58 protein-coding genes, 1 pseudogene and 1 riboswitch (2 of these 60 running past the window's edge) are annotated in these 56,330 nt (G+C 51.2%); of the genes and pseudogenes, 37 read left to right on the forward strand and 22 right to left on the reverse strand.

What is annotated here, in order from left to right; translation table 11 throughout:
- The 3 genes in view from L2712_RS15240 to L2712_RS15250 are tightly spaced (at most 50 nt apart) and all read left to right on the forward strand, a layout consistent with a single transcriptional unit that may run on beyond the window.
- Positions 1 to 2,202 carry the 3' portion of a formate dehydrogenase subunit alpha gene (locus L2712_RS15240; protein WP_088903494.1) on the forward strand. It extends 648 nt beyond the left edge of the window, so 2,202 of the gene's 2,850 nt are visible here — the last part of the coding sequence; the start codon falls outside the window, past its left edge; the stop codon is at positions 2,200 to 2,202.
- Between the two features lie 27 nt (positions 2,203 to 2,229).
- On the forward strand, positions 2,230 to 2,820 hold the full coding sequence (gene fdh3B, locus L2712_RS15245; protein WP_033538894.1) for a formate dehydrogenase FDH3 subunit beta: 591 nt from the start codon (positions 2,230 to 2,232) through the stop codon (positions 2,818 to 2,820).
- 50 nt (positions 2,821 to 2,870) lie between these two features.
- Positions 2,871 to 3,875 carry a formate dehydrogenase subunit gamma gene (locus tag L2712_RS15250; protein ID WP_088903495.1) on the forward strand — a complete coding sequence of 335 codons (1,005 nt, stop codon included), beginning with the start codon at positions 2,871 to 2,873 and terminating at the stop codon, positions 3,873 to 3,875.
- A 210-nt stretch (positions 3,876 to 4,085) separates the two neighbouring features.
- Here L2712_RS15250 and L2712_RS15255 read toward each other — a convergent pair whose 3' ends face one another.
- The gene (locus L2712_RS15255; RefSeq protein ID WP_248978275.1) at positions 4,086 to 4,589 is read right to left on the reverse strand and encodes a hypothetical protein; all 504 of its coding nucleotides are present in this window, start codon (positions 4,587 to 4,589) and stop codon (positions 4,086 to 4,088) included.
- A 535-nt stretch (positions 4,590 to 5,124) separates the two neighbouring features.
- Here L2712_RS15255 and L2712_RS15260 point away from each other — a divergent pair.
- The 6 genes from L2712_RS15260 to L2712_RS15285 all read left to right on the forward strand — a co-directional run bounded on the left by L2712_RS15260 (position 5,125) and on the right by L2712_RS15285 (position 11,953).
- The gene (locus L2712_RS15260; protein WP_033538892.1) at positions 5,125 to 5,322 is read left to right on the forward strand and encodes a twin-arginine translocation signal domain-containing protein; all 198 of its coding nucleotides are present in this window, start codon (positions 5,125 to 5,127) and stop codon (positions 5,320 to 5,322) included.
- Positions 5,323 to 5,339: 17 nt separating this feature from the next.
- The gene (locus tag L2712_RS15265) at positions 5,340 to 8,195 is read left to right on the forward strand and encodes a molybdopterin-dependent oxidoreductase (protein WP_033538891.1); all 2,856 of its coding nucleotides are present in this window, start codon (positions 5,340 to 5,342) and stop codon (positions 8,193 to 8,195) included.
- Positions 8,196 to 8,215: 20 nt separating this feature from the next.
- Positions 8,216 to 8,785 (forward strand): formate dehydrogenase FDH3 subunit beta, encoded by a 570-nt coding sequence (fdh3B, locus tag L2712_RS15270; RefSeq protein ID WP_011863874.1) that lies wholly within the window; start codon positions 8,216 to 8,218, stop codon positions 8,783 to 8,785.
- 68 nt (positions 8,786 to 8,853) lie between these two features.
- Positions 8,854 to 9,846 carry a formate dehydrogenase subunit gamma gene (locus L2712_RS15275; protein ID WP_248978276.1) on the forward strand — a complete coding sequence of 331 codons (993 nt, stop codon included), beginning with the start codon at positions 8,854 to 8,856 and terminating at the stop codon, positions 9,844 to 9,846.
- Positions 9,847 to 10,016: 170 nt separating this feature from the next.
- Positions 10,017 to 10,358, forward strand: coding sequence for a hypothetical protein (locus L2712_RS15280; protein WP_248978277.1), 342 nt, complete (start codon positions 10,017 to 10,019; stop codon positions 10,356 to 10,358).
- A gap of 215 nt (positions 10,359 to 10,573) precedes the next feature.
- Positions 10,574 to 11,953: a class II fumarate hydratase gene (locus L2712_RS15285; RefSeq protein WP_248978278.1), complete on the forward strand. Its 1,380-nt coding sequence runs from the start codon at positions 10,574 to 10,576 to the stop codon at positions 11,951 to 11,953.
- A gap of 109 nt (positions 11,954 to 12,062) precedes the next feature.
- Here the strand turns inward: L2712_RS15285 and L2712_RS15290 are convergent, their stop codons facing one another.
- Positions 12,063 to 13,226: an iron-containing alcohol dehydrogenase gene (locus tag L2712_RS15290; protein WP_248978279.1), complete on the reverse strand. Its 1,164-nt coding sequence runs from the start codon at positions 13,224 to 13,226 to the stop codon at positions 12,063 to 12,065.
- Between the two features lie 200 nt (positions 13,227 to 13,426).
- On the opposite strand from L2712_RS15290, the gene L2712_RS15295 reads away from it, so the two are divergent.
- Positions 13,427 to 14,293, forward strand: a complete 867-nt coding sequence (locus L2712_RS15295; RefSeq protein ID WP_088903500.1) for an AraC family transcriptional regulator — start codon at positions 13,427 to 13,429, stop codon at positions 14,291 to 14,293.
- Positions 14,294 to 14,299: 6 nt separating this feature from the next.
- Here L2712_RS15295 and L2712_RS15300 read toward each other — a convergent pair whose 3' ends face one another.
- A complete protein-coding gene (locus L2712_RS15300; RefSeq protein WP_248978280.1) occupies positions 14,300 to 14,821 on the reverse strand; it encodes a phage baseplate protein in 522 nt (173 codons plus the stop codon).
- A gap of 373 nt (positions 14,822 to 15,194) precedes the next feature.
- On the opposite strand from L2712_RS15300, the gene L2712_RS15305 reads away from it, so the two are divergent.
- From L2712_RS15305 to L2712_RS15340, 8 genes and pseudogenes are all read left to right on the forward strand, one after another.
- Positions 15,195 to 16,538, forward strand: a complete 1,344-nt coding sequence (locus L2712_RS15305; RefSeq protein WP_033538883.1) for a coproporphyrinogen III oxidase family protein — start codon at positions 15,195 to 15,197, stop codon at positions 16,536 to 16,538.
- 68 nt (positions 16,539 to 16,606) lie between these two features.
- The gene (locus L2712_RS15310; RefSeq protein ID WP_248978281.1) at positions 16,607 to 17,230 is read left to right on the forward strand and encodes an HD domain-containing protein; all 624 of its coding nucleotides are present in this window, start codon (positions 16,607 to 16,609) and stop codon (positions 17,228 to 17,230) included.
- A gap of 101 nt (positions 17,231 to 17,331) precedes the next feature.
- The gene (locus L2712_RS15315) at positions 17,332 to 17,613 is read left to right on the forward strand and encodes a putative quinol monooxygenase (RefSeq protein ID WP_088903504.1); all 282 of its coding nucleotides are present in this window, start codon (positions 17,332 to 17,334) and stop codon (positions 17,611 to 17,613) included.
- 20 nt (positions 17,614 to 17,633) lie between these two features.
- Positions 17,634 to 18,158 (forward strand): annotated as a pseudogene (locus L2712_RS15320) (GNAT family N-acetyltransferase); the annotation flags it as partial.
- A gap of 51 nt (positions 18,159 to 18,209) precedes the next feature.
- Positions 18,210 to 18,587: a GNAT family N-acetyltransferase gene (locus tag L2712_RS15325; protein WP_346347571.1), complete on the forward strand. Its 378-nt coding sequence runs from the start codon at positions 18,210 to 18,212 to the stop codon at positions 18,585 to 18,587.
- A gap of 134 nt (positions 18,588 to 18,721) precedes the next feature.
- Positions 18,722 to 19,570: a PfkB family carbohydrate kinase gene (locus L2712_RS15330; RefSeq protein ID WP_248978282.1), complete on the forward strand. Its 849-nt coding sequence runs from the start codon at positions 18,722 to 18,724 to the stop codon at positions 19,568 to 19,570.
- A gap of 271 nt (positions 19,571 to 19,841) precedes the next feature.
- On the forward strand, positions 19,842 to 20,534 hold the full coding sequence (locus tag L2712_RS15335; protein WP_248978283.1) for an MOSC domain-containing protein: 693 nt from the start codon (positions 19,842 to 19,844) through the stop codon (positions 20,532 to 20,534).
- Positions 20,535 to 20,614: 80 nt separating this feature from the next.
- A complete protein-coding gene (locus L2712_RS15340) occupies positions 20,615 to 20,935 on the forward strand; it encodes a DUF4870 domain-containing protein (RefSeq protein ID WP_033538982.1) in 321 nt (106 codons plus the stop codon).
- Positions 20,936 to 20,991: 56 nt separating this feature from the next.
- Here L2712_RS15340 and L2712_RS15345 read toward each other — a convergent pair whose 3' ends face one another.
- Entirely contained in the window at positions 20,992 to 22,908 is a 1,917-nt protein-coding gene (locus tag L2712_RS15345; RefSeq protein ID WP_088903507.1) for a methyl-accepting chemotaxis protein, read from the reverse strand.
- Positions 22,909 to 23,157: 249 nt separating this feature from the next.
- Positions 23,158 to 24,807, reverse strand: coding sequence for an electron transfer flavoprotein-ubiquinone oxidoreductase (locus L2712_RS15350; RefSeq protein ID WP_248978284.1), 1,650 nt, complete (start codon positions 24,805 to 24,807; stop codon positions 23,158 to 23,160).
- A gap of 227 nt (positions 24,808 to 25,034) precedes the next feature.
- A riboswitch (molybdenum cofactor riboswitch) is annotated at positions 25,035 to 25,169 on the forward strand.
- On the opposite strand from L2712_RS15350, the gene moaA reads away from it, so the two are divergent.
- The 16 genes from moaA (at position 25,157) to gltS (ending at position 36,373) form a co-directional block, all read left to right on the forward strand.
- Positions 25,157 to 26,137, forward strand: coding sequence for a GTP 3',8-cyclase MoaA (moaA, locus tag L2712_RS15355; protein WP_248978285.1), 981 nt, complete (start codon positions 25,157 to 25,159; stop codon positions 26,135 to 26,137). It overlaps the preceding riboswitch by 13 nt.
- A gap of 113 nt (positions 26,138 to 26,250) precedes the next feature.
- Positions 26,251 to 26,781, forward strand: a complete 531-nt coding sequence (gene moaB, locus L2712_RS15360; protein WP_033538876.1) for a molybdenum cofactor biosynthesis protein B — start codon at positions 26,251 to 26,253, stop codon at positions 26,779 to 26,781.
- On the forward strand, positions 26,774 to 27,250 hold the full coding sequence (moaC, locus tag L2712_RS15365; protein ID WP_033538875.1) for a cyclic pyranopterin monophosphate synthase MoaC: 477 nt from the start codon (positions 26,774 to 26,776) through the stop codon (positions 27,248 to 27,250). The genes moaB and moaC overlap by 8 nt, the downstream gene beginning before the upstream one ends.
- Before the next feature lie 38 nt (positions 27,251 to 27,288).
- Positions 27,289 to 27,540, forward strand: coding sequence for a molybdopterin synthase sulfur carrier subunit (gene moaD / locus L2712_RS15370; RefSeq protein WP_248978286.1), 252 nt, complete (start codon positions 27,289 to 27,291; stop codon positions 27,538 to 27,540).
- Positions 27,541 to 27,542: 2 nt separating this feature from the next.
- Entirely contained in the window at positions 27,543 to 28,010 is a 468-nt protein-coding gene (gene moaE, locus L2712_RS15375) for a molybdopterin synthase catalytic subunit MoaE (protein ID WP_033538873.1), read from the forward strand.
- A gap of 91 nt (positions 28,011 to 28,101) precedes the next feature.
- Positions 28,102 to 28,839, forward strand: a complete 738-nt coding sequence (gene modA, locus L2712_RS15380) for a molybdate ABC transporter substrate-binding protein (protein ID WP_248978323.1) — start codon at positions 28,102 to 28,104, stop codon at positions 28,837 to 28,839.
- Positions 28,839 to 29,519, forward strand: a complete 681-nt coding sequence (modB, locus tag L2712_RS15385; protein ID WP_033538871.1) for a molybdate ABC transporter permease subunit — start codon at positions 28,839 to 28,841, stop codon at positions 29,517 to 29,519. Before modA ends, modB begins: the two co-directional genes overlap by 1 nt.
- Positions 29,500 to 30,609 carry an ABC transporter ATP-binding protein gene (locus L2712_RS15390; RefSeq protein WP_248978287.1) on the forward strand — a complete coding sequence of 370 codons (1,110 nt, stop codon included), beginning with the start codon at positions 29,500 to 29,502 and terminating at the stop codon, positions 30,607 to 30,609. Before modB ends, L2712_RS15390 begins: the two co-directional genes overlap by 20 nt.
- 102 nt (positions 30,610 to 30,711) lie before the next feature.
- Positions 30,712 to 31,071, forward strand: a complete 360-nt coding sequence (locus tag L2712_RS15395) for a YgiW/YdeI family stress tolerance OB fold protein (protein WP_248978288.1) — start codon at positions 30,712 to 30,714, stop codon at positions 31,069 to 31,071.
- A 148-nt stretch (positions 31,072 to 31,219) separates the two neighbouring features.
- On the forward strand, positions 31,220 to 31,756 hold the full coding sequence (locus L2712_RS15400; protein ID WP_248978289.1) for a PepSY domain-containing protein: 537 nt from the start codon (positions 31,220 to 31,222) through the stop codon (positions 31,754 to 31,756).
- A gap of 3 nt (positions 31,757 to 31,759) precedes the next feature.
- Complete coding sequence (locus tag L2712_RS15405) at positions 31,760 to 32,437, forward strand: response regulator transcription factor (protein ID WP_248978290.1); 678 nt, start codon at positions 31,760 to 31,762, stop codon at positions 32,435 to 32,437.
- Between the two features lie 49 nt (positions 32,438 to 32,486).
- A complete protein-coding gene (locus L2712_RS15410; protein WP_248978324.1) occupies positions 32,487 to 33,746 on the forward strand; it encodes a sensor histidine kinase in 1,260 nt (419 codons plus the stop codon).
- A gap of 10 nt (positions 33,747 to 33,756) precedes the next feature.
- On the forward strand, positions 33,757 to 34,431 hold the full coding sequence (locus L2712_RS15415) for a TIGR01621 family pseudouridine synthase (RefSeq protein ID WP_248978291.1): 675 nt from the start codon (positions 33,757 to 33,759) through the stop codon (positions 34,429 to 34,431).
- A gap of 22 nt (positions 34,432 to 34,453) precedes the next feature.
- On the forward strand, positions 34,454 to 34,621 hold the full coding sequence (locus tag L2712_RS15420) for a YqaE/Pmp3 family membrane protein (protein WP_011863909.1): 168 nt from the start codon (positions 34,454 to 34,456) through the stop codon (positions 34,619 to 34,621).
- A 160-nt stretch (positions 34,622 to 34,781) separates the two neighbouring features.
- A complete protein-coding gene (locus L2712_RS15425; protein ID WP_088903514.1) occupies positions 34,782 to 34,937 on the forward strand; it encodes a DUF2986 domain-containing protein in 156 nt (51 codons plus the stop codon).
- Between the two features lie 212 nt (positions 34,938 to 35,149).
- The gene (gene gltS, locus L2712_RS15430; protein WP_033538865.1) at positions 35,150 to 36,373 is read left to right on the forward strand and encodes a sodium/glutamate symporter; all 1,224 of its coding nucleotides are present in this window, start codon (positions 35,150 to 35,152) and stop codon (positions 36,371 to 36,373) included.
- 251 nt (positions 36,374 to 36,624) lie between these two features.
- On the opposite strand, the gene L2712_RS15435 is transcribed toward gltS, so the two are convergent.
- Complete coding sequence (locus L2712_RS15435) at positions 36,625 to 39,162, reverse strand: M14 family zinc carboxypeptidase (RefSeq protein WP_248978292.1); 2,538 nt, start codon at positions 39,160 to 39,162, stop codon at positions 36,625 to 36,627.
- A gap of 207 nt (positions 39,163 to 39,369) precedes the next feature.
- On the opposite strand from L2712_RS15435, the gene nfuA reads away from it, so the two are divergent.
- Positions 39,370 to 39,948: a Fe-S biogenesis protein NfuA gene (gene nfuA / locus L2712_RS15440; RefSeq protein ID WP_033538863.1), complete on the forward strand. Its 579-nt coding sequence runs from the start codon at positions 39,370 to 39,372 to the stop codon at positions 39,946 to 39,948.
- Positions 39,949 to 39,981: 33 nt separating this feature from the next.
- Here the strand turns inward: nfuA and L2712_RS15445 are convergent, their stop codons facing one another.
- The gene (locus L2712_RS15445) at positions 39,982 to 41,334 is read right to left on the reverse strand and encodes an MATE family efflux transporter (RefSeq protein WP_248978293.1); all 1,353 of its coding nucleotides are present in this window, start codon (positions 41,332 to 41,334) and stop codon (positions 39,982 to 39,984) included.
- 22 nt (positions 41,335 to 41,356) lie between these two features.
- Between L2712_RS15445 and L2712_RS15450 the strand changes: the two genes are divergently transcribed.
- On the forward strand, positions 41,357 to 42,403 hold the full coding sequence (locus L2712_RS15450; RefSeq protein WP_248978294.1) for a polysaccharide deacetylase family protein: 1,047 nt from the start codon (positions 41,357 to 41,359) through the stop codon (positions 42,401 to 42,403).
- Between the two features lie 6 nt (positions 42,404 to 42,409).
- On the opposite strand, the gene L2712_RS15455 is transcribed toward L2712_RS15450, so the two are convergent.
- The 12 genes from L2712_RS15455 to L2712_RS15510 form a co-directional block, all read right to left on the reverse strand.
- Positions 42,410 to 43,456 carry a protein-glutamate methylesterase/protein-glutamine glutaminase gene (locus L2712_RS15455; protein WP_248978295.1) on the reverse strand — a complete coding sequence of 349 codons (1,047 nt, stop codon included), beginning with the start codon at positions 43,454 to 43,456 and terminating at the stop codon, positions 42,410 to 42,412.
- A gap of 31 nt (positions 43,457 to 43,487) precedes the next feature.
- Entirely contained in the window at positions 43,488 to 44,318 is an 831-nt protein-coding gene (locus L2712_RS15460; RefSeq protein WP_248978296.1) for a CheR family methyltransferase, read from the reverse strand.
- Between the two features lie 98 nt (positions 44,319 to 44,416).
- Positions 44,417 to 47,011 carry a methyl-accepting chemotaxis protein gene (locus L2712_RS15465; RefSeq protein WP_248978297.1) on the reverse strand — a complete coding sequence of 865 codons (2,595 nt, stop codon included), beginning with the start codon at positions 47,009 to 47,011 and terminating at the stop codon, positions 44,417 to 44,419.
- A gap of 22 nt (positions 47,012 to 47,033) precedes the next feature.
- Positions 47,034 to 47,591 carry a chemotaxis protein CheW gene (locus L2712_RS15470; RefSeq protein ID WP_033538857.1) on the reverse strand — a complete coding sequence of 186 codons (558 nt, stop codon included), beginning with the start codon at positions 47,589 to 47,591 and terminating at the stop codon, positions 47,034 to 47,036.
- 29 nt (positions 47,592 to 47,620) lie between these two features.
- Positions 47,621 to 49,642, reverse strand: coding sequence for a chemotaxis protein CheA (locus tag L2712_RS15475; RefSeq protein ID WP_248978298.1), 2,022 nt, complete (start codon positions 49,640 to 49,642; stop codon positions 47,621 to 47,623).
- 22 nt (positions 49,643 to 49,664) lie between these two features.
- Positions 49,665 to 50,027, reverse strand: coding sequence for a response regulator (locus L2712_RS15480; RefSeq protein ID WP_033538855.1), 363 nt, complete (start codon positions 50,025 to 50,027; stop codon positions 49,665 to 49,667).
- Positions 50,024 to 50,323, reverse strand: coding sequence for an STAS domain-containing protein (locus L2712_RS15485; protein ID WP_033538854.1), 300 nt, complete (start codon positions 50,321 to 50,323; stop codon positions 50,024 to 50,026). The genes L2712_RS15480 and L2712_RS15485 overlap by 4 nt, the downstream gene beginning before the upstream one ends.
- A 162-nt stretch (positions 50,324 to 50,485) precedes the next feature.
- Complete coding sequence (locus L2712_RS15490) at positions 50,486 to 51,121, reverse strand: SCO family protein (protein WP_248978299.1); 636 nt, start codon at positions 51,119 to 51,121, stop codon at positions 50,486 to 50,488.
- A 4-nt stretch (positions 51,122 to 51,125) separates the two neighbouring features.
- Entirely contained in the window at positions 51,126 to 52,028 is a 903-nt protein-coding gene (cyoE, locus tag L2712_RS15495) for a heme o synthase (protein WP_088903523.1), read from the reverse strand.
- Positions 52,029 to 52,040: 12 nt separating this feature from the next.
- Positions 52,041 to 53,024 (reverse strand): COX15/CtaA family protein, encoded by a 984-nt coding sequence (locus L2712_RS15500; protein WP_248978300.1) that lies wholly within the window; start codon positions 53,022 to 53,024, stop codon positions 52,041 to 52,043.
- Complete coding sequence (locus L2712_RS15505) at positions 53,024 to 53,575, reverse strand: hypothetical protein (protein WP_248978301.1); 552 nt, start codon at positions 53,573 to 53,575, stop codon at positions 53,024 to 53,026. The genes L2712_RS15500 and L2712_RS15505 overlap by 1 nt, the downstream gene beginning before the upstream one ends.
- A 178-nt stretch (positions 53,576 to 53,753) precedes the next feature.
- Positions 53,754 to 54,443 (reverse strand): SURF1 family protein, encoded by a 690-nt coding sequence (locus L2712_RS15510; RefSeq protein ID WP_248978302.1) that lies wholly within the window; start codon positions 54,441 to 54,443, stop codon positions 53,754 to 53,756.
- A 49-nt stretch (positions 54,444 to 54,492) separates the two neighbouring features.
- Between L2712_RS15510 and L2712_RS15515 the strand changes: the two genes are divergently transcribed.
- Positions 54,493 to 54,711 carry a DUF2909 domain-containing protein gene (locus L2712_RS15515; protein ID WP_248978303.1) on the forward strand — a complete coding sequence of 73 codons (219 nt, stop codon included), beginning with the start codon at positions 54,493 to 54,495 and terminating at the stop codon, positions 54,709 to 54,711.
- Between the two features lie 15 nt (positions 54,712 to 54,726).
- Here the strand turns inward: L2712_RS15515 and L2712_RS15520 are convergent, their stop codons facing one another.
- The 3 genes in view from L2712_RS15520 to ctaD are tightly spaced (at most 1 nt apart) and all read right to left on the reverse strand, a layout consistent with a single transcriptional unit that may run on beyond the window.
- Positions 54,727 to 55,602, reverse strand: coding sequence for a cytochrome c oxidase subunit 3 (locus tag L2712_RS15520; RefSeq protein ID WP_033538848.1), 876 nt, complete (start codon positions 55,600 to 55,602; stop codon positions 54,727 to 54,729).
- Positions 55,599 to 56,168: a cytochrome c oxidase assembly protein gene (locus tag L2712_RS15525; protein WP_248978304.1), complete on the reverse strand. Its 570-nt coding sequence runs from the start codon at positions 56,166 to 56,168 to the stop codon at positions 55,599 to 55,601. The genes L2712_RS15520 and L2712_RS15525 overlap by 4 nt, the downstream gene beginning before the upstream one ends.
- 1 nt (position 56,169) lies before the next feature.
- Positions 56,170 to 56,330, reverse strand: partial view of a cytochrome c oxidase subunit I gene (gene ctaD, locus L2712_RS15530; protein ID WP_428848622.1) — the 3' end only. 1,450 nt of this gene lie beyond the right edge of the window; the window shows 161 of its 1,611 coding nt (coding positions 1,451–1,611); the start codon falls outside the window, past its right edge; the stop codon is at positions 56,170 to 56,172.

Raw genomic sequence — 56,330 nt, forward strand, 5'->3', positions numbered from 1 at the left:
ATCCGCAACGCCAAGGCGATGATGTTTATCGGTTCTAACCCTTCAGAAGCTCACCCTGTGGCGATGCAACACATTCTGGAAGGTAAAGAGCGCGGCGCGAAAATTATCGTTGTCGATCCTCGTTTCACCCGTACTGCGGCAAAAGCCGATGAGTACGTGCATATTCGCCCAGGTACCGATATTCCTTATATCTACGGTCTGCTGTGGCATATCTTTGAAAACAAGTGGGAAGACCAAACCTTCATCGACCAACGTGTTTACGGCATGGAGCGTATTCGCGAAGCTGCCGCTAAGTGGACACCTGAAGAGGTTGAGAACGTTGTTGGTGTACCAAAAGAGCAGATGTACCGCGTGGCTAAGACCTTAGCCGAGACTAAGCCAGGCACCATAGTTTGGTGTATGGGTGGTACTCAGCACCACATAGGTAATGCCAATACCCGTGCTTACTGTATCCTGCAGTTGGCCCTGGGTAACATGGGTGTTTCCGGTGGTGGTACCAACATCTTCCGTGGTCACGACAACGTACAGGGCGCCACTGACTTTGGTCTGCTGTTCGATAACCTGCCTGGCTACTATGGCCTGACTTCAGGCGCCTGGGCGCACTGGAGCAATGTGTGGGATCTGGATCCTGCCTGGGTCAATAGCCGTTTTGACCAGAACGAATACCTGGGCCAGAAGCCGCAGACTTCAGCCGGTATCCCTTGTTCCCGCTGGCACGACGGTGTGCTGGAAGACAAGAACAAGATTGCCCAGAAAGACAATATCCGTCTAGCCTTCTTCTGGGGTCAGTCTGTCAACACAGAAACCCGTGGTCGTGAAGTGCGTGAAGCATTGAACAAGATGGACACTGTGGTGGTTGTGGATCCATTCCCAACTATGGCGGGTGTGATGCATACCCGTACAGACGGCGTTTATCTGTTACCTGCGGCGACTCAGTTCGAGACCTATGGTTCAGTATCTGCTTCTAACCGCTCACTGCAGTGGCGTACTCAGGTTATCGAGCCTCTGTTTGAGTCTAAGCCTGACCATATCATCATGTACAAGCTGGCCAAGAAGTGGGGCGTTGAGAAAGAGTTCTGTAAGCATATCAAGGTGAACGGTGATGAGCCGCTGATCGAAGATATCACTCGTGAATTCAACAAGGGTATGTGGACCATCGGTTACACAGGCCAGAGCCCAGAACGTCTCAAGATGCACCAGGAAAACTGGGGCACCTTCGACATCAAGAGTCTGGAAGCACCAGGTGGCCCAGCTAAGGGCGAAACCTATGGTCTGCCTTGGCCATGTTGGGGTACTCCTGAGATGAAGCATCCAGGTACTCAGATCCTCTACCGTACAGACCGTGAAGTCCGCTTTGGTGGTGGTAACTTCCGTGCTCGTTATGGTGTTGAGCACAATGGTAATAACATTCTGGCCGAAGGCTCTTACTCTAAGGGCAGTGAGATTAAGGATGGTTACCCAGAGTTTACCGACAAGATGCTTAAGCAACTTGGCTGGTGGGATGAGCTGACTGCGGAAGAGAAAGCGGCAGCCGAAGGCAAGAACTGGAAGACTGACATCTCTGGTGGTATCCAGCGTGTTGCTATCAAGCACGGTTGTATTCCATTTGGTAATGCTAAGGCACGTTGTATCGTTTGGAACTTCCCAGATGATATTCCGGTTCACCGTGAGCCTCTGTATACGCCACGTCGTGATCTTGTGTCTAAGTACCCAACTTACGATGACCGTATGGTTGCGCGTCTTCCTACCCTGTACAAGTCAATTCAGGATCAGGACTTTGCTAAAGACTTCCCACTCGCCTTGACCTCTGGTCGTTTGGTTGAGTACGAAGGCGGTGGTGAAGAGACACGTTCTAACCCATGGTTAGCCGAGCTGCAGCAAGAGATGTTCATCGAAATCAGCCCAGCTGATGCGGCGGATCGTGGTCTACGTGATGGTGACGAAGTATGGGTTCACAGCCCTGAAGGCGCCAAGATTAAGGTGCAGGCAATGGTGACACCGCGTGTGATCGAAGGCGAGTGTTTCATGCCGTACCACTTCGCAGGTATGTTCGAAGGCGAGAGCCTAGAGAAGAACTACCCAGAAGGTACAGTACCTTACATCATTGGTGAATCAGCCAATACCGTATTGACCTATGGCTATGACGTTGTGACTCAGATGCAAGAGACTAAGTCTAGCTTGTGTCAGATCACTAAAGCCTAACGGAACTTGATGAGGAGATAAGCCATTATGGCAGTCATGAAATTTCTATGTGACACCAAACGCTGCATCGAGTGTAACGGTTGCGTCACAGCATGTAAGAACGAAAACGATTCCGCTCTCGAGTGGGGTATTCAACGCCGTCGCGTCGTGACCATCAACGATGGTCAACCAGGTGAAGCCTCGATTTCTGTGGCTTGTATGCACTGTACCGACGCCCCTTGTCAGGCTGTTTGCCCAGCAAACTGTTTCTACAAGACGGAAGATGGCCTAACGCTGCATAACAAAGATACCTGTATCGGTTGTGGATACTGCTTGTATGCATGCCCATTCGGCGCGCCTCAGTTCCCTAAGAAGGGCGCTTTTGGCAGCCGCGGCAAGATGGATAAGTGTACTTTCTGTGCCGGTGGCCCAGAAGAGACCTTCTCTGAGGCGGAGCGTACCAAGTATGGTGCTAACCGTCTGGCCGAGGGTAAGTTACCTATGTGTGCCGAGCTTTGTGCAACCAAAGCGCTGCTTGCCGGTGATGCTGAAGTGGTTTCCAATATCTACCGTGAGCGTATGGCAGCACGTGGTAACCCTAATGCGATCTGGGGCTACACCCCTAAGACTGGCGTTTAAAGTGAATAGTACCGTAAGCCTTCGGGCTTACGGTCTGTAAAGGAGTGACTATGTTATTAAAATCACTGCGCAGCCTATTCACTGTGTTGTTATTGCCATTGGTCTTGGCAATGGGTTTAGGTCTGACAGCGTCAGCCTATGCCGTTGACGACCAAACCAGTCAGCAAATGGCAAACACCAGCGACGCTGATTTATGGCGAGCCGTGAAGTCAGGAGACGAAGGATACACTACAGCGAAAGACGCTGAGGGTGGGGTCATGATTAACGTGTCAGCTATCGAAGGCACTAATGTTAAGAATGAATATCTCACGCCTATCATGGCACTAGCCGTTGTGGGTGTATTTGGTGCTTTCTTGCTCTTCTATCTGGTGAATGGCTCTTCAAAGTTAAGTCATGGTTTCTCTGGCAAGATGATATTGCGCTGGACCAAGGCCGATCTTTGGATACATTGGGTGTTGGCTATCTCATGCTTGGCGTTGATCTTTACTGGTCTTAACATCATGTTGGGTAAGCATGTACTACAGCCCTATGTGGGCACAGGTGTTTGGGGTTCGCTGATCTACGGCAGCAAGACTATCCACGATTATGTGGGTCCGCTGTTTATCGTCGCCTGGGCATTATGTGTGGTTAAATGGATGCCGATGCAGACATTTAAACTGTATGACCTGAAGTGGTTCCTTGTGGTTGGTGGTTACATCAACTTTGGTCCTTTCAAGGGTAAGCACCCTGACAGTGGCTTTGCCAATGCTGGTGAGAAGATGTGGTTCTGGACATTAACCCTGTTTGGCCTCTTTATCGCTGTTTCTGGCATTATGCTGGTAATGCCAGCGCTCGATTTACCTCGCGAAGCGTCTATGGCGGCACTACTGATCCATGGCCTGAGCGCCATCATCATCATCGCCTTTACTATCGTCCACATCTGGATGGCGACAGTATTGAGTGAAGGTGGTATGGAGTGTATGAAGTCGGGTTACTGTGATGAGAACTGGGCTATACAGCACCACAACCTTTGGTACGACGAGATCAAAGAAAACGGTACATTGACCTACAAATAGTAGATCTGAGCGACCGCTCAAGCTTGAATAAAGCACATTGAGAAAACACCCTTCCTGATTATCAGGCGGGGTGTTTTTTTATGGAATTTTTAACGTTGCAGGTGACAAGAAAAGGTATTCCATATTTATTTTAAGGTGGAGTGGACTGATTTTTGTTTTGTACTAGTTGTAACTCAAAAAACTGATTCTGGTGACATACAAAAAGTTAGTTTACCGTTTTGCGTGTATTAACTTATCTGTTTCAGTAATGCAGGCAGGTATGAATTGATTGTAGGTATTAATGTAATTGTTTTTTAAACTATTTATTAGACTTTGGTCATTTTTTATTGTCTTGAGTAAGCTTTCAATTGCGCTATGGATTTCTGTAGTCTGAATAGCTTTATTGCCATCACTTGAATTTTTTAATTTAAGTAGAGCTTTCTCGACCACTTGCTGGTTACTTTCTTCGAATAAGATGGAATCAACTATAGCTCCCCACATGAGCTCACACCCAAACAGGGTTTCTTGTTTTATTTTGTGTCTTCTATTATTCAAATCTGCCTGTTGATCACCGTTGATGCTCTTTTCCGGGAACGTGATGGAGTTTATTCTGCAAGTCTTAGCCCAAGATATGCATGAGTTTCCGCAAGGTTGTCCTTTTTTACAGACCTTTGCTTCTGCCGCAATCGAAAGAGTGAGTAAGCTTATGAATGTAATAAAGACGAGTGGTTTCATTTATATGGCTCCTGCGCACATCTAAGAAAAGAGATTCATCATGCTTAATCACACTATCATTGCTGCAGTTAGTTGAATAGAGGAATTCATATGGTGGGAATATGAGTGCCTTATTGAGTGAATGTGACGGTTTGTCTTGGATAGGCTGTGTGAATTTTACCTGACTTAGATCACCTTTGTTTATATTTTGAGCGATATTTTTATTTTCAATAACAACAACTTCATTACATCTGCTGGATCCCGATTTTGCCTTTTTTTGGCGTTTGCCATCATAGCGCACCAAATAAAACATGACAGACTTAACACTTTGGTCATTTATTCACTTTTTCTACTTATCCACCCCTGTTTAGATCAATAACCGCAGTCTGTTTCTTGCCTATATTGCCCCGGCAATTAATCGGATGTTTTTAATAAATATAGCAATTTCACCAAAAAGCCACCTGTAAATAACATTGCTGTAACCAATGTTCAGGGGCTTCGCTTGAATAGAACCATCCCTACTAATCGAAATTTCCTAAATCCACTAGGAGCAAGAATGAAGAAGCAACAGCCCGATCTGAATCGCAGATCTTTGCTGAAAGCACTCACCATTGGTGGTACGGCCGGTGTGGCCATTGCCGCCAGCGGTGTGAGTGTTGCCCATGCAACAGAGAATAAATCTCAAGAAAAACATACCGATGGCTACCATGAAACTGCACATATCCGCAGTTATTACAATAGCTTGCGTAGCTAATTAGGAGAATTTGAGCGATGAAGTTAACGCGCAAAACAAATGAGGCAGCAACAGCGGCTAAGCCAAGTTTAGGCATCAGCCGTCGTCAATTTATGAAGCACGCAGGTATCACCACTGGTGGCATTGCTGCAGCCTCTCTTCTCGGTACCGGCATGATGCGCCGTGCCGAAGCGAAAGATATTCCACACGACGCACCTATCGAGATCAAGCGCACAGTATGTAGTGCCTGTGCGGTCGGTTGTGGTCTATATGCTGAAGTACAAAATGGTGTTTGGACTGGTCAAGAGCCTGCATTCGATCACCCATTCAACGCCGGTGGTCACTGTGCCAAGGGCGCTGCACTGCGTGAACATGGTCACGGTGAGAAGCGTCTTAAGTACCCAATGAAGCTGGTTGACGGTAAGTGGAAGAGACTTTCTTGGGAGCAGGCCTTCAATGAAGTTGGCGACCAGATGCAGAGCATCCGTCAGGAGTCAGGCCCAGATTCACTCTATTTCATGGGTAGTGCTAAGTTTTCTAACGAAGGCTGCTACATGTACCGTAAATTTGCGGCCATGTGGGGTACTAACAACGTCGACCACTCGGCACGTATCTGTCACTCTACCACTGTAGCCGGTGTTGCTAACACTTGGGGTTACGGTGCGCAAACTAACTCTTTTAACGACATTCAGAATGCGAACGCGATCTTCTTTATCGGTTCAAACCCTGCCGAGGCACACCCTGTTGCCATGCAGCATATTCTGATCGCCAAAGAGAAGAACAACGCTAAGATCATCGTTGTTGACCCACGTTACTCTCGTACTGCGGCACACTCTGATCTGCACTGTGCTTTGCGTCCAGGTACCGATATCCCATTCATCTACGGTATGTTGTGGCATATCTTCGAAAATGGTTGGGAAGATAAGGCCTTTATCGAGCAGCGCGTGTTCGAGATGGAATCAATTCGCGAAGAAGTGAAGAAGTTCCCACCTAAAGAGGTTGCGGACATCACTGGTTGTAGTGAAGAAGAAGTTTACCAAGCCGCTAAGCTGATGGCTGAAAACCGTCCAGGTACTGTAGTTTGGTGTATGGGTGGTACCCAGCACCACGTAGGTAACGCTAACACTCGTGCCTACTGTATCCTTCAGTTAGCCCTGGGTAACATGGGTGTATCTGGTGGTGGTACTAACATCTTCCGTGGTCACGATAACGTACAGGGTGCAACTGACTTAGGTCTACTGTTCGATAACCTTCCTGGTTACTACGGTTTGAGCTCTGGCGCTTGGGCGCACTGGAGTCATGTATGGGAGCTCGACTTAAACTGGGTTAAGGGTCGCTTCGACCAAAACGAATACCTAGGTCGTGTGCCAATGAACACTCCTGGTATTCCGTGTTCTCGTTGGCACGATGGTGTACTGGAAACGCCAGAGAAATTAGCGCAAAAAGATCGCGTCCGTATGGCGTTCTTCTGGGGACAGTCTGTCAACACAGAAACCCGCCAGCGCGAAGTGCGTGATGCTCTGGATAAGATGGACACAGTTGTTGTTGTGGATCCATTCCCAACCATGGCGGGTGTTATGCACCGTCGTAAGAATGGTGTTTATCTGCTACCAGCATCGACTCAGTTCGAGACCGAAGGTTCAGTGTCTAACTCTGGCCGTAGCCAGCAGTGGCGTGAGAAGGTGATCGAGCCGCTATTCGAATCTAAGACAGATATCGAAATCATGTACCGTCTGTCGCAAAAGCTTGGCTTCGATAAAGAGTACACCAAGCGCATCGCGAAAGATGCCAATGACATGCTAGTGATCGAAGACATTACCCGCGAGATTAACCGCGGTATGTGGACTATCGGTATGTCTGGCCAGAGCCCAGAGCGTCTGAAGCTGCACACCCAAAACTGGGGCACTTTCAACAACAAGACACTAGAGGCTGAGGGTGGCCCAGCTAAGGGTGAAACCTATGGTCTACCATGGCCATGTTGGGGTACACCTGAGCAGAAACACCCTGGTACTCAGATTCTTTACAACACAAGCAAGCACGTACTGCAAGGTGGTGGTAACTTCCGTGCACGTTATGGTGTTGAATACCAAGGCAAGAACCTATTGGCCGAAGGTAGCTTCTCTAAGGGCAGCGAAATCCAAGACGGTTACCCAGAGTTTAGCGACAAGCTGCTTAAGCAACTTGGCTGGTGGGATGACCTGACTGCTGAAGAGAAAGCTGAAGCGGAAGGCAAGAACTGGAAGACCGACCTTTCAGGTGGTATCCAGCGTGTCGCAATGAAGCACGGTTGTATTCCATTTGGTAACGCCAAAGCGCGTTGTATCGTGTGGACCTTCCCTGATCAAGTGCCTGTACACCGTGAGCCGCTGTACACACCACGTCGTGATCTTGTGTCTAAGTACCCAACATATGATGACATGCAAGTTCACCGTCTACCAACGCTGTACAAGTCAATCCAAGAGAAAGACACAGCAGCTAAGTACCCACTGGGTCTGACTTCTGGTCGTTTGGTTGAGTACGAGGGTGGTGGTGAAGAGTCGCGTTCTAACCCATGGCTGGCTGAACTACAACAAGAGATGTTTGTTGAGATCAACCCAGGCGATGCGGCAGATCGTGGCATTCGCAACGGTGACACTGTATGGCTGGAAGGCGCCGAAGGTGGCCGCATCAAGATCAAGGCTATGGTGACACCTCGTGTGAAACCAGGCGTGACTTGGATGCCATACCACTTCGCCGGTGTTATGCACGGTGAGAGCTTAGAGAATAACTATCCAGAAGGTACTGTGCCTTATGTGATTGGTGAGTCTGCAAACACGGCATTGACCTATGGTTATGACCCTGTCACGCAGATGCAAGAGACCAAAGCGTCGCTTTGTCAGATCACTAAAGCTTAAGTATCGGGAGATTTGCCAATATGGCTACAATGAAATTTTTATGTGATACCAAGCGCTGCATCGAATGTAACGGCTGTGTCACGGCATGTAAAAACGAAAATGACTCTGCGCTGGAGTGGGGTATTCAACGTCGCCGCGTGGTGACCATCAATGACGGTCAGCCAGGCGAAGCCTCTATCTCTGTGGCTTGTATGCACTGTACCGACGCCCCTTGTCAGGCGGTTTGTCCTGCAAACTGCTTCTACAAGACGGAAGATGGTCTGACGCTGCACAACAAAGATACCTGTATCGGTTGTGGTTACTGCCTATACGCTTGTCCGTTTGGTGCGCCTCAGTTCCCTAAAAAGGGTGCCTTTGGCAGCCGCGGTAAGATGGATAAGTGTACTTTCTGTGCCGGTGGTCCTGAAGAGAACCATTCAGATGCAGAGCGTCAGAAGTATGGTTCTAACCGTATTGCCGAAGGTAAGTTGCCAATGTGTGCCGAGTTGTGTGCGACTAAGTCGCTACTTGCCGGTGATGCTGAGGTTATCTCAAACATCTTCCGCGAGCGTGTTGCATACCGTGGTTCGAAAAATGCGATTTGGGGCTAATCCCCAGCTTGTATAAGGCCACAACAATCCACACCGGGCTCGCCCGGTGTGGACGATAAGGATGTAATATGAACAAATGGTTCAAACAATTTAGCGTGATCTTAGCGCTAGTGATAGGTACCACATTCAGTGCCCTGTCGTTCGCCCATGGCGACGCGACCGACCATAGCCATGCCGCCACCGAGGGGCAGATCTGGTCTGAACTACAGGCAGGCGCTACCGGATACACTACCTCTCACGGTGAGTTCCATAACCAGCCGATCAACAGCTATGATCTGCGGGTATTGGAGCTGCGCAGCGATTGGCTGGCACCTGCCTTAATGGCGGCGCTGTTTGGCATGATCATCATCTTTGTACTGTTCATTAAGGTGAATGGTATCTCCAAGTTGCATCATGGCTTCTCGGGCAAGATGGTCTATCGCTGGTCGAAATTTGATGTCTCTATTCACTGGTTAGGGGCGATCCCTTGTCTGCTGTTGATCCTCACGGGTTTGACGCTGCTGGCGGGTCGTTTCTTCTTCCAGCCGTATCTGGGTGAAGGTTTCTGGGCTGGCTTAGTGTATGGCGCCAAGCAGATCCACGATTTCATGGCGATTCCGTTCATGATTGGTTGGGCGCTGATGACCACACTCTGGGCAAAGAACCAGCTACCTAAGATGTATGACGTTAAATGGTTCCTGGTCGTTGGTGGTTACATCAACTTCGGTCCATTTAAAGGTAAGCACCCTGATGCTGGTTTTGCTAACGCCGGTGAGAAGATGTGGTTCTGGGCCTTTGCATTATTTGGTCTGATTATTTCAGCCTCAGGTATGCTGTTACTGTTCCCGAACCTGTTCGAGCCTAGCCGCACCCTAAGCCTGATTGCCTTGGTGCTTCACTCCGTGAGTGCCATCATCATCTGTGCCTTCTCTATCGTACATATCTTCATGGCAACTGTGATGTCAGAAGGCGGTATGGAGTGTATGGTGTCGGGTTACTGTGATGAGAACTGGGCAAGCCAGCATCACAACCTTTGGTATGATGAGATCAAGGCCAACGGTACGCTAAAATATAAAGAGTAATCTTTAAGCGACGCTCAACAACGCAAACACCTCGTCGGGTCTCTGACGGGGTGTTTTTTTATCTTGTCGGCAATACTCCTGTGTTGAAAACCTGTGGTGGATGATTGACAATTTTCCTAAAGCGACTAGCTTAAGTTGTTAGCAATGAATGATTTAAAGGGAGTTGAATAATGTATAGAGGGATACTTTTGGCAATCGGTTTAGTTGCCAGTGGCGTGAGCCTTGCCGACGATTTTCAGGTGAGTTCGCAGATCACCTTGAAAGATGAGTTGCTTGGCACGCCAACCCTGTTGGTTAGTCAGGCCCAGGCCGAGTATGTGATACTGGGCGATCAGTATCGGTTCAGCGTCAACGTGACCCAACACAATGAAGCTCAGGTCTTGGTCGATTTCAGCCTGAGCGGCAAGGGTTATGATACCCAGTCTCAGGTGCTTATCGACTTGGATAAAGCCGTCGTACTCGACTTTGATGATCAGCAGTTTCGTTTTCTCATCAATAAGGTCAGCGGATAAACCGAGCTTATTGCTCAATGCTCGGTTAATTTAACCCGCTCTCCCGATTTCATACTATCTTGCTGGTGAGCGGGCGACCTCAGTATTCAGCTTGAGAGAGTTTTCCACTCTGAATAGGTCTGCTTGTGGCGACTTGTCTGGAACATTTGTTGTTCATCGCCAGTCACACAGATTTGACCTAAGCTCAAGGTAGCCTCATCAAGCAGGAGACAGAGATGGATAACAAGCGGGTTAGCGACAGTATGGGCGATCTCAACATTCCCGCCGACGCCCTGTATGGCGCACAAACTGCGCGGGCAATTAAGAACTTTCCGGTAAGCGGCCGCACCCTACCGCGCAGTTTCATTCGCGCCTTATTGTTAGCCAAGCTTGCAGCTGCAGAAGCCAATGTGGCGCTAAAGCTGCTTGAGCCTCCGATAGGCCAGGCGATGGCTAAGGTAGTGCAGCAGCTATTGGCAGATCCTCAGATGATGAGCCATTTCCCCATAGATATGTTTCAGACCGGCTCGGCGACCAGCACGAACATGAATGCCAACGAAGTGCTGGCGACGCTGGTGTCGAAGAGTCTCGGGACACAGGTGCATCCCAATGATGTGATCAATCTGGGCCAAAGCAGTAACGACATCATTCCCAGCGCAATCCATATTAGTGCCTTGTTAGCCGTAGAGCAGTCACTTCTGCCCTCATTGGCGCTTCTATTCCAAACCATCCAAGACAAGGCCCTGCAGCTCAACGACATCACCAAGACGGGGCGAACCCATCTGATGGATGCCATGCCGGTACGCTTCGACCAGGTGCTGGGGGGCTGGGCGAGTCAAATCGAGCAGTGCAGCGATATGATTAAGGGACTGCGCGGCGAGCTGGCACAGCTGCCCGCGGGGGGCACAGCAGTAGGGACTGGGGTCAATACCCATAAGGAATTTTCGGCGCAGTTTTGCGAAAAGCTCTCGGCGCTGACTCGTACCGAGTTCCGCCCGGCTGACAATCTGTTTAGCCGTATGGCTAGCCATGATACTGCTGTCGCGCTATCGGGCCAGTTGAAGACCCTGGCTGTCGCGATCATGAAGATCAGCAATGACCTGCGCTGGATGAACTCTGGCCCGCTGGCGGGCCTGGGTGAGATTAGTCTGCAGCCGCTGCAACCTGGGTCCTCTATCATGCCGGGTAAGGTGAATCCTGTGATCCCTGAGTCTGCCTGCATGGTGGCCGCCCAAGTGATGGGGAATGATATGGCGATCACCATCGCTGGTCAGTCAGGGAACTTCGAACTGAACGTGATGCAGCCGCTGATCGCGGTCAACCTGTTGGAGAGCATAGATATCCTTAGTAACGTCTCGCGCCTGTTGGCCGACAAGGCGATTGCCAGTTTTACGGTGAATCGCGAGCGAATCGAGGATTCCCTGCATCGCAATCCGATACTGGTCACCGCCTTGAGCCCTAAGGTGGGCTATGTGCAAGCCGCTAAAATCGTCAAGCAAGCCTATCAGGAGCAGCGACCTATCTTCGAGGTGGCTAAGGCACTCACCAACCTTAGCGATGAAGAGCTTAAGCAGCTACTTGACCCCGAGCGTCTGACCCATGGTGGCTTGGAATAATGGCGTAGAGTAGAGCCTAACGGTCTGGCGTCAGGTCTTAGGCGGAGAAGGGACGATATAGCAAAAAGGCACCTCCTGAGGAGGTGCCTTGAGTGTCAGCTCTAGGTGTTTACCAGGCCATCTCTAAGATCTCACGGCTGATATCCAGGCTGAGATCGCCAGATTCAGATAGCGCCGTCATGCCATGGGCTTCGAGTGCAGCTATGATGTCACCAATCTGTTCCCGGGCGATATCATAATCACGCAGGCGGGTCTTAAGGCCCAGTTGCTGGAAGAACTGCTCCGTCTTGTCGATCGCCTGATCGACGCGGCTCGCTTCGTCGCCCTCTGTGATATCCCACACGCGCTCGGCATATTGCAGCAATTTGGCGTGCTTCTGGCTCTTGCGGACACGCCATACCGATGGCAGCACTGCGGCCAGAGTTTGTGCATGATCAACGCCAAACAGTGCCGTCAGTTCGTGGCCAATCATATGGGTTGTCCAGTCGAATGGCACGCCAGCGCCTATCATGCCGTTGAGGGCCGAGGTGGCGCTCCACATCAGGTTGGCTCTGGCGTTATAGTTCTCGGGCTCTTCCAGGGTGATAGGGCCAATTTCAATCAGGGTGCGCATGATCCCTTCGGCGGTTCTGTCTTGAACCCGACCATCGACAGGGTAGGTGGCATACTGCTCCAGCACATGGACGAAGGCATCTACAACACCGTTCGCTACCTGGATCTTAGGCAGGGTGAAGGTCAGGGTCGGATCCAGCAGCGAGAAGCTTGGGTAGATGCTGGGGTGATTGACAGGAAACTTACCGCCCTGATAACTCACTACGCCGAAAGCATTCATCTCAGAGCCTGTGGCTGGCAGTGTGGCTATGGTGCCCAGTGGCAAAACTCGATCTGCCTCGACTGGCACAGGGGCGAAACCGTGGAACAGTAGGCTGGCACTGTCACCCTCAAATCGTGTTGCCAGGGCGATGAACTTGGTGCCATCCATCACAGAACCCCCACCGACCGCGAGCAGGAAGTCGATAGACTCCTCTTTAGCTAGCTTGGCCGCCTTGGCCAGGGTCTCATATTGTGGGTTGGCCTCAATGCCGCCAAATTCGATGACGGTGCGATTACCCAGGGCGCCGAAAACCTTGTCTAAGGTGCCGAAGCGTTTCACGCTGCCGCCGCCATAGGTCACCATGACACGGGCGTCTGTGGGGATCAATTTGTCTAGTTCGGCCAGGCGGTCTTTACCGAAAACGATCTGTGTGGGATTGCGATAATCGAAATTAAGCATGGGGATACCTTGTGTCACCTATGAATATGCTGCACATACTAGACTTCTGGCGCGATTTTTAAATACCTATTGCTGGACAGTGCTTGCCTATTTCTACTCAATTTATGTTTAAAGATATTTAAATGGCCTTTTTTGATGCCTTTTTCTGCCTTGGTGCTAATATTGCCTCAGTTTGTTGTGTCTGGTTATTGAGGTGAAGCGTGAAGAGTGTTGCCGAGTTGATGTCTGAGCTGGCTCCCGATGAGGGAATGAATGACAGCGTATTGCCGGGGATCAAGCTGTTTCGGGGATCGGCTTATGGCGCACGTGGTCCACTGTGTTATTCCCAAGGGATCATGATTGTCGGCCAAGGCAAGAAGCGGATCTATCTCGATGACAAGGTGTTTGATTATGATCCGCAAAACACCTTAGTGATGACGGTGCCTATGCCGGTGGAGTGTGAAACCTTTGCCAGCCAAGAGGAGCCTGTGCTGGTGATGATGATAGATATCGAGTTGGCACAGCTTAATCGTCTCATTCCCATCATGGACAGCTATCACAAAGTACCCCAGTCCCTTAATGAGTCACGCCTGCCAGGTTATTTTATTGCACCGACCAGCGAGTCGCTCGAATGCAGCATTCATCGTTTATTGCAGGCAATGCAGTCTCCGCTCGAGGCCGAGGCCTTAGGGGAGGCCATGGTGCTGGAGATCTTATATCGTTTGTTGGCCTTGCCCAATGCGGCGCCTCTGTATGCCTTAGCGCTGAGTCACACTCGGCTATCACGTATCGATAAGGCGCTAAGTTATCTGCATAAGCACTATGCTTCCAGCATAGAGGTCGACCAATTGGCTGCCTTGGTAAATATGAGCCCTTCGGCGTTTCATCGCTGTTTCAAGGAGGTCACCGCCTCATCACCGATCCAATATCTAAAGAAGCTGCGCCTGAATAAGGCAAAGGAGCTGTTGCTGCAACGGCGCGTAAAAGTTAAAGAGGCGGCAATCGCGGTGGGTTATGAAAGCCCGGCTCAGTTTAGTCGAGAGTTTAAGCGCTACTTTAATCAGAGTCCGGGAGAGTGTGTCAGGTGAGCTTTGTTACGGCTTGATGCACTGTAATAAGACGATAAAAGGCGGCATATTATTGTGAGCTATGCTGTGACCTTCAGGTTCGGTGCGACGCTTTTGGTGTTGTCGCATGCCGACATCATCGCCTTCGCCAGTCGCATATTCCGGCTCGTCTCCCGCGTCATAGTAGTACCAATCGTCATAGACGTGGGTATGCTTGGGTAATTCGGCGAGCGTGAGTTTATGCTTTTCCTCGCCGCCGATAGCTTTGAGCTTGCGTACAGACAGATCATTTTCTTGATCATTTGCCGCCAAGGTAACGCGACCAACCCCCTCGTTATAGCGCTGCCAACCCTCTGGGCAGTTGGCAAGCTCGAAATAGGCGACAGTCCCGGCTGGAATGATGCTTCCGGATTCGGCGATCTGTTTGCTAAGGGCGATGACCCGTTGGCTGTTGGCGAGAGTATTGGCGGCGAGTTCGGTGTATTTGATATAGCCAAAGAGAGCGAGTGAGACGGTGAGCAACACCGAAACCAATAAATTCCATTTCATCATTAACGTCCTTGTATAGAGTAGCGCTGAGCCAGCAGGGCTTGAGCCTACATCTTTATTTTTATTAGTTATTTAACCTACGTTATTTAGTTCATCGCTGCAACATATCGAGTTTTGCAAAACCCTAGCGAAGCCATATTGTTACTGGTATTGGGTCATAATGGGTGATCACCTTTGTTCAATATTTACTAAAACATGACATGCTTAACAATTCTTCAGCTAATCTAATGTTAGGTGTTGTAACTCTAAGCCAGTTCACGTTTTATATATTCCTTTAGTGATACTTTTGTGTTCCGCAAATGGATGTGTATCGCTTTAAGTCCTTATTTATTAAAAGGCTTTGTTCTCAAGGCCGGTTCAGCTAGGAATATCTATGTCTTCGTCTTCTATTATTCAAACGGCGCCAGGTGAATTGATTACGCCTTATCAAGCTAACATTACCGTCCCCAACTGGATGCTGAACTCGATGGAACGAGTGATGCAGTACTATGTTGATAAGAATCTACGACTAGATACCCAGTCTGCTTCTATGATGCCTGCTCCTGTGGAAGGCAAGAAGTATATGCTGTATGCCCATGTGCCTTTTTGCCATACGCTATGCTCCTTCTGTACCTTCCATCGCTTCCTGTTTAAAGAGGAGAAGGCGCGCGCTTATTTTGTGTCGCTGCGCAAAGAGATGGAGATGGTCAAGGCGCTGGGTTATGACTTCGAATCCATGTATATCGGCGGTGGTACGACTACGGTATTGGAAGATGAGCTGGCCCGCACCATCGAATATGCCAAGACGCTGTTCCCTAGCATAAAAGAGGTCTCCTGCGAGTCGGACCCTCAACACCTCGACAGCCCCGGCTTTAAGCTGCTGGAAGGCTTGGTGGATCGAATGTCTATCGGGGTACAGAGCTTCAACGACGACATTCTTGCCATGACAGATCGTCTGGAGAAGTTTGGCTCGGGTCAGCAAACCTTCGATAAGATCATGGCAGCCAAGGAGCTGTTTCCCATCATTAACGTGGATCTCATTTTCGGCTTCCGCGGCCAGACAGATGAAGTGATTCAACACGATCTGGATATGGCTTCGCGTCTCGATCCTCGTCAGATCACCACCTATCCGCTGATGATCACCCATCAAACTCGCAAGAGCGTTAAGGGTAAGCTGGCGGCCCCTCAAGGGGATATGGCGCGTCAGTATCGCCAAATCCTCAATAGCCTCAACGGTCAGTATAACCAGCTGTCGGCTTGGGCGTTCGGTAAGGCCAACAACGAAGGCTTCGATGAGTATGTGATCGATTATGACGAATATCTTGGGGTTGGTTCAGGTTCCTTCAGCTTCCTCAACGATACCCTGTATGTGAATACCTTCTCTCTGCGCAAGTATCAGGAAAACATTGCCGCTGGTCGTATGGGGGTTGAACAGCAGAAGAACTACAGCCAGAAAGATGTGATGCAGTATCGCTTCCTGCTGGGTATGTTCTCAGGTCGTCTGTCGCGCAAGTATTTCCGTGATACTTTTGGTGTGAACTTGGATTGGGCGCTCTTTAAAGAGATGACCTCGATGAAGGCGATCGGTGCCATCAAGAATGACCCCAGCGATCCCGATAACCTGATCGTCACAGATAACGGTAAGATGATGGGCCTCTTGATGATGAAAGAGTTCTACTCAGGCATGGATAACGTGCGGGCGCAGCTGCGTAAGCCGCTTAAGCCCTGTGATATGTAAGGGGCATTTGCCATTTGAGCTAAAGAGGCTGATCATAGATCAGCTTTTTTATTGCCGGAGCCTTACCAATGCAGGCCTTTGAACCCCTGTTTGCACAATTTCTACAAGGTATCACACCAAGCGATGCCGCCCATGACCTGCAGCATGTTGCCCGTGTGGTGAAAATGGCCAAGCGCCTGTGCGCAAGCGAATCTGCCTGCGCCGAAGTGGTGGTGCCAGCGGCTTGGTTGCATGACTGTGTGGCGTTGGCCAAAGACGATCCTCAGCGCCACCTCTGTTCTACTTTGGCTGCCGACAAGGCGATCGCGTTTCTCACCGAGGTTGGCTATCCAGAGCAGTATTTGGCGGCGATTCATCATGCCATTTTAGCCCACAGCTATAGTGCTGGTATCGCCCCCGAAACGCTGGAAGCCAAGATAGTGCAAGACGCCGACAGGCTAGATGCTCTGGGCGCCATTGGCGTGGTGCGTTGCCTGCAGGTGGGCACCTCTTTGGGACGAGCCCTGTATCATTCGCAAGATCCCTTCTGCCACTCCAGAGTGGTGGATGATAGCCGCTACACCTTAGATCACTTTAAGCAGAAGCTGTTTATCTTAGCCGATACCATGCAAACTGCGTCTGCTAAAGAGGAGGCGGAGCGCCGTACCAGAGTGATGCAAGACTTTCTCGCGCAGTTGGCCGAGGAGATCTAAATAAGCTTTTTAAGCTGTCAGTATGAATAGCCGCTAAGCTTTGCGACATCGTTGTGAATAGGGTAGTTTGGTGACTTCTTCATTGTGTACAGGGAAATCAGATGATAGTACGTATAGGTGAATTTCAGGCCGCCACAGGTCAGGCTGACGAATTAAAGGCCTTCCTCTTATCTTTAAGTGATTATATTTGCGCATCGCCCGGCTGCCTCAGTTACGAAGTCCTGTGTCCACTCGATGAAGTAGGGCGCTTCGTCGTGGTGGAGCGTTGGGCGTCTGCTGAGCAGCACCGCGCCTCGGTGCAGGCTTACCCCAGTGACAAGATGCAAGAGGCCATGGCGCTCTTCGCCGCACCGCCAAGCGGCAGCTATTACGCGCTGGCTTAGCTGAAGCGAAGGCAACTGAGATGATCTACTTTGAGACACAGCGGCTGCTCTGCCGCGCCTTTGAATTGGCCGATCTAAAGCTTTTTACCGCCTACCGCGCCGACCCCGAGGTGGCCCGCTATCAAAGCTGGCAAGATTACCAATATCAAGATGCGCTGACGCTCTTTGAGGGGCTGCAACAACCCCCCTTTGGCACGCAGGGCACCTGGATGCAGCTGGCTCTGGAATGTCGTCAAACTAAGAGTTTGCTGGGAGATCTGGCGCTGCATTTTATCGATGAGCAGCAGGCTGAGATAGGCTTTACCTTGGCGAGCGAGTATCAGGGTCAGGGCTTGGCGCGAGAGGCGGTGCAGGGATTATTGCTTTACCTGTTTGAGACCTTAGGGAAACACAGAGTCTCGGCTATCACAGATGTAGACAACCATGCCGCCTGGGGCCTGCTTGAGCGTGTTGGATTTCGCCGCGAGGCACACTATCGGGACAATATCTTCTTTAAGGGCAGTTGGGGCAGCGAGTATGGCTACGCCCTGCTAGCGAGTGAGTGGCGAGAAGTACAAGAGGCAGAGAGCATACAAGGTTTTCGCCTGATAAAGCGGGTGGCGCCATTGGATGATTTCCTGCATCTTCGGCAGATAACGGGGTTGACTCCGAGAAGCCGCAGCGCCGCAGAAAAGGGGCTGCCGCTTAGCCTGTTTGGCGTTCATATCTTAGATGGCGAAAAGGTGATTGCCATGGGCCGTGTGGTGGGTGATGGCGCGCTAAATTTCGAGCTGGTGGATATTGCGGTAGACCCTGAATATCAGGGGAGAGGCCTGGGAAGCACGATCATGGAGCACATCATGGCTTATCTAGACATCGAGGCGCCAAAGGGCGCCTACATTACCTTAATGGCTGATGTGCCAGCGCTTTATCTGAAATTTGGCTTTAAGTACTCGCGACCGGCGAGTGAAGGCATGTATCTGCTGCAGCCTTAATTAGTTGAGCTGGCCTTCAGGCCTTGATATAAATGAAGCTTGGCAGGCCCCGTTTATTTAGCATGTGGGCCTAAAACCTCATTCTTGTTTAGGCGATCTTATCTTCTGCTGATCCGCTATTACCCGGAGCATTCATGGCCAATATCTTGCTGGTTGCCAATCTTAATTGCGATCGTATCCTCAGGCTGAATAAGCCGTTAAAGATGGGAGGGCGCTTTCATTATCAAGATGGCGGACAGCGCCTTGGTGGCGGCGGCGCCAATACCGGTATTGGTCTGGTGTGGGCCGGACATGATGTGGCTTTAGTGAGTCAGGTGGGCCGCGATGAGATTGGTGATTGGCTGCTGGCTGAGGCGAGCACTCTGGGCATAGATTGTCGTCTGATGCAGCGTTATCAGCAACATACCTGTGAGATGTTGTTGGTGATGACCCCTGATGGTGAACGTACCATCATACGTCCCGAACGCCCCAAGTTTGAATTGGCGGCGCCACCAAACTGGCACAATTGGGATGCCTTCTATATTAACTCATCGGCTGAAGGCGCGGTGAGTTGGGCCAAGACCGCCTTACCCCACAGTCTGGTGGTGGCGCAGCTGGCCAAAGATGATCGCGCCCGGCCCTGCCATGTGTTGATCGCCTCGCGTGCCGATATGCAGGGGCGCAGTGAGCTATCGCCTTGGAAGTATGGTCTCTCTATTGCTGGTGACAGTTTGCAGGCCTTTATCGTGACCGATGGCGCCTCTGGTGCCGTGCTTTATCAGGCTGACGGTGAGACTCGAGTGGCAGCCGAACCTGCCGATGTAGTGGATACTACGGGGGCGGGGGATGCCTATGCGGCTGGTTTAATTCACGGCCTGGTTCGAGGAGATGATTATACGCTGGCGATGGCAGAAGGCGCCCGTTGGGCGGCGTTTGCGGTGGCGACAGAGAGCTCGATACCGGGAGAACAGTTAAAAGACTACCTGGAACACGCGACTCACTAAGCTGCAGAGATTTGTCATCATAATGTCATTATCTCGGGCTAGAGTAGCTGCATTGGTCGCAAGCAGTTCCCTGACCTTGTTTTGTGTAGCTTCTTTTTTAACATAGCGTGTTTTTCTGTTCTCTCGCCCCATCTTCTGGGGCTTTTTTTTGTCTGTAACATAATCTTCTAGTCTGACGAAGTCAGAAATGCCATGATAATGTCTCGCTCGCTGAGGGTGGGGGGCTTGAATCTGTGAGGTACTAGGTCGGTCATTAGGGAGTGTTGTCGAGATGAGTGTGTTGGTGAATAAGATTTCGGGTCTGTACCGTGGTGATCAGGCCAAAGTCCATGCTGGGGTGAACAGCATGATCGATGCCAAGCAGTCATGTTCCCGCTTAGTGGTGGGTGAAATGAGTGTGCAAGGTGATGGTCAAGCCGATCTTAAACATCACGGCGGCGCCGACAGAGTGCTACACCATTTTCCTCGTGAACATTATGGTCAGTATCGTCGCTGGGACATGATGCAGGGATTTAAAGATGTGCCCGCTATGGGTGAGAACATCAGCACCGTTGGGCTGGATGAGACCCAGGTGAATATCGGCGACATCATTGGGATTGGCGACGTTGAATTGCAGGTGACTCAGCCGCGTTCCCCCTGCTTTAAGCTGAATCACCAATTTGGTCATCCCGAATTTGCCCTGGCCATGCAGACCTCAGGCTTGTGTGGCTGGTTTTATCGCGTGTTAACACCGGGCGAGATAGGGCTAGGCGATAGCATTCGTCTGCTGGAGCGCCGCAGTGATATGAGCCTGCGTCAGGCGATGAGCATCTATTTCGCCACCGAGTTTGACGCTAAGGCCTATGATAGACTGGCCAGCACTGAGGGCTTGGCGCTTTCTTGGGTTAACAGCTTGCAGCGCCGTCTGGAAAGTCAGAAGATAGAAGCGTGGGAGATGCGCTTATTTGGACCTAAGGGTCAGTAATTGTGTAGTCATTGATTATGAATCATCAAGGAGAGTCATTCGTGTCAGAATTTGAAACCTTATCCCGTGACGATAAAAACATGGGGGTCGCGGTACATTTAGCCAGCTTTTCTGGTTATCTCATTCCCTTTGGATCTATCTTGGGGCCACTGATTGTCTGGTTGATGAAGCGTGAGGAGATCGCCTTTGTCGACACCTGTGGCCGCAACTGCCTGAACTTTAAGATAAGCGTCATGGTGTATGCGGTGATCAGTATGATCCTTATGTTTGTCGGTATCGGTTTTATCTTACTGGGTATCTTGGCCGTGTTCGATATCGTCGTCACCATCATTGCCGCCATGAAGGCTAGCGAAGGGATTAGCTACCAGTATCCGTTGACGATTAAGTTTCTTAAGCCCTAATCACTAAGCACAAAATAAAAAGCCCGCAATCGCGGGCTTTTTTGATGGGGCCATAGCTATACCTTGAAGCCAGCGACCAGGGTGTCGAGGCGATGGGCCAGCTGATTGAGCGACTGACTGGCCTGAGCCACCGCTTGCGAGGTCTCGCTGGTACGCTGGGTGATCTCGCTGATCTCTGTGACATTGCGATTGATATCTTCCACTACGGTGGATTGCTCTTCGGTGGCAGCCGCGACCTGAATATTCATGTCCGTAATGGCGCCAATCTGCTGGCTGATCTCCGTCAGCGCATGGCTGGCCTCATCGACCGCCTGTACACCTTCCTGGCTACGGCTCTTGCTCTGGGTCATGGCTTCGACGGCGCGAGCCGCCTCACTTTGCAGGTTGTCGATCATCTTCTGCACCTCATCGGTCGATGCGGCGGTGCGAGAGGCGAGATTACGTACTTCTTCGGCGACCACGGCGAAGCCTCGGCCTGCCTCACCTGCTCGGGCGGCTTCGATGGCGGCATTGAGCGCCAGCAGGTTGGTTTGATCTGATACGGCGCGGATCACATCCAAGATGCTGCCTATCGAGGTGGTGTGGGTAGCCAGAGACTCAATCACATTGCCCACCTGCTCCACATCCAGAGAGAGTTGGTTGATGGTGTCACGTGCTCGGGTGACCACGACTTGGCCGCTGTTGGAGGCGTTGTCGGCATCTTTAGCATTGTCGGCGGCCTGGGCGGCGTTGCCGGCGATCTCATGCACTGTGGCGCCCATCTCATTGATGGCGGTGACTACCATCATGGTCTGATCTTTCTGCAGCTGGCTGTCATCCTGGGTTTGCTGCGCCTGATGGGCAACATCTTTGGCCGCATGACTCAGCTGCACACTGGTGTCGGTCACCTCTATGATGGAGTGCTGGATCTTCTCGATAAAGCTGTTGAAGCCCTTGGCCAGTTGAGCCAGTTCATCGTTGCCCTCGACAGGCAGGCGTTGGCGCAGATCGCCTTCACCCTGACCTATGTCTTGTAGCATATCGGCGACCTTGGCGATCGGTTGGCTGACCGAGGCTGAGACTAAAGTGGAGAGGCCGATAAAGGCGGCGGCGATAAGCACTGTCCAGATAAGGATCTGATAGGCAGACTCTTCCAGTAGGGCAAATACTTCGGCCCTAGGCACTTGGGCGACCAGATACCAATCCATAGAAGGAATATAGCTGCTGGCAACCAACAGTGTTTCGCCGTTTAGTTCTGTCTGTGTTAGGCCAAAATCGCTACGGTTGAGTAGCTGCCGGGTCACGTCACCACCATAGAGCGAGGCTAGGCTGGCCTTGCCGATCTGGCTGGTGTCTGAATGCAGTTTCACATCGCCCTTGGCATCCACCAGGTAGACAAAGCCTGTGTCTTCAATCTTGAAAGATTTGAGTAGGCGCACCATGTCATCCAGTGATTTAGCCAGTCCCACTAGACCGCGATCATTGGGTTGCTGGTAGTTGATGAACAGCTTGACTTCACCATTGGCCTCGGTAAATACGTTGAGCATGCGCTCTGTGCCGCTATCTTTATAGTTGAAGAACCAGCCATCCTGATCCGGGGTGAGAATTCGCAGGAAACCGTCCTGAGTGTAGTAGGCGGCGGTTTGCCTGTCGGCATAGGAGGCTTGTACCAGCTGGTATTGATTCTGAATGTCTTTGAGTTGGGCGATCACCAGAGATTCGGTCTCGGCCGGGCGACCATCGACCAGCCACTGCTTGAGCATCTTGCTACTGGCCAGCTGCTCGGCGGCATTCATCAAGGTGGCGATATCCATCTCGACCTTGTTGCGTATCGCTTGCAAGGTGTTAGGCAGCTCTGAGCTGAGCATGCGCTGCTCGACAACTTCCTTGGCGCTGCGCTGACTTAAGACGCCGACCAGTACCGTGGATAGCAAAACGGCAACGGTAACCGTGAGTAAGATCTTCTGCTTTATGGTGAGCATGTTTAGTTTCATCGTTTATGACTCGCATCTACTCTGTCCGAGTGTTATCGGAGTTGTGAATACTTGATTTAAGGTTAGTCGCTGTTTACTAAACACGCTAAACCATTGAACTTTTTAGGTAGGGTTCCATTTGGATTCAAATGGTACGTTTTGAAAACGCTTGTAGGTATGGCGCCATTATGGTTGCGAAGAATGTTAATCGCAAGTAAAAACGCGCCCTAAGGCGCGTTTACATTCTGTACGTTTATCGTGCTAGCCGGCTTACATATTCGGGTAGTTAGGTCCGCCGCCGCCCTCAGGAGTCACCCAGGTGATGTTCTGGCTTGGGTCTTTGATGTCACAGGTCTTGCAGTGAATGCAGTTTTGTCCGTTGATGACAAACTTCTTCTCGCCAGCTTCTTCCACTATCTCATATACCCCCGCTGGGCAGTAACGCTGGGCAGGTTCGTCAAACTTGACCAGATTCACCTCGATAGGGATCCGCTCATCTTTGAGACGCAGATGACACAGCTGATCTTCCTCATGGTAGGTGTTCGACAGGTAAACAGAAGAGAGCTTGTCGAAGCTGAGCTTACCGTCTGGCTTAGGGTAGTCAATCTTACTGTAGGCACTGACGTCGGCCATCTGGGCGTAGTCGGCTTTTTCGTCCCGCAGGGTGATAGGGAACTTGCCGCCAAACCAGTTTTGATCGATATAGTTGAAGGCGCCCCCCAGGTAGGCTCCAAACTTGTGCATCGCTGGGCCAAAGTTGCGTGAACTATAGAGTTCTTGCTGTAGCCAGCTCTGCTCAAACTTTTCTTGGTAGCAGTCGAGATCTTTGCCACCTTCCACACCGGCATGCAAGGCATGACAGATGGTTTCGGCCGCGATCATGCCACTCTTCATTGCTGTATGGGTGCCCTTGATCTTGGCGAAGTTCAGGGTACCGGCATCACAGCCGATGATGAGGCCGCCAGGGAAGCTCATCTTAGGCAGAGAGTTGAGTCCGCCTTTAGTGATGGCGCGGGCGCCATAGCTGATGCGCTCACCACCCTTGAGGTACTGGCTGATCACTGGATGTGTTTTGTAACGCTGGAACTCATCGAACGGGCTCAGGTGCGGATTCTGATAGTTGAGATCTATGATAAGACCTACGGCTACTTGGTTGTCTTCCATATGATAGAGGAAGCCGCCACCTGAAGCGCCGTCGGTCAGTGGCCAGCCGCCAGTGTGAACCACTTTGCCTTGTTCATGTTGCTCGCTGGGGACCTTCCAGATCTCCTTGAACCCCAGGCCGTAGTGCTGCGGCGTCTTGCCGTTGTCCAGGTGGAATTTTTCAATCAGCTGCTTGCCCAGGTGGCCACGGCAGCCTTCGCTAAATACTGTGTACTTGGCATGCAGCTCCATGCCGGGTTCATAGCTGTCCTTTGGCTCGCCATCGGCGCCTATGCCCATGTCGCCTATGATAATACCTTTGACGCTGCCATCTTCATTGAACAACAGCTCGCTGGCGGGGAAGCCAGGAAAGATCTCGACGCCAAGCGCTTCGGCGCGTTCTGCTAACCAGCGAGCCAGGTTACCGACACTGATGATATAGTTGCCATCGTTGTGCATCGTCTTAGGGATAAAGGCATTGGGCATGGCGCGTGATGCCGAGTCTGAGCTGAGCATATGGAGCTCATCATGGGTGACGGCCGTATGCAGCGGCGCGTCCAGTTCTTTCCAATCGCCGAACAGTTCTTCGAGCACCTTAGGTTCGAACACGGCTCCCGAGAGTATGTGTGCGCCCACTTCTGAGCCCTTCTCGACCACACAGACACTTAGCTCTTGGCCTGAGTCTTGAGAGATTTGCATTAGTCGACATGCGGTAGCCAGACCGGCTGGGCCTGCACCAACGATTACGACGTCGAACTCCATCGATTCGCGTTCCATCACTTCACCTCTTTTTAGCTTTCCCCCGATTGAAACGGGTGTTTTATTCTTTGTATCCACCTTACCTTAAAATGGTGAAATGGCACAGAGTTTAAGCAGTCAGGATAGACTAATTGATAGTATTAATCTTCGTGAGCGGTGTCACATTATGTTAACGCTTGATTGATTTCAGACAAGAAATGGAAAGTTAGTGCTATAAAAATCGGTCTATATCAGCCTATAATTGATAAACGACGGTTCTCCGAGCTTTCTCTCCTACGTCCGCAGATAGGGAGAGTCAGCCGTGGCAATAATGCCACCGGGGTGAGGAAAGAAATTGACTCACCTCCCCTTACTTGGAAAGGTGATCATGTCTCAACTACAAGACAATTTTGGTCGAAGATTTCACTATTTACGGATGTCGGTTACCGATGTCTGTAACTTCAAATGCACTTACTGCCTCCCCGATGGTTATCGTCCCGATGGTAAGCCTAAGTTTTTAGATCTCAATGAGATCGAAAATCTGGTGGGCGCCTTTGCCGAGGTCGGTACCCAGAAGATCCGCATCACGGGCGGCGAGCCCACTCTGCGTAAAGATTTTACCGATATCGTGCGTATCGTGGCCGACAACGACAAGATCAAGACATTGGCAACCACTACTAACGGCTATCGTCTCGAGAAGCACGCCAAAGAGTGGTTCGATGCCGGTTTACGCCGTATCAATGTCTCGGTCGATAGCTTAGACCCACGCATGTTTTATCAGATCACCGGCGAAAATAAATTCGATGAGGTGATGCGCGGCGTCGATGCGGCCCTCGAGGCGGGCTTTGAGCGGGTGAAGATCAATGCCGTGCTGCTCAAGGGCTTAAACGATAAAGACCTGCCTCGCTTTCTGCACTGGATCAAGCACACTCCAATCGATCTGCGTTTCATCGAACTGATGGAAACCGGTCTGGGGCGTGAGTATTTCAAGGCTCATCACCTGGCGGGTGCCGACATTAAGTCGCAGCTGATTCAGGATGGCTGGCAGCTCGATCGGTCGGCTGTCGACGATGGACCTGCACAAAACTTTAGCCATGACGACTTCAAGGGTCGCATAGGCTTGATCATGCCCTATGAGAAGAACTTCTGCGCCAGCTGTAACCGCCTGCGTGTCTCGGCCAAAGGTAAGTTGCATCTTTGCCTCTTTACCGAGCACGGCGTTGACCTGCGGGATCTACTTCAGTCACATACTCAGCGAGACGAGTTGATCGAGCGTTTACATGGTCAGCTCAGGGCTAAGAAAGAGACCCACTTCCTCCACGATGGTATTACGGGTGTAACACAGCACCTGGCGTCTATCGGAGGCTAGTCGGGCTTGCGCTAGCGCAAGATATTCCGTTCGCTATCTGGGTATACTCTGCCCAGTATTCCTGTAGGCACATCAGTTTTTAGCAAAACAGATCAAGAGTGAAGAGAGACGTTATGGGTCATTGTACGAGAACTCAATTTGAACCGCTCAACATAGCAGTATTAACCCTATCCGACAGTCGAGACTTAAGCCAAGATACCTCGGGACAATTTTTACAAGAGGCCTTACTGGAGGCTGGACACAAGCTGGCTGAACGTCGATTGATTAAAGATGACAAGTATCAGATACGTTCGGTATTGTCTCAGTGGATCGCATCAGGTGATGTACAGGTGATCATCACCACCGGCGGCACAGGCTTTACCGAGCGTGATAACACGCCAGAGGCCGTCAAGCCGCTGTTTGACCGCGAAATCGAAGGATTTGGCGAGCTGTTTCGTCATATCACTTATACCGAGCTAGGCACCTCAACGGTACAGTCCCGAGCCTTGGGTGGCTTTGCTAACAAGACTGCCATCTTCTGTCTGCCGGGTTCGACTGGCGCCTGCAAGACTGGCTGGAACAAAATTTTAAAAGAACAACTCGATGCCACTCACAGACCCTGTAACTTTGTGATGCACGTGAAGAAGGTAGCAATTGATGAGTAGTGAATTTACCCATATTAATGCCGATGGCAATGCCCATATGGTGGATGTCACCGAGAAGGCGGTTACTGAGCGCGAAGCCCGTGCCGAGGCCTTTATCGAGATGGCGCCTGAGACGCTTGAGATGATCATGAGCGGCAGCCACCATAAGGGGGATGTCTTTGCCACGGCCCGTATCGCGGGGATCCAGGCAGCGAAGAAGACCTCAGACTTGATTCCTTTGTGTCACCCCCTGATGCTGACCAAGGTCGAGGTGGATCTCGAAGCGCAGCCCGAGCATAACCGAGTGCGTATCACCAGCCTGTGCAAGCTGTCGGGTAAGACAGGTGTCGAGATGGAGGCGCTAACTGCAGCCTCGGTGGCGGCATTGACCATCTATGACATGTGCAAAGCGGTGCAGAAAGATATGGTGATCTCTCAGACTCGTCTGCTGGAAAAGCGTGGCGGTAAGTCGGGACATTTTAAGGTTTAAGTCAAGGTTTAGGCCTTGAACAGGTTAGAGGTAACGTAATGATTAATGTGCTATTTTTTGCTCAAGTGCGCGAGCTGTTAGGTGAAAGCACAATAAGTGTCGAGGCAAGTGAGCAGACCACCACCGCCGAAGGCTTACGAGCCGTATTGGCGGCCAAAGATGACAAGTGGGGCAAGGTATTAGCCTCCGATAAGCTGTTGGTGGCGGTCAATCAAACCATCAGTAGCTGGGATACTCAGGTTGAAGATGGCGACGAAGTCGCTTTCTTCCCCCCCGTCACCGGAGGTTAATTATGAGCCAAGCGATTGACAGAGTGCTGGTGCAGACTCAGGATTTTAGCGTTCCCGATGAATATGCCCGTATCGCCGCAGATGACAGTGACGGCGCCGTGGTGACCTTTGTGGGTAAGGTGCGCGACTTCAACGATGGCAGTGCGGTGACCGATCTGACGCTGGAACATTATCCAGGTATGACTGAAGCTGTGCTGAATCAAATTGCCGTCGAGGCTAGAGAGCGCTGGCCGCTGACCCATGTAACCATTATTCACCGAGTCGGTACCATGGCGTTGGGTGAGCAGATCGTCTTTATCGGCGTGACCAGTGCCCACCGCAAGGCAGCGTTTGCCGCCTGTGAATTTTTGATCGATTTTCTCAAGACCAAGGCGCCGTTCTGGAAGTTAGAAGCGGGCGATCAGGGTAAGAACTGGGTCGAAGCTAAGGACGCCGATGAACAGGCGGCCAAGATGTGGGACAAGCAGTAAGCCGTGGCTTAAGCTGCGACCATGGGGAAGGGCTGAAATGGATATGCTCAGAGGTTTAATCTTAGGTTGCCTTATCCTGTTGGGTGCGCCTATGGCTTGGGCGACCGAGGTGCCGGCTATTGCGGCGGCCGCCAACATTAAGTTTGCGCTGGATAAGATTGCCGCGGACTTTACCCAAGAGACGGGCAAAAGGGTACGTATCTCCTATGGTTCATCGGGTAACTTTGTGGCTCAGCTGCGCCACGGTGCACCGTTTGAGCTGTTTCTGTCGGCAGATGACAAGTATATCTACCAGCTTCACAAACTGGGCGTCACAGACAGCGATGGTGAGGTATACGCTATCGGTCGGTTAGCATTAGCGGCGCCCAAGCGCTCCCCCTTAGTGATTGATGCTGAACTTGCCGGGCTTAAGCAACTGCTGGAGCAAGGAAAACTAAAGCGATTTGCCATCGCCAACCCTGAACATGCCCCCTATGGTGAACGCGCCAAGGAGGTGTTGCAACGCTTAGGGCTGTGGCAGCCGCTGCAAGCGCATCTTATCTATGGCGAGAATGTGTCGCAGGCGGCGCAATTTGCCCTTAGTGGCTCTACCGATGGCGGTATTGTCGCCTTGTCGCTGGCGATGGCGCCCCAATTTCACGCCGCCAGTCATTATGTGGCGCTGCCGAGCGAATGGCACTCGCCGATGAATCAGCGCATGGTGCTTACTCCTAAGGCGGGAGAAACGGCCAAGGCTTTTTATGCTTATCTGAGTCAGCCAAAGGCGAGGGCGATATTCACCGAATTTGGCTTTGGCCTGCCCCTTGTCAGTGAAGGTGGAGACCAGTAATGGATTGGCAGGCGCTGCTGCTTTCGATCAAATTAAGCTGTGTTACCGTCTTGGTGCTGATCCCTTTTGCTATCTGGGCTGGACGTTTTCTCGCGTATCGCCAGTTTAGGGGCAAGTCTTGGGTGGAGGCATTGATCATGGTGCCTCTGGTATTGCCGCCGACAGTGATCGGCTACTATTTGCTGGTGGGGCTTGGTAGTCAGTCCTGGCTGGGGCAGACCCTAGAGGCCCTGTTGGGCCAGCAATTAGTGTTTCATTTCTCGGGGCTGGTCGTCGCCTCGGTATTGGTCAATATTCCCTTTGCCATCCAGCCAATTCAGCGCGCCTTCGAGTCTGTGCCCGAAGAGGTGCGTGATGCGGGCGCCTGTTGCGGCATGAGTCCGGCCAAAGTCTTGTTTAAGATAGAGCTGCCCTTAGTGTGGCCCGGAGTACTCACCGCGTTGGTGCTCTGTTTCTCCCATGTGCTCGGCGAGTTTGGTGTGGTCTTGATGATGGGCGGTAATATTGCCGGCGAGACCAAGACGATTGCCATCTCAATCTACGACAGTGTGCAGGCGTTCGATTTTGCCTCTGCCGGACAGATGTCGCTGCTGCTCCTGCTGTTTGCCATTACCGCGTTGGCGCTGACCACCAGTCTGTCCCGTCGATTAGGAGGGGTGAGTGTCTCAAGACGTCGCTGATCTGAGCTGTAAGATCTTTCAACAAGAGGGCATAGCCCTAGACGCCGAGTTTGTCTGCCGCGCCGGAGAGGTGTTGGCAGTTGTCGGCCCCTCGGGGGGCGGTAAATCGACCCTGATGCGAATGATTGCCGGATTGACCAAGCCTGAGTCGGGCGAGATACGCTATGGCGACGACATCTGGTTTAGCAGTGACGCAGGGCGCTACTTGACGCCCCAGCAGCGTCACTTGGGCTATGTGCCACAACATTTTGGTCTGTTTCCCAACATGACGGCGCTGGCGAATGTGGTTGCGGCGCTGGATCATATTCCCAAGGCTGAGCGGGTAGCCAGGGCTAAAGATTGGCTGGAGCGGGTGAACCTACATGGTCTGCCGGATCGTCTGCCGGCAAACCTTTCAGGCGGTCAGCGGCAAAGGGTTGCGCTGGCCCGGGCACTCGCAAGAGAGCCCAGAGTTTTGTTATTGGATGAACCCTTTTCGGCGGTCGATAGAGAAACTCGCGAGCGACTCTACCTGGAGCTGGCGAGGCTTAAGGAGCAGCTGGCGATCCCCGTGATCATGGTGACTCACGATTTGAATGAGGCGCTACTGTTAGCCGACCGTATGATACTGATTAGTCAGGGAACCTTACTGCAGCAAGGTCATCCCCGCGATGTGTTAAGTCGCCCGCGCAACGAGGCGGTTGCCAAGCAAATGGGCTTGAGAAACCTGTTCGATGCCCATGTGGTAGCTCAAGAGGCGGAGCGCGACATTACCTGGCTTAAATTTGGTGAACATCTGCTTGCCAGCAACTACTCTGAGCAGTTGGCTATCGGCGCTAAGGTGCGCTGGGTGATCCCCAATCAGGGGGTGCGCTTTAACTCCATCACCAAGGGGCGCCTGTGCCGCAGCTTTAACAAACTGGCCATCACCATAGAGTCCTGTCTCAGCATGGGAGAAACCATGCGTCTGGTTGCCAGTATCAAAGGGGTTAAACACCATCTCAATGCAGAGGTGCCGTTACATTTCGCCCAAAAGATGGGCTTGTCACCTGGGGTCGAGACAGAGGTGGCGCTCAAGTCAGATCTCATTCATATCCTGGAAAATGATTAAGCTGATGCACAGCTGAATACAATATGATCAAAGCTTAATATGGCTTCCATCTCCCCGATAATCGCCCTGGCTTATGCTAAGCGTCTAGAATCGAGGAGAAACATGATGCAGAAGAAACTGACAGGCACCCTTATTTTATCTGCGGTACTCACCTTACCGGCCTTTGCCGCCTCTAATAGCCTTAAAGCAACGGGTGTTATCCAGCAGGCTGCCGATGCCAAGACGGCCAAAGATGACACACAGGTCGAGCTAACAGGTAAATTAATCAAGAGCTTAGGGGGTGAAAAGTATCTGTTTCGCGATGCCAGCGGCGAAGTCGAAGTCGCGATAGATAATGCCCTTTGGCGTGATATTGAGATCACTAGCGACAACACCGTGACTCTCAGAGGAGAGGTGGATGATGAGTGGCGTGGACTGGAGATCGAGATCGACAGTATGGAGCTAGTGGGCCAAGCTGAATGATTGGGTGAAGGTGGCGATAAAGGCATCAAGCGAGATTGAGTTTAAACTAAATTTAATCATGAAAGCCGAAGGCCCCCTTGTCTATCCCATTGGTACTGGGATTCTTTGCGTGTAAGATACCGATATTGAAGAATTTAATGGAGGAGCCATGGCTCGTTGGTTAATCAGTTTAATGCTGTTGTCTGGAGTGGTTGGGACGAATGTCGCCCTGGCAAATCCGGCAGTGCTTGAGTTGCTTTCGGATAGCCAAAGCCTGACTCCGCAAAAGATGATCGAGCAGGCGGAAAAAACCTACCCTGGAGTGATCTCTGAATTTCAGATAGATGTGGAAAATGGCCAGCTGATCTATGAGCTCAGTATGATCAATACTAAAGAAGATGCCATTACCGAGTTTGAGTTTTGGGCAAAAGATGGCCGACTCATTCGTCAGAAGGTAGAAGGTTTAGAGGCCGACGATAAAGATGAACTCAAGGCGGTTAAGCTGCTCAAAGAGATGGATCAGAGCTTCTCTCAACTGCTCAAGTTGGCCATGGGTGGAAGCGGTGCGCATATTTTGGAAGCCCAGCTGGATCATGATCTGGGTATCAGCTATTTAGAACTCAAGCTTATCGACGCCAATGGCAAACATAGGATTGCCTTCGATATCGAAAATCAGCGGCCTTTGCCCCTGTTGAAGTGGGATTAACAGATGAAAATATTACTGGTAGAAGACGATGCGACCACCACAGATTATGTGGTCAAGGGATTTGCCGAGCAGGGACACAATATCGAAACCGCCAGCGATGGTCATCAAGGACTCTTGTTGGCTACCAGTATGCAATATGATTTGGTGATCTTAGATCGCATGTTGCCACAACTCGATGGCCTAAAACTGCTGGCCGCATTGCGAGCGACCTGCAATCAGACCCCAGTGTTGATCCTCTCGGCACTGAGCCATGTGGATGAGCGCGTGAAAGGGCTCAGGGCTGGCGGTGACGACTATATGACCAAACCTTTTGCCTTCTCTGAGCTCTTGGTGCGCGCCGAAAAATTGATGCAGCGGGGTAACTCGGCGCCGGCTCAGACAGAGCTTAAGGTCGGCGAGTTAGTGATGGAACTACTCACCCGTAAGGTGACTTTAGCGGGCAGTGAGATCATGCTGCAACCCAAAGAGTTTCAGCTACTTAAATATTTGATGGAACACCCTAATCAGGTGATCAGCCGCACCTTGTTGTTCGAGGCCGTGTGGGATTATCACTTCGACCCGCGTACCAATGTGATCGACGTGCATATCGCTAAGCTGAGACGTAAGTTTGAAGAGCTGGGCTTTGGCGAGTTAATTGAAACGGTTCGAGGGGCTGGCTATCGCCTCCGTCAAGGGCATTAGACCCTATCAGAGTAGTGCCTGGCGCATTACTATTATTTTCTCTGCTTTGGTGACCCTGATTATCGGCACCTTGTTGTTTGGCATGTATCGTCAGTTGATCAACGAGCAGGAGTTACAGACCAACCAACACCTTGCGGCGGAAAAGTTGCGTTATCAACAGATGGCGCTCACTTTGGACAGGCGTAGCTTTGCCACTCAGATCCGCGCCGCCGATCCTAAGACGGCGCTGGTGGTGTGGCGCAGCTCGCTAGATCTGGTCGGGGCCCTGAGTCTGATGCCAGATGATATGCCCTTGCTGCCAGAGACTCGGGATTTTCCCATTCTCACCAGTGGGCCGGATAAACTGCACATCTTAACCGGCGGCCTGGTGATCACCCGTTATGGCCCCGTGCTCATCGCGACCCGAACCGACCAACTGGCGACCCTGATCGAGCGCTTCGTCAATGCGGCAATTACTGCCCTGATGCTGACTATCGTGCTGACGCTCGCCTTGGGTTATCTGTTTTCCAAGGCGATCTTACGCCGTCTGGTACAGTACAACCGTTTAAGTAGGCGCATTGAGCGCGGCGAGTATTCCACCCGCCTGCCAGTAAGCTGGCGCCAGGATGAGTTTGACATGTTGGCGGGTAACTTTAACCAGGTGCTGGATACACTGGAGGCCAACTTGCATGCGGTGCGCGGCGCGACAGACAATATTGCCCACGATCTCAGAACCCCCTTATCGCATCTTAGAATAGGGCTTGAGCAGTTACCGCAAAAGCCAGCAGAGGAGCTAGATGAGGCCAGCGCGATTTTGATCGAGGAGCTGGATCACTGCCTGGCGACCTTCGACGCTATGCTGTCGCTCACTCGCATCGAGGAGGGGCAGCAAGATCTAGAATTGCAGCCTCTGAGCCTGAATGCTTTATGCCAGGATCTATTCGAGATGGCCGAGGCGATGGCCGAGTCCAATGGCCAGACCTTAAGTCTGTCGCTGGATGAGGATTACAGCGTGATGGGGGATAAGTATCTGCTGTTCCAAGCCTTGTTTAATCTGGTGGATAATGCCATTAAATATTCGGGTGAAGGCGCTAAGGTTGAGATCGTTCAGCGGGGGAATCGTATTTTGATCCGCGACAATGGTCCGGGTATCCCCGCGGAGGCCACTGAGAGGGTGTTCGATCGTCTGGTGCGTCTGGATCCAAGCCGCCACAACAAGGGTACAGGCCTTGGGCTCTCGCTGGTGAAGGCGATCTTGCAGCGTCATAACGCCCGCATTGAGCTGGCCGATAATCAGCCAGGCCTCCTGGTGACCATCAGTTTTTCATAGGGCAATTGCCATGTATAAGATTATTGCCGATGAGGCCGATTTCCTGGTGATCGACAAGGCGCCAGGTGTTCACTTTCATAGTCAGGATGGCCATGCCGGTGTGATGGCGCAGCTTGAGAACGATCTGGGAATTAAGCTCTATTCAGTGCATCGACTCGATACCATGACCTCGGGCTTGCTGCTGTTTGCCAAGTCTAGCGAAGCCGCGGCAGGTTTTACCCAGCTATTTAGCGAGCACAAGGTGCAGAAGTACTATGTGGCGCTGGCGAAAGGCAAGCCGAAGAAGAAGCAGGGGAGCATAGTGGGTGATATGGCCAAGTCGCGCCGTAGTATGTATAAACTGCTACGCAGTAAAGAGAATCCGGCGATCACTCAATTTTTCTCTCAATCTGTGGCCGATGGTTTGCGTCTCTATCTGCTCAAGCCGCTGAGTGGTAAGACGCATCAGCTCAGAGTGGCGCTGGCGAGTCTTGGGGTACCCATGCTTGGGGATCTGCTCTATGGCGGCGAAGTGGCCGACCGAGGTTATCTGCATGCCTTAGCGCTGGGGTTTCATTGGCAGGGGGCTGATTATCATTATGTTGAGATGCCAAGCCAGGGCGAAGTGTTTGCGCTCGATGGGGTAAAAAACCAGTTGCAAACATGGAGTAAGCCTGAGAAGTTAGACTGGCCAAAACGAAATTGAGTTAAATGAAGGAACTTAGGTTATGGATACCAATAAACTGCTGCTTGTGATTATCGCCATTTTGCTGCCGCCAGTGGCTGTATTTTTAAAGAGTGGTGTCGGTAAGGATCTACTGATCAACATCATTCTCTGCTTGCTGTTTTTTATCCCAGGCTTGTTACACGCCCTCTGGGTGGTTACTAAGTCTTAGGTCTTGTTTGCAGGCCACAAATAGAGCGCAGCCTGGCTGCGCTTTTTTGTGTCCGATTGCGGACATTTACCAGCTATTAGCGATAGCAATAAGCACTAAATTTGTACTGTTAACTTTCTGATAACCCACTGCGGCGGTGTTTTAGGCTATAATCGCCGCCATGAATAGAAAGAAAAAGATCAATCAAACACTTAAGGCCAAGGCGAAGAAAGCAAATGCTAAACTTCATCGCTCAGGTAAGCCTAAGTATATTGCTAAAGCCGAGCGAGAACGACTCGCTATGGCAGACGAACCACCCTCAGAATCTGTCTCTTAGACTAGAGACCTTCCGCTAGTTATTATCATTTTCCCATGCTGGGAGCCCATTGGCGGCTCATTTCTGGTTACTGTCTGATGACAGGCTACAATTGGAGATGTGTTGGCGATCGCTCTCCTGAGCTGGGTAATGGTTGGGCCTTTGTGATTAACCCGGCCTGATGAACTGGTGAGTTGGATGATGACATCGCTTCTCACCGAATAAGGAGAACCATGAATACTGTTTATACCGTAGGAGAGCTGGAGTCATTTCTAGTGGCGATTTTAGTGCTCTTTATTGGCCACTCGGTTAATCGTCATGTGGCGTCATTTCGAAAATATAATATTCCCGAACCCATAGTGGGTGGCTTGTTGGTCGCCGCTGTGATCACCTTGCTGCACTTTTACAAGATTTCGGTAGAGTTCTCGCTGTCGATGCAAAATACACTCATGTTGATGTTCTTTAGCAGCGTTGGGTTAGCGGCGAGTTATAAGCTGTTGATGAAGGGAGGCAGTAAGGTTTTTGTCTTCCTGGCGATTGCTTCACTTTACATCATCATTCAGAACGGCGTTGGTGTCAGCATGGCGACAGCCCTGGGGCTGGAACCTTTGATGGGACTGATTGCCGGCTCCATAACCCTGTCGGGTGGCCATGGTACTGGTGCAGCTTGGGCGCAAACGTTTTCTGATGAGTATGGTATCAATACTTTGGAGCTGGCGATGGCCGCTGCGACCTTTGGTTTGGTCATGGGCGGCATCATAGGCGGCCCGGTGGCGCAGCGATTGATCAATAAAAATGGCTTGGTCTCCGACTATGGCGTTGGTGGTAACCATCACAAAGATCATCCCGACCTCGTGACCTACGATCAGTTAGAAGAGGATAGGGTTACAGCCAAGAGTATCTTAGAGGTGCTCTTCATCTTGCTGCTGTGTGTGGCTGGTGCCAAGTGGTTCGGTTCTTTAGTTGCCTATTTAGGGATAGGTTGGTTAAAGATGCCCGATTTTGTCTATGCACTATTTTTCGGGGTGGTGATTACTAACATTACCGAGGTCTCACGCGGCTTTAAGATCAATCGTGAATGTGTTGACGTGCTAGGCACAGTCTCCTTAGCACTCTTTCTTGCCATGGCACTGATGAACCTTAAGCTATGGGAGATCTTTGACTTGGCTGTGCCGCTGCTAATGATCTTGCTGGTGCAGACGGCAGTGCTGGCATTATTTGCCTATTGGATCACCTTTAGGCTAATGGGTAGCAACTATGATGCTGCAGTCATGGCCGGTGGTCATTGTGGTTTCGGGATGGGGGCTACGCCCACGGCCGTGATGAACATGGGGGCCTTGGTCACCCGCACAGGTCCATCACCGCAAGCCTTTATGGTGGTGCCTATTGTCGGGGCCTTCTTTATCGACATAGTGAACGCCGTGATTCTGCAGGGCTACCTGAGCTTTATTGGCTAAATCGCAAAGATAAAAAGCACCTTAGGGTGCTTTTTTTGTGGAGGAACGTGCCACCTTTGTCCTCCTAGTATTAGAGCTGCCAATGCTCAATCACCTCGCCGCTGGGTTGGGGGCAAAGGCTACTTGAAGGTCGGGCTGACAGACCGCCGCGCCTGGGGTGAGTTATAGGATAGGGGCAAATCGGGTCATAGTCAGCACGCTTGAAAAGTAAAATTAACCCTTAGCGTCGCAAAGGGTTAATTAGCGATTATTCAATGTAAGGCTGGAATGAAATAGAGGCTATTGGCATAGACCTTCTGTGAACCTAGCCAGATATTCCGAAACAACAGATTGTCAGCTAAGGCGACTAGGGCGCCCTTGCCATGACGCTCAACTATGATCGCCGGGGTCTGGCTGAGGCTACGTTGGTACTCCATCGCCAAGAAGCCATCTAGCAGAGGTTCGTCGGCATAGGTTGCCGCCGTGACAAAGGGAGCTTGTGTCTTGCTAAGGCCAAATACTTTGTTTTTCATCACGGGAAGACGATTGCCACCCAAGCCAAAAGTGATAGGGTGACTGGTATCGAGATCCAGTGCTAAAACGGCGCCGCCTATCGCCTGACGGGCATCCAGTTTAGCCTTGTCGCCAAAGGTTAAACCGTTTGTGGCAAAGAGTTGACTGAAGTAGCGCTTCTCTCGGATATCACTCTTGAGTAAATTACCATTTGAAAGCCATTGCAGCGCCCCTTTTTGAGCCACTATCACGCCGCCTTCATTGGCAAACTGCCCCAGTTTTCGCGCATATTTCTCTTCTAAATTAGCGTAACTTCCGTCGACCAAGAAGATATGCGTGTAGGCGTCTAGATCTATACTGGGCAGGCGGCTGATGTCGACCTGAGTGAGAGGGGCACCGATCAGATTATCCATGAAATACCAGAGTTCGCCGACTTCAGCCGATGAGGTGCCGTAGCCAGTTACCACCATGGCTTTAATTGGGGCGATATCGTGAAAATCTGGGCTGCCAAGGTCAATGCCTGTCGTCGCTAAACCTGTGTCGACTCCTTCTAGTTGGACGCCGTATTGAGTGGCTAGTTTGGTCAGTTTTTCAATTAGCGCCTTGGGTGTATGGGTGGCTTGAGCAACTGGAACCTGCAAGGCTCCGGCTTGTAGATCAAGTGTTTGACCATCGGTGTTTAGGCTAAAAGGCTTGGCAGCAAATGTTACCTTGATACCATCAGCGAGTAACTGCTGTAGCAGTGGAGCCGCATTTTGCTGGCGCCAGTCTATCAATACCGCAACGTTAGATGTGCTGAGTCGATTGGCCTTAAGTTGTGGTGGGCTGGTGAGGAGGTCATCCACATTCAGGTTCACGTTACGCGCCATCTGCAGGTTGTAGGAGAAGGCGAGGTTCCAGCTGGATACATCGTAAAAAGTAGCGTCTTCAAATTCGGTACGAAGGTCGAACATGGCTAAGAGTAACGATTTTTGTGGCTGATTAATGGGGATGAACAGACTGTCAGCCTGGGTATATTGATGGCGTCCCTGTTTCATCTTCTCCTTCAAATAGAAGAAATGTATTTCATGCTGTTTCAGCAGGTTAGCTAGATCATCGCGTCTGGCCGGATCGCCGCTGGCACTCACCAGAAAACCCGCTTCGCGGCCCGAAGGCTGATGTTTATCTTTGCGCTGGTAGAAACGCTTCTGGTATTGCTTCAACTCAGTTTCTAATGCCAGCGAGCCTTTCAGGCTGGAGAAGGAGGTGGCGATCTGGTTTTCGATGGCCTGACTAAATCGCAGCAGTCCATTTTCGGAGTCTTGTTGCTGACCACGTACGCTGGCTTGCTCAAATAAGATGCCGACGGCGCCGTTAATGTCCGGATAAGTCGAACCCTTACCGTAATAAAAATCATCGAATTGTTGCTTGGTAAAATAACGTTGCTTGCTCTCATCTAACGCCTTGGCGTGGAAGCTGGCAAGCTTTTCGGTGATGGCCTGATTCTCTTGGGGGGTGAGCGGGTGTGTGCGGCTAGGCACTCCGGGCTGGAAAAAGAAGGTTTGATTGTGGCCCATCTCGTGGAAGTCGCCCAGATAGTGAGGTTGCCACTTATGAAACAGTGCGATGCGCCCCTGCGACTCGGGGTGGCGCACAAATAACCAGTCGCGATTGAGATCGGCAAAATAGTGGTTGCGTCTACCCGCAGGCCAGTTTTGCCTGTGCTCATTATGATTCTCGTCGCTGACCTCTATCTTGCTGCGGTAGTTGTTGACCCAGGTGGAGAAGCGATCTAAACCGTCGGGATTTTGTGATGGGGTGATTAGTACTACCGCCTTGTCGAGTAGCTCCTTAATCCAGGGATCTTGGCTCTGGCTGAGTTGATAGCTGACCTCCAGTGCGGCATGAGCACCGCTGGCTTCGTCACCATGGATCGAATAAGCCAGCCAAATGATCAGTGGCCCGTCAGGCGCCTGCCCCGACTTGACCTTTTGGCGTCCAGCGATGATCTGATCCAGCTTGGCTTGATTGGCCGCCGAAGTGATCACCGCGGTGATCTGTTGTCTGGCTTCATGGCTTTGGCCTGTGGATTCCAGGCTGACTCTAGGACTTTGCTGTGCCAGTTGCTTGAGATAATAGTTGACCTGATCATGGCGCAGATGCCAGTGACCCAGGGGATAACCTAAAAACTGGCTGGGTGATTCTATGCTGGCCGCCGCTTGAGTAGGGGACGAGACTGAGATCACGCTTTGGCGAATTGATGCGAAGCTAGATAGTAGTGGGACGATAGAAAGCAGCAAAAGGCAGAGTCGCAGCATGGTAATGCTCTTTATTATTGTATATAAAGGCTAAATTAACAGTTAGGCTAGCGAGTTTCCAGCTTCTAGCCCTACTTTAGATCTAGCTTAATAGGCAAAAAACTCGTGACTATTCGTCAAAGGGGCTACAAAGCTGAAGACAGTCGGAGTATTATAGCCTTAATTCTTACTAAAACACTCGGGTTTATCCTGACGGAGCATGTCTTAATGATCACCATTTCCGATGCAGCTCAGGCGCATTTTGTTAAGCTACTCGCTGACCAGCCTGAAGGAACTCATATTCGCGTTTTTGTTATCAGCCCTGGTACACCATCGGCTGAATGTGGCGTGTCTTACTGTCCGCCAGATGCCGTTGAGGCAGACGATATTGAACTCGAATTTAATGGCTTCCACGCCATGGTTGATGAGAAGAGTGCCCCATTCCTCGAAGACGCTTCGATCGATTTCGTTACCGATCAGCTTGGCTCTCAGCTGACCCTGAAGGCACCGAATGCCAAGATGCGTAAGGTTGACGCCGATGCACCGCTGAAAGAGCGTATCGAGTATATTATCCAGTCGGAGATCAATCCTCAGCTGGCCAGCCATGGTGGTAACATCATGCTAGTGGATATCGATGAAGCCGGTGTCGCTATTTTGCAATTCGGCGGCGGTTGTAACGGTTGTTCTATGGTGGATGTTACCCTTAAAGATGGTATCGAGAAGCAGCTACTGGATCTGTTCCCAGGTGAGTTAACTGGCGTGCGTGATGTCACCGAGCATCAGCATGGTGAACATTCTTACCAGTAATCTTGGAGATTAGATGCAGCGGGATGACTTAGGTCATCCCGTTTTCGTTGGGGTCAACATCTTGCTGAGACGGTAGCGGTAATCCAATGCCAGGCTCAGGCTGCGTGTCAGCATAAACAGGCTCATGGCTGCCCATAGCGCATGATTGCCGTAGTCTTGTAATAGGCCCCAAGTGGGAAAGAAGACGCCAAAGGTTGCTATAATCATGGTGTTGCGCATTGCCTTACCTTGGGCGGCGCCAATATAGACGCCATCGAACAGGTAAGAGCCGAAGGCAAGTAGGGGTATAGCGATCACCCAACCCAGGTAGGCCTCGGCCTCCTGACGAACTTGCGGTATGTTGGTGAGTAACTGAATGATTTGCTTACCCCAAAGGGCAAAGAACAGCACAAATAGCAGCGCAAATATCCCTGACCATAGACAGGCCAGCGTCACGCTCTGACTCATGTGCTTGGCATTACGCTCACCGACAGCCCTGCCGACCTCTGCCTCGCCATAGTAGGCGATGCCATCTAGGGCGTAGGAGATCAGCAGTAGCAGGTTTAGCAGTACGGCATTGGCGGCGACAGTGGTGTCTCCAAGGTTCGCGCCCTGAAATGTCATAAAGGCGAAGGCCAGTTGCAGACAGAGACTGCGAATAAAGATATTTAGATTAAGGTGCACAAGGCGCTGGTAGCATTGTAGTGACAGGCTTTTGCACAAAGGTAAGAAGGCAAAGTTGCCTTGCTGGCCAATGACTCGGGCGACCATGGTGGCTGCTACGGCAAAGCCTGTGATATCTGCCAGCACCGAAGCCAATGCAGCGCCTTCGACGCCCCAGTCAAAGCCGATCACAAACAGGATATCCAATACGATATTGCAGAGGTTGGCGGCGATCAATTGCCACATGGCGGCTCTAGGTTGCTGACGGCCCAATAGCCAACCCAGCAGGGCCAGATTTAGCAAGGCAAAGGGCGTCGACCATATACGGATGTTGAAATAGGCCTGACTGTAATATTGTACCTGCTCACTGGCATCGGATAGCGCCATAGCCGCCTTTATAATAGGTTGCTGTAGGGCGAGTATCAGCAGTGAGAATAACAGGGCGAGACTGGCGGATTGAATCAATAGGCGATACTGGCCTTGAGTGTCATTGGCACCATAGGTCTGGGCTACCAGACCCGTAGTGGACATGCGCAGAAAGCCCAATATCCATAAAATCAGGGTGATCACCGTTGACCCAACGGCGACTCCCCCTAAATAATAGGCGTTACTTAGATGTCCCACGACAGCGGTATCCACCAAGCCTAACAGGGGAACCGTAATGTTAGACAGAATCATTGGCACGGCAAGCGCGAACAGCCGAGCATTTTTCTGTTTATTTAACAATAACTTTAGTGGTGACATAGACTCTCAGAGGTTATTCAATATGTTTAGAAGCTTAATGGCGGCGCTATTGGTCTGTCTTAGCTATTCGGCCCAGGCCGTGGTGATTTTACAATATCATCATGTCTCAGAGGATACCCCCAAGCTCACCAGCGTGACGCCTGCTCAGTTTCAGGAGCAGATGAGCTACCTTAGCGAGAATGGCTTTAAGGTGAAACCCCTAACTGAGGTGGTGGAGGCAATAAAGCAAGGGCGAGAGCTGGCTGACAAGACAGTGGTGATCACCTTTGACGATGGCTACCAGAATATTGCCGATACGGCGCATCCCATTTTAAAAGAGTTTGGTTATCCCTACACGATTTTCATCTCAATCGATCCTATAGAGAGCAAATATAAAAATGTGATGAGTTGGGCAACCCTGAAACGCCTGAGCGACGAAGGTGTCACCTTGGCTAATCATAGCTGGGGTCATGAACATCTGATTCGCCGCTTGGATGGGGAGAGTGAGTCCGACTGGCTGGCAAGGGTAAAAAGCAACTTACTGGCGACCGAAGCGGAGATATTGGCACAAACAGGTCAGAGCGTGAAGATGTTGGCCTACCCCTATGGGGAATATAACAGTGCACTGGAAACTCTCGTCGATAGCTTAGGCTTTGTGGGATTTGGCCAGCAGTCTGGCGCTGCGGGAAGCTACTCTTCGCTAACCTCGCTGCCGCGTTTTCCTGTTGCAGGAGCCTATGCCGATCTTGCTACGCTTAAGGTCAAACTCTATAGCTTGAATATGCCGGTACAGGCGCTCTCGCCACAGAATACTCAACTGGCAACCGGGCAGTGGCGCCCAGAGATGCGTGTCACCTTGGATATGACAGATATTATCGCGAGTCAGGTAATGTGTTTTGTACAGGGACAAGGTGCAATGAAACCTACCTGGATCAGCGAGGATCAATTTAGCATTCAAGCTTTGATGGATCTGCCACCCGGGCGCTCTCGCTATAACTGTACCGCGCCGAGTAAGGCAACGGGTCGCTATTACTGGTTTTCTCAGGCCTGGGTGAGGCCCCAAAACGATGGCACCTGGGTAGAGGAGTAGGTCAGTCTAAGAGACTTCGGCTGCTTTAGGTGAGTGCAACAACTGCATGAGTCTGGCGGGGATCTTGTCTAGATGGAGGATCTCCTTGTGAGCATTGAGCTCGGCCGCCGCGCCGGGCATGCCCCAGACCACAGAACTGGCCTCATCTTGAATAATGGTATGACTGCCAGCCGCCTTGAGCTGATTGAGTCCTTGAGCACCATCTTTTCCCATCCCCGTGAGTAAGATCCCTATGGTATTGGCGCCATAGCATTGGGCTATGCTATGAAATAGCACGTCCACCGCCGGTTTATGCCGGTTGACGGGATCTGAGTCCAACAGCTTAGTGTAGAGTTTGGAACCACGCTTCTCGACCGTAAGGTGGGCATCGCCTGGGGCCAGATATGCTGTGCCGGCTTCTATCGCCTCATCACCTTGTGATTCAATGACCCTCATTGCCGAATGACTATCCAGACGTTTAGCAAAGGAGAGACTAAAGGCCGCCGGAATGTGCTGGGTGATCAGGATAGGCGGGGTATTAGCAGGTAATGGCGTGATCACCCTCTGGATAGCCTCGGTACCGCCGGTCGAGGCGCCAATGGCAATCAGCTTGTTTTTGGTGAGCGATTCGCGGCCTGGCTGGACTATCTTGCTAACTGTGTTGGTGAGTGGATTAACATGGCTAACGGCGGCCGTGCGAACTTTTTCGATCAGCTCATCGGTATAATCCAATAGTGTGTTGGTGAGATCCGACTTAGGTTTTGAGATAAAGTCAACGGCCCCTAATGCCAGTGCTTCTAAGGTGATCTCTGCGCCCTTGTGGGTCAGGGTAGAGACCATGACCACGGGCATAGGCCTGAGCTTCATCAGATTACGTAAAAAGGCGATGCCGTCCATCTTGGGCATCTCAATGTCGAGTGTCAGCACATCTGGATTCAGCTGTTTGATCTGATTTCTCGCCTCGTAGGGATCCTCTGCCGAACCGACAACCTGAATGTCGGGTGCTTGGGTGAGCATATGGGTTAACATCTGTCTGACCAAGGGAGAATCGTCAATGACCAACACCTTTATCATGATACGCTCTCCTGTTGTTTATTTATCCGTGTCATGTGCCTACGCCTATTCGTTGTCCTACCAGGGCCGCATGCAGAGGTTGATAGATGGTTTGACCGATCAATTTGAAGTCACTGGAGATATTATGCAGTGTCTCGGAATGACCGATAAACAGATAACCATCGTCGGCAAGTAGCTTCCTGAATTTGTGAATGATCTTGATCTTAGTTTGGACATCGAAATAGATGAGTACGTTGCGGCAGAAGATAAGATCGAAGGGGCCCTGCATAGGCCACTCTCCCAGTAGGTTCAGTTGTTTAAAGTGAATGAGCCGTTTGATCGATTCGTTAAAGTGCACCTCGCCCTGACTGGGTCCAGGTTCGACACATTGGTTAAGCAGTGACTTGGGCACGTTAGCCATCGCCTCTATGTTGTAGATACCGGCCCGCGCCTTATCCAGCACGTTAGTGTCGAGATCTGTGGCGAGGATCTTAAGATCCCAGTGAGCGGGAGGAAAGTGTCTGGCGAGGGTCATGGCAATGCTGTAGGCCTCTTCACCTGTTGAGCAGGCCGACGACCAGACTCTGAGTCGACGCTGGCGCTTTTTTTGCCATGTTGGCACCAGGTGCTGCTCCAGATAGTCGAAGTGATGCGACTCACGAAAGAAAGAGGTGAGATTGGTGGTCAGCGCATTGATGAAGTTGTTCAGCTCGTTGGCGTCGCTTTGCAACAGCTGGCAATACTGATTAAAGTTGCTGAATTTGAGCGAGCGTAAGCGTCTGCTGAGGCGGGAATAGACCATATGCTGCTTCCTGTCAGGCAGCACTATGCCCGATTCTCGGTAGGCAAGCTGTCGAATAAACTCGAAGTCTTGCCGCGTCATCGGAAATTCCTTTTCGTTGCTTTGTTCCAATCTTTTCCCCTAGCTGTAGCTCTCGACTGTGGACTGTGTCGGCGCCATTCCCTGGCGCCGATACTCAGTTAAAACTCGTTCCACTCTTCGTTGCTGATGTTCAGTGGGCCATGGCTGTCGCCCGACACTAACGAGAGTGGCGCCGATATCATTCCTGAATGGGCTGGTGCCTGAGATTGGAAGAAACCAAGTTGAGCCTTCATGTTACGTGCCTGTTCGGCCATGGCATCTCCGGCGGCGGATACCTGTTCTACCAGGGCAGCATTTTGCTGGGTCATCTCATCCATCTGTGAGATCGCCTTGTTGACCTCTTGTATGCCTGCCGATTGCTGATCAGAGGCGATACTGATCTGGCTTATCATGTCGGCCACCTTAGTCACAGCCTGCACGATATCCTCAAGGGTTTCTCCTGATTGATTAACCAGCTGGGTGCCGTCTGTTACCTTGGTGACACTGTCACGGATCAGCTCCTTGATCTCTTTGGCGGCGCCGGCGCTGCGCTGAGCTAAGTTGCGAACCTCTCCGGCGACCACAGCAAAACCTCGTCCCTGCTCACCGGCTCTGGCGGCTTCGACGGCAGCGTTTAGTGCCAGTAGGTTGGTCTGGAAGGCGATCTCGTCGATCACCCCTATGATATCGGCAATGCGTTTACTCGATTCGTTGATTGCGTCCATCGCGGTGACGGCCTGCTCTACCACCTTGCCACCATGGGCGGCCTTAGTATTAGCTTCTTGGGCAAGTTGGTTGGCAACTGTGGCATTTTGTGCACTTTGGGTCACAGTTGCTGTCATCTCTTCCATGCTGGAAGCGGTTTCTTCCAGCGAGGCGGCCTGTTCTTCGGTGCGCTGACTCAGGTCAGCATTACCCTGAGCAATCTCTTCTGCGCCTGAGGTGACGGTATTGGCTGATTGGTTGATGCCATCGAGCACTTCCGTCAGCTTGGCAGCGGTGGCATTGGCATCGGCCTGCAATTTACCAAATTGCCCTTGGTATTCACCTTGGATCTGGCGGTTAAGATCGCCCTTAGCCAAGCCATCGAACATATTCACTACATCCCCGATCACTTGATCGGCAATACCGACCAGACGATTAAGGCCATTAGAGAGGTTGAGGAAGAAGCCTTCTTTGTCCTGAGTATCGACTCTTAGAGAGAGATCGCCTTTACCGGCGGCGCTGATGATGGAGTCAATTTCGTGTTCTATGGCGACTTCGGCGGTTCTGTCGGCCCATTCCACCACAGTGCCTATGCTCTCACCGTTAGGATCACGAATAGGGTTAGCAACGACCTGGAAGGTACGGCCACCCACCTTGAGTTGGCTGGTATAGGTAGTTGTCAGGCTCTTTAGTAGGTTTCGTTGGTGGCTAGGATTTTTGTGGAAATTGTCTATGTTGATGCCGAGCAGCTTGTTGGCATCGAACTCAGGCAGATCTTTGACGATATCCTTTTGGGCCTGTTTAAACATCTGGCTAACCGCCTTATTCATGTAGATGATGTTTAGGTCGGCGTCGGCAACCATAGTATTGGAAGACACATTGTCTAAAGCCTGCTTGATTCGAGCATTTTCGGCGGCCAGTTGGCGCTCTTTGGCCTCTTTGGCCAGCTTTTCGGTGACATCCTGCCACTCAACAACGGTACCTGTGCGGACGCCGTTTTCAAACACTGGGGTGGCGATCAGGGTAAAGTCGAGTCCTGCCACCTGGATGCTGGTGTCATAACTGTTGGTAAGCTTGTCGAGCATCTTGCGTTGATGGGCCGGGTTTTGGTGGAAGATATCTATGTTGCTGCCAACCAGGGTATCGGTATTAAACTGGCTTAACGTCTGTTGTAGGGTTGGCTCGTTATCTTTGAGCATTTGCGTGACAGAGTCGTTGAGATAGATGATGTTGTAGTCGGCATCGGCTACCATCACGTTGGCACGGCAGACATCCAGTGCCTGTTTGATGCGACTATTTTCCTCGGCTCGTTTGTTTTCTTCTGCGGCTTTGGCCAGGGCCTCTGTCTTATCTTGCCATTCGACTACGGTAGCAATACGTTGATTATCGTCATCAAATACGGGGGAGGCGATTAAAGAAAAAATGCGGTTACCCACCTCGATTTGGGCTGAGTGAGGACGTTTAAGATCGGCAATAATTTTTTGCTGGTGGCTGGGACGTTGGTGGAAGGTGTCCATATTGGTGCCGATTAAAGTGTCGACACTAAAACTCGAAATAGCCTGTTTTATATCTGACTCAGCCTCTTCTAAAGTATGACGCAGCGATTGATTGAGGAAGTTGATATTCCCTTGTGGATCGGCCAGCATCACATTTGCCTGACATATTTCCAGCGCCTTAAGTTGTGCCTGATGACTTTGGTTGGCTTGCCAAAGCTGGGTCAGGCCCTGACTTATTTCGCTCCAGTGAGGGTAATCGAAGGAGGAAAAACTCGGAGGATTCTTGCCGCTAATGGCGCGGTGGATCTCCTCGAAGGCTTGTTGCAGATTTTGTTTCATCTGCCCCTGTTGCGGTATCCCCATGGCGATGATGGCAATGGCAATAACCTGAGTGATCCCCACCCACAGCGACGGTTGCTGAGTGAAAGCCAATAAGGCTGCTACGGCTGCTATCAGCAGTCCGATTATCGGTAGACTGTTTGTTTTGTCAGTCTTAGTGTTCATTGCATCCATTCTCAATTCCTCTTATGCCGAGTTAGGCGCTGACAGCCTGTGTTAATTCAGCGTCAATATGATTAATGATGTTTGACAGTTGGGCCGCCTCTGGCAGTACCTCACTGCTTAGCAGGGTATTGATATCTAAAAGAATGACCATCTTGTCGTCCAGGTTGGCCAGCCCCTTAATGAAGGTAAGATCTGTATCTTCGCCAAAGTCGGGTGCATCTCTGAGATCCTTTGGCTGGACGCTAAAGACATCGGATACGGCATCGACCACAATGCCTATAACTTTCTGCTCTTCGGCGACACTCACCTTGATAACGATCACTACGGTGGTGGGGCCATAATCCAGGCTGGCGATACCAAATCTTTGCCTGAGATCTATGATGGGGACTATGGTGCCCCGCAGATTAATCACGCCTTTTACATGGCTAGGGGCATTCGGAATCACAGTGGTGGGTTCCCAGCCACGGATCTCTTGTACCGAGAGAATGTCTACACCGTACTCTTCGTCTGCCATGATGAAGGTAAGGTATTGAGCGCTGCTATCATCTTTTGCGGCTAGGGTGATTGTCTCTTCATCTGCCAGAGTCATGATTGAGTCTCCATCTGTAATTTCGGAAGTTAGGCGGCGTGTTCTTGGACGCTATTGATCCCGGTGAGGCTTACTAGTCCGGCAATATCTATGATCAGAGCGACTGTTCCATCACCCAATATGGTTGCGCCAGATATCCCCGCAACTTTGCTGTAGTTGTCCTCCAGGCTCTTAATCACGACTTGTTGTTGGGATAAGAGTTCATCAACCAGTAGGCCCACCTTGTCATTATTGGCATCGACCACCATCACCAAGCCATCCTTTATCTTCTTGGCATCGGCGTCATGTTTAAAGGCATCAAAAACCTTGATCACAGGAAGATACTCGTCCCGTAAACGGATCACTTCATGTTCTTCACCCAGGCGGTTGATGTGGGCTGGTGGTACCTCTAAGGATTCGTGGATCGAGACCAGAGGGATCACATAGGTATGGCTGCCTATGCGCACCAGCTGGCCGTCGAGAATGGCCAAGGTCAGTGGCAGGCGTATGGTGAATCGACTGCCTTTATCTGGTGAGGATTTAAGCTCTATGGTGCCGCTGAGTTCATGAATGTTTCTTAGTACCACATCCATGCCGACGCCACGCCCAGAGAGGTCAGATACGGCTTCTGCGGTGGAGAATCCAGGCTTAAAGATGAGCTGATGAATCGCTTCTTCACTCAGTTCTTCTTCTGCGCCGACCAAACCTTTCTCTCTTGCCTTAGCAAGAATTTTTTGCGTGTTTAGCCCTGCACCATCGTCGATAATCTCTATGATGATATTACCGCCCTGATGGAAAGCATTCAGTGTCAGAGTGCCAGTTTCCGCCTTACCTTTCTGTTTGCGTACTTCTGGCGTTTCCAGGCCGTGATCGAGAGAGTTGCGCACCAGGTGCACCATAGGGTCGACGATTTTTTCCATCACGGTTTTATCAAGTTCCGTATCTTCCCCTTTAAGGACAAGCTCAACCTTCTTGTTAAGTTGTTGGCCGATATCCCGCACTAGTCGAGGAAAGCGGTTAAAGGCAAAGCTGATGGGCAGCATGCGTATCTGCATGACGCTCTCTTGAAGATCCCGGGTATGGCTGGCCAACTGCTCTAGCCCTTGCTTCATGGTGATAAAGGATTCTGGGGTGATCTCGTCCTGCTGGCCAATCTGACTCAGCATCGCCTGGGTGATCACTAACTCACCCACCATGTTAATCAGCAGATCAATTTTTTCTATGCTGACGCGGATAGAGCCAGCGTCTTGGGTTTTATTGCTGACAGGGCTGGGTTTAGCCGGTGGAGCGATCTTTTCTACTGGCGCACTTACGCTGGCCGCAGGTTCTGGTGATGCTGGCTTGTCATCTATTTTTACTTCTTGAGTCTTGGGCTGAGCCTGATAGTCGATCTCGCATTCATCTTCGACCCACTCGAAGGCTTCCTTGATACGTGATAGCGGCTCATCTGTGGTAAGGCTAAGAGACCAACTGAGGTTGCAGGCTTCAGGGTCATACTGGGTAAAATCTGGGATCTCCTGAGGAATAAGCTCAACGCTTAGCTCGCCGCATTGTCTGAGTTCGTTAAACATCAAGATAGGATCATTGCCGTAACGCAGTATGTCGATACCCGCCTTAAAGGTGATCTGCCAGGTGGTGAGTTCAGTTGGAGTGTCTTCTTGTGCAGTTTCTCCTTGGGGCTGAGCTTGACTTAACTCGGCGGCAAACTTCTGTTCCAGTTCGGCGAGCATAGGATCGTCGAAGGTGCGCTGATGCATCACAGCGTCTAGCATGTTGCGTAGCAAATCGACCGATAGCAGTAAGATATCTTGATGATGACCAGTCATCTCCCGGCGGCCATCACGGATCTCGTCGAGTAGAGTTTCAAGTAGGTGGGTGTAATTGGCGACTTGGTTAAAGCCAAAGGTACCACTGCCCCCCTTGATGGAGTGTGCAGCCCTAAAAATTGTATTGATGGCCTCGGGATCTGGCGAGGAGATATCGAGCTTTAGCAGCTCTGACTCCATATTTTCTAAGCCTTCTAGACTTTCTTCGAAGAAGACTTGGCTAAATTGACTGAGATCAATTTCCATATCAATACCATCCGCGATCAGATTAACGTAAGACCTTGTTGACTGTGGCGAGCAGCTGGTCTGGATTGAAAGGCTTAACTATCCAGCCGGTAGCGCCAGCCGAACGTCCTTCCTGTTTCTTGTCGCTGCCCGATTCAGTAGTGAGCATCAGCAAGGGAGTAAACTTATAGTTGGGTAGGCTGCGTAGATTACGGATCAGGGTGATACCATCCATAACAGGCATGTTGACGTCCGAGATCACCAAGTCATAGTCTTGGCTTTTTGCCTGAGTCAGTGCTTCATCGCCGTTGCAGGCCTCGGTTACATCGAATCCTGCCGTTTTTAGGGTAAATCCCACCATTTGGCGCATAGAGGCAGAATCATCCACAGCTAATATTTTCTTCATTCCTGTTTTGTCTCCTGGGCAAGCGCAAATATCTGGGTAGCGTCCAGCCCCAGTTCGGCCAAGATCTGATCGACTTCTGTGGCGGGGCGGGTCCACTGGATGTTCTGGTGATGCGATTGACAATAGTGGCTCAGAAAATAAAGCAGCTGAGCTCCGGCAGTATCGATACGAGACAACTGGCTGGCATCGACATGTAAAGCATCAGAATTGGCGAGTTGTTCGACAATATCGTGGTGAACCTGCTGGATGTTACGAATCGTCAGCTCAGATGCTAAGCGAATCGGACTCTGGGTCATGACGGGCTCCTCTACAATCCCTGTTATTAAAACTCCACTAAGATCAAAAGATAGACGGTAATTTAGAGGCTTGCCTGAAAAATAACAGTTTTTTAGCTAAATCTGATGTAATGGCAGCGACCCAGTCACCACCACTTAGAGGATGTTGGTAGGGCTATGCTGCTATTCACCATAGTGAGTGGCGACAGCGATCACGTCATGGATGAGATCTTTATTGCGGATTTGCGGGATTTGCTTGGGATCTTGGCTGCTAGGCTTTACCGTTGCCACCCGCGTGCCATCGGGTGAGATCAGTACCATAGAGGCACTATGGTCGACCTGATAGTTTTCTCCGTCACCCACCATGGTGTAGACGAAACCCAGCTCCCGTGTTAGTGGGAGTAACTGGGCGTGGGATGCCGTGACGGCGATGAAGTTTGGATTGAAGAAGTTTATGTAATCATAGAGCTTTTGCTGGGTGTCTCTGGCGGGGTCCGCGGAGAGAAAGATCACTTGCAGATCAACGACGCCTTCGAGTTGCTGATAAGCCGCCGCCAGCTTTCCCATTGTGGTGGGGCAGACATCCGGGCAGGAGGTGTAGCCAACGAAAAACAGGCTCCATTTATCTTTTAGCTGCGCATTGGTAAAAGGGTTTCCTCGCTGATCTGTCAGGACAAAGGGCGACAGTGGCCGCTGCTGAGGATATATGTAGCTGGTGAGTAGTTCGGGCGGCGGTGTAGGCCGCGTGTAACTGACGGCAGCCAGCGTTCCCAGCAGGGCAAAAGCGACTAAGGCTGAGATAACAAATACTGGCTTCATCGAATTAGCTCCAAAGATAGTGGTCGACCAAGAGCAGCAAAAATAGCAGCATCAAATGGTAGATTGAGAAGCGAAATACCTGCATGGCAAGACCCGGTTCATCCCGGTATTTGAGCTGCCAGGCCTTGTAGATAAAGCCGCAGCTTAGCAAGGTAGAGCCTACAAGGTAGAGGGGACCGCACATACCCACGAGCACAGGGTAGAGACAAGCCAGAGCCAGCAGTACCGTATAGAGCAAAATACAGGTCTTGGTAAACTCAACGCCATGGGTGACGGGCAGCATAGGTACATCGACTTTGGCGTATTCGGCACGTCTGTGGATCGCCAGCGCCCAGAAATGGGGTGGTGTCCAAGCGAAGATGATGATGACCAGCAGCAGGGCATGGCCATGAAACTCACCGGTGATCGCCGTCCAGCCCAGCAGCGGTGGCATGGCCCCAGCGAGTCCGCCAACGACGATGTTTTGTGGTGTGGCTCGTTTTAGGTAGGCGGTGTAGATCACGGCGTAGCCAACAAGACTAGCGAAAGTGAGCCAAGCGGTAAGCGGGTTAACGGCCCAATAGAGTAGCCAAAAGCCAAGTACCGCCATGCTGGTGGCAAAGGTCAAAGCCTTGGAAATAGAGACGCGCCCTTTAGGCAGCGGTCGGTTGTAGGTGCGAGCCATCAGACCGTCGATGCGGCGATCGATCAGGTGATTGTAGGCCGCTGCTGCACCAGCCATCATGCCTATCCCGACTAGGCCTGCAACCAAGGGCTGCAGGGGGACTGCACCAGGAACCGCCAGGCACATCCCGACTAATACTGTGAGTAACATGAGGGCGACCACCTTAGGTTTGGTCATCTCTAGATAGGCTCGCCAGGGAAGGGGCGTTACGGCATGCTTGGTCATTATCATAGGTTTGGCCATGGCAGTGCCTCCTTATGCTTTACGCCACAGGGCGTAGTTGATGAAGACTAACGTGAGTAATAAGAGTGCAGCACCAGCGTTGTGAGAGACGGCTATCCCTAACGGCAGGTGCAGCACTACATTGCTGATACCCAGTGCTATTTGAAGGCATAACAGGCCCAGCAGTGTCCAGGCGCTGCGTTTCATTAGCTGAGACTGGGACAGTGTGACCATGCGATACACCAACCATAATATGGCGCAGGCGGTGATGATGGCCCCAAACCTGTGGGCGACATGAATCGTCATTCTTGATGAATAGTCCAGGATGCCAAACTCATAGCTGCCCTCTGTCGTATGCAGAGGGTAGAAGGCGTGCAGTGGATCTAAGTTGCTCATCCAGTCGCCTTCGCAGATTGGCAATGTGGTACAGGCCAGCGCAGCATAGTTAGATGAGGTCCATCCGCCCAGGATGATCTGCAGTATGAGTAATATTAGGCAGAGCAGGGCATAGGGGGCCAGCTTTCGGAGCCTGGGGTCACCGCCGGGGATTCGCAGTGGCTTGGTTCTAAGGTAAAGCACCCACAGCAGGGAAAAGAGGGCGAAACCGCCGATTAGATGAGACATCACCACTATGGGCATGAGCTTCATCGTTACCGTCCACATCCCTAATGCCGCCTGAAACAGGATCAGCAAGGCGATGAAACTGGGCAGTTTCTTCGGCGCGTCAGCTTGTCTGAAGCTGATAAAGAGAATGTATAGCACCAACAGCCCAAGCGTTCCGGCAATATACCTGTGTATCATCTCAAGCCAGGCTTTATCTTGTTCTATCGTGTGTTCGGGAAAGTTGTCTTGCGCTTTTGCCAGCTCATGGCTTTGAGTAGGCACCTTGAGCATGCCATAGCAGCCTGGCCAGTCTGGGCACCCCAAACCCGCGTCAGACAGCCGCGTATAGGCGCCCATAAGAATGACGCACAGGGTAAAGACTAAGGTGAGTTTAAGTAGGGATGTGATCTGCATTAGCCAACCCTCGACAGTTTAAGCATCTTTCTTAAGTCGGCGATCAGCGCCTTACCAAGCATGATTTGGGCTTGTTCATCGCCTACCTGCTGATAGCGCATAACCAGGGAACCTAGGGGATCGACTATGATGATCTCTTGCTGGGTGAGCATCTGGCTCATTGCCTCAGTGGCCTTGGCCGTGGTAAAGCTAAATGTGCTTTTTTCTAATGCAGCCAGATCGCTATTTTCTTGCAGTAAAATAATCGGATTGACCCTATGTTGATCGCGTCCGAGTGCTATTTGGCTCTGATGCAGTATGTAGAGCCTATCCTGACAGGCTTGAACACAATCTTGGGGTAGCAGATAGATCATCTGCCAGTGCTTAGGCATGGGATTGGTCATTGCCAGGCTAGCATAGTTGGTATCGGGCGGTAATAGCTCGCCCTTATTGGTGGCGCCACCATGATAGAGGTTCAGGCTGAGCACCAATTTAGCGACAGCGACCGGTAAGACAAATACCAGTAACAGTATGAGTAAAGGTTTCGCGCCTCGTGTCTTTGGGGATTTCATCTTAATCCTCTGGTTGATTATTTTATGGGCTTAGCGCTGGCCAGACACCGAAAAATTATCAACTCCCTGAGACGGCTAGGAAGTGACGATTTATTGCGTTTAGTACGCCTGTGATCAGAAGTACTTAGTGTTTAACCTACAGGGTCTGGTTCATTAGCGCAACATTTGACAAACCTCTTTATTTTTCTTTGGAATTTTTATTTTTCCTCTTCAATATCAACAGGTAAATCATTAGTAGTAGAAAGGCGCCAGCCATTGAAAACCACTGTATGGCATAGCCTTGATGCTTCTGCGCGCTCAAGGGAATGGGTTGCCAGGGATGAGGTAAATCACTACCGGGTATCACTTGAGGCTGCAGTATGGCCGGGGCAAGCGCAAATTGGAGCCGCTGTGCCAGTTCCGGCAGATTAAGGTTCTGTATGCGCATGGGGTTACCGGTTTCCGCCAGTAGCTGTTCACTCAAGGGGTTAGTGGATTTCTGGTACACACGACCTTCGAGAAATATGGGGGCGGTGAGCCTGTCCAGATGAGGTAACTGGCGACGATCTGGGCCCCCTGTAATGAAACCAAGTTCTACCAAGAGTCTTGGGCCGTTTTCCTGGACACGCATGACCTGGTAGGCGAGGTAACCGACCCGTCCTTCGTAAACCTGATTGTCGAGCAATATGATTGGCGCATCGACTGGACTCGCCGTTACCGCTAGCCGATAACCTGTTAACGATTCGGTTTTTCCCAGCGCCAGTAGCTGGGAATAGGTTAGGGGTGCCTCTGCTTGCCTGAGTTCAAGCGTTTGCTCAAGCGCCTGCTTCTCGGTCGCTCTTTCGAGTTGCCAAAGACCTAGCTTGACCAAGATAGCGAATACCAGCAAAGTAACTAAAACGATAAAAATCGTGCCGCCGCGAATTGTGGGAGCCTTGATGAGCGAAATATTGCTGTTTAAGATCGTCTTAGTACTGCTATTAGTCTTCATTATCTTTAATCTTGGTAGAGCCTTATTTGTCTTGGTGAGGGGAGAGGGTAAGGCGCCCATGAGCCAGTATCTGGGGCGGCGCGTGCTCTTCTCTGTGCTGGTGGTACTTATACTCTTGATTGCACTGGGGCTCGGCATTATCGCACCTAACCCCAGACCCTATTAGCCTGTCGATTTGTCGCTAAAGCACATAGACGAACACGAATAGGCAGAGCCAGACCACATCCACAAAGTGCCAATACCAACTACCTGCCTGAAAGGCGAAATGCTTCTCCGGTGTAAAATGACCTTTTAGAACTCGTAAAAACAGCACGAACAGGAAGACAGTACCTAGGGTCACGTGCATGCCATGAAACCCTGTGAGCAAGAAGAAGGTGTTGCCATAGATGCCTGAGGTGAGGGTGAGTCCCATCTCTTGGTAGGCGTGGGCATACTCTTTCGCCTGCAGGTAGAGAAAGACCAGGCCTAATAGTATGGTGATGCCGAGCCAAAGCGTCAGCGCCGTGCGCTTGCTCTTTTCTAAGCTTACGTGGGCAAAATGCAGGGTGACTGATGAGGTCAGCAGTATGATGGTGTTGTATAGGGGGAGGCCTGTCCAGCCCATGGCCTCCGTCTTAGTGCCATCTGGCGTGGTGACCAAGGGCCATACCGCCTGAAAGGTTGGCCAGAGCACCTCGTGGGTCATAGCGTTATTAGAGGCGCCGCCCAGCCAAGGCACGGAAATAGTGCGGGCGTAGAGCAGGGCCCCAAAGAAAGCGGCAAAGAACATCACCTCAGAAAAGATAAACCAGCTCATGCCTTGGCGAAAGGAGCGGTCCATCTGTTTAGAGTAGAGCCCGGACATGGACTCATTGATCACGGTTCTGAACCAACCAAATATCATATAGAGGATAACGGCAATGCCTGCGGTGAGAATGTAGCCGCCACTGGTTTTATCCGTTTGTAACTGTTGTATATAGCTGCCTGCGCCGAAGGCGATCAGGAAGAGACCAATGGCGCCAATAATGGGCCAGGCGCTCTGGGCGGGGACATAATAATGTTCATGTTTGCTTGTCATTTCACAGCTCCTTGCTCAACAGCACCCACGTACCCCTTGTCGGTGATGTTGTATAGCGTATAAGAGAGAGTCAGTGTCGATATCTGCTCTGGTAGCTCGGTATCGACATAGAAGATCAAAGGTAATTGTGCATCGGCATTAGCATCGAGTAACTGCTGGTTGAAGCAGAAACATTCTGTCTTGTGGAAGTAAGCGGCGCCCTGTCCTGGAGAAACGGAGGGGATAGCTTGTCCGACAATCTGCAGCGTCGAGAGGTTCTTGGCATTAAACTGGGTGCGAATGACTTCACCGGGATGCACCTGCATACGTTTCATCTCAGGAGCAAAGACCCAGGGCATATCTTTCTGGGTCTGAGCCATAAATTCGACCGTTACCGTGCGACTGGTATCTATGGTCATTGGTTTATACTCGGCGGGCGTCGACTGCGTTTTGCCATTGATGCCTAATTTTTCGCACAGCACATCGTAAAGAGGCACTAAGGCGAACCCAAAGCCAAACATGCCCACGCAACCAAGCAGTAGCAGGCCGATCAGTTTACGGTTGGAGTGCGCCTTAGTGTCTGACATGCTATTTCACCTCGGGTGGTGTCGAGAATGAATGGTAGGGTGCTGGACTCGGTAGGGTCCACTCTAAGCCTTCTGCACCATCCCAAGGTTTACTCGGTGCCGCTTCGCCACCGCGAATACACTTGATCACTACCACTAAAAAGATCAATTGCGACAAGCCGA

Source organism: Shewanella marisflavi (assembly GCF_023283925.1).
Lineage (GTDB): Bacteria > Pseudomonadota > Gammaproteobacteria > Enterobacterales > Shewanellaceae > Shewanella > Shewanella marisflavi.

Excerpts from the sequence above, each read along its gene's own strand:
- fdh3B (WP_033538894.1), top strand. The coding sequence starts at position 2,230 with ATGGCAGTCATGAAATTTCTATGTGACACCAAACGCTGCATCGAGTGT.
- modA (WP_248978323.1), top strand. The coding sequence starts at position 28,102 with ATGGCTTGGGCGACCGAGGTGCCGGCTATTGCGGCGGCCGCCAACATT.
- L2712_RS15290 (WP_248978279.1), bottom strand. The coding sequence starts at position 13,226 with ATGCTTAATTTCGATTATCGCAATCCCACACAGATCGTTTTCGGTAAA.
- L2712_RS15345 (WP_088903507.1), bottom strand. The coding sequence starts at position 22,908 with ATGAAACTAAACATGCTCACCATAAAGCAGAAGATCTTACTCACGGTT.
- L2712_RS15500 (WP_248978300.1), bottom strand. The coding sequence starts at position 53,024 with ATGCAGATCACATCCCTACTTAAACTCACCTTAGTCTTTACCCTGTGC.
- L2712_RS15400 (WP_248978289.1), top strand. The coding sequence starts at position 31,220 with ATGGCTCGTTGGTTAATCAGTTTAATGCTGTTGTCTGGAGTGGTTGGG.
- L2712_RS15265 (WP_033538891.1), top strand. The coding sequence starts at position 5,340 with ATGAAGTTAACGCGCAAAACAAATGAGGCAGCAACAGCGGCTAAGCCA.
- moaB (WP_033538876.1), top strand. The coding sequence starts at position 26,251 with ATGGGTCATTGTACGAGAACTCAATTTGAACCGCTCAACATAGCAGTA.
- L2712_RS15350 (WP_248978284.1), bottom strand. The coding sequence starts at position 24,807 with ATGGAACGCGAATCGATGGAGTTCGACGTCGTAATCGTTGGTGCAGGC.
- moaE (WP_033538873.1), top strand. The coding sequence starts at position 27,543 with ATGAGCCAAGCGATTGACAGAGTGCTGGTGCAGACTCAGGATTTTAGC.
- L2712_RS15505 (WP_248978301.1), bottom strand. The coding sequence starts at position 53,575 with ATGAAATCCCCAAAGACACGAGGCGCGAAACCTTTACTCATACTGTTA.
- moaC (WP_033538875.1), top strand. The coding sequence starts at position 26,774 with ATGAGTAGTGAATTTACCCATATTAATGCCGATGGCAATGCCCATATG.
- L2712_RS15480 (WP_033538855.1), bottom strand. The coding sequence starts at position 50,027 with ATGAAGAAAATATTAGCTGTGGATGATTCTGCCTCTATGCGCCAAATG.
- L2712_RS15415 (WP_248978291.1), top strand. The coding sequence starts at position 33,757 with ATGTATAAGATTATTGCCGATGAGGCCGATTTCCTGGTGATCGACAAG.
- L2712_RS15395 (WP_248978288.1), top strand. The coding sequence starts at position 30,712 with ATGATGCAGAAGAAACTGACAGGCACCCTTATTTTATCTGCGGTACTC.
- L2712_RS15250 (WP_088903495.1), top strand. The coding sequence starts at position 2,871 with ATGTTATTAAAATCACTGCGCAGCCTATTCACTGTGTTGTTATTGCCA.
- L2712_RS15425 (WP_088903514.1), top strand. The coding sequence starts at position 34,782 with ATGAATAGAAAGAAAAAGATCAATCAAACACTTAAGGCCAAGGCGAAG.
- L2712_RS15475 (WP_248978298.1), bottom strand. The coding sequence starts at position 49,642 with ATGGAAATTGATCTCAGTCAATTTAGCCAAGTCTTCTTCGAAGAAAGT.
- L2712_RS15255 (WP_248978275.1), bottom strand. The coding sequence starts at position 4,589 with ATGAAACCACTCGTCTTTATTACATTCATAAGCTTACTCACTCTTTCG.
- L2712_RS15405 (WP_248978290.1), top strand. The coding sequence starts at position 31,760 with ATGAAAATATTACTGGTAGAAGACGATGCGACCACCACAGATTATGTG.
- L2712_RS15455 (WP_248978295.1), bottom strand. The coding sequence starts at position 43,456 with ATGATAAAGGTGTTGGTCATTGACGATTCTCCCTTGGTCAGACAGATG.
- L2712_RS15445 (WP_248978293.1), bottom strand. The coding sequence starts at position 41,334 with ATGTCACCACTAAAGTTATTGTTAAATAAACAGAAAAATGCTCGGCTG.
- L2712_RS15335 (WP_248978283.1), top strand. The coding sequence starts at position 19,842 with ATGAGTGTGTTGGTGAATAAGATTTCGGGTCTGTACCGTGGTGATCAG.
- L2712_RS15420 (WP_011863909.1), top strand. The coding sequence starts at position 34,454 with ATGGATACCAATAAACTGCTGCTTGTGATTATCGCCATTTTGCTGCCG.
- L2712_RS15340 (WP_033538982.1), top strand. The coding sequence starts at position 20,615 with ATGGGGGTCGCGGTACATTTAGCCAGCTTTTCTGGTTATCTCATTCCC.
- L2712_RS15300 (WP_248978280.1), bottom strand. The coding sequence starts at position 14,821 with ATGAAATGGAATTTATTGGTTTCGGTGTTGCTCACCGTCTCACTCGCT.
- modB (WP_033538871.1), top strand. The coding sequence starts at position 28,839 with ATGGATTGGCAGGCGCTGCTGCTTTCGATCAAATTAAGCTGTGTTACC.
- moaD (WP_248978286.1), top strand. The coding sequence starts at position 27,289 with ATGATTAATGTGCTATTTTTTGCTCAAGTGCGCGAGCTGTTAGGTGAA.
- L2712_RS15275 (WP_248978276.1), top strand. The coding sequence starts at position 8,854 with ATGAACAAATGGTTCAAACAATTTAGCGTGATCTTAGCGCTAGTGATA.
- L2712_RS15450 (WP_248978294.1), top strand. The coding sequence starts at position 41,357 with ATGTTTAGAAGCTTAATGGCGGCGCTATTGGTCTGTCTTAGCTATTCG.
- L2712_RS15525 (WP_248978304.1), bottom strand. The coding sequence starts at position 56,168 with ATGTCAGACACTAAGGCGCACTCCAACCGTAAACTGATCGGCCTGCTA.
- fdh3B (WP_011863874.1), top strand. The coding sequence starts at position 8,216 with ATGGCTACAATGAAATTTTTATGTGATACCAAGCGCTGCATCGAATGT.
- L2712_RS15435 (WP_248978292.1), bottom strand. The coding sequence starts at position 39,162 with ATGCTGCGACTCTGCCTTTTGCTGCTTTCTATCGTCCCACTACTATCT.
- L2712_RS15460 (WP_248978296.1), bottom strand. The coding sequence starts at position 44,318 with ATGACGCGGCAAGACTTCGAGTTTATTCGACAGCTTGCCTACCGAGAA.
- L2712_RS15515 (WP_248978303.1), top strand. The coding sequence starts at position 54,493 with ATGAGCGAAATATTGCTGTTTAAGATCGTCTTAGTACTGCTATTAGTC.
- L2712_RS15305 (WP_033538883.1), top strand. The coding sequence starts at position 15,195 with ATGTCTTCGTCTTCTATTATTCAAACGGCGCCAGGTGAATTGATTACG.
- L2712_RS15330 (WP_248978282.1), top strand. The coding sequence starts at position 18,722 with ATGGCCAATATCTTGCTGGTTGCCAATCTTAATTGCGATCGTATCCTC.
- cyoE (WP_088903523.1), bottom strand. The coding sequence starts at position 52,028 with ATGGCCAAACCTATGATAATGACCAAGCATGCCGTAACGCCCCTTCCC.
- L2712_RS15490 (WP_248978299.1), bottom strand. The coding sequence starts at position 51,121 with ATGAAGCCAGTATTTGTTATCTCAGCCTTAGTCGCTTTTGCCCTGCTG.
- moaA (WP_248978285.1), top strand. The coding sequence starts at position 25,157 with ATGTCTCAACTACAAGACAATTTTGGTCGAAGATTTCACTATTTACGG.
- L2712_RS15310 (WP_248978281.1), top strand. The coding sequence starts at position 16,607 with ATGCAGGCCTTTGAACCCCTGTTTGCACAATTTCTACAAGGTATCACA.
- L2712_RS15285 (WP_248978278.1), top strand. The coding sequence starts at position 10,574 with ATGGATAACAAGCGGGTTAGCGACAGTATGGGCGATCTCAACATTCCC.
- L2712_RS15485 (WP_033538854.1), bottom strand. The coding sequence starts at position 50,323 with ATGACCCAGAGTCCGATTCGCTTAGCATCTGAGCTGACGATTCGTAAC.
- L2712_RS15260 (WP_033538892.1), top strand. The coding sequence starts at position 5,125 with ATGAAGAAGCAACAGCCCGATCTGAATCGCAGATCTTTGCTGAAAGCA.
- L2712_RS15520 (WP_033538848.1), bottom strand. The coding sequence starts at position 55,602 with ATGACAAGCAAACATGAACATTATTATGTCCCCGCCCAGAGCGCCTGG.
- L2712_RS15470 (WP_033538857.1), bottom strand. The coding sequence starts at position 47,591 with ATGACTCTGGCAGATGAAGAGACAATCACCCTAGCCGCAAAAGATGAT.
- L2712_RS15280 (WP_248978277.1), top strand. The coding sequence starts at position 10,017 with ATGTATAGAGGGATACTTTTGGCAATCGGTTTAGTTGCCAGTGGCGTG.
- gltS (WP_033538865.1), top strand. The coding sequence starts at position 35,150 with ATGAATACTGTTTATACCGTAGGAGAGCTGGAGTCATTTCTAGTGGCG.
- nfuA (WP_033538863.1), top strand. The coding sequence starts at position 39,370 with ATGATCACCATTTCCGATGCAGCTCAGGCGCATTTTGTTAAGCTACTC.
- L2712_RS15465 (WP_248978297.1), bottom strand. The coding sequence starts at position 47,011 with ATGGATGCAATGAACACTAAGACTGACAAAACAAACAGTCTACCGATA.
- L2712_RS15315 (WP_088903504.1), top strand. The coding sequence starts at position 17,332 with ATGATAGTACGTATAGGTGAATTTCAGGCCGCCACAGGTCAGGCTGAC.